The organism is Kutzneria viridogrisea DSM 43870, from assembly GCF_000525635.1.
GTDB classification, from domain to species: domain Bacteria; phylum Actinomycetota; class Actinomycetes; order Mycobacteriales; family Pseudonocardiaceae; genus Kutzneria; species Kutzneria viridogrisea.
In genome coordinates this window covers 8,877,311-8,934,086 of record NZ_CP007155.1, presented here as the reverse complement: position 1 = coordinate 8,934,086, position 56,776 = coordinate 8,877,311, and the positions used below count along the sequence as shown (strand labels likewise).

Here is a 56,776-nt window from a genome sequence, read left to right as displayed (position 1 = left end):
GGGCGGGCATCATGTCCCCGCTGATCACCGAACTGGTCGCACGCGGGCGCACGGCCGTCGCCGTGGACCTGCCCGGTCACGGCCCGGACGCCGACTACCCCGTCTGGTTCCAGACCCCGCAGGACCTGACCGCGATGGCCACCACGCCGTCCACGATCACGAAGTACACCTTGCAGGACAACGTGAATCGCGTGGTGGGGCTGTTGCGCCGGATCGGGCCCGCCGTGCTCGTCGGGCACAGCCTCGGCGGGGTCACCGTCACCGCTGTGGCCAACGCGCACCCCGAACTGGTGCACCGGCTGGTCTACATCTCCGCGTTCTGCTGCTCCGAGCTGAAGAACGTGCTGGCCTGCGTGACCGCCCCGGAGGCGGCCGACAGCCTGCTGCGGACCCTGACGCCCGCCGCCGATTTCGCCAAGGTCGGCGCCCACCGGTTCAACTGGCGCACCGGCGATCCCGAGGTGCTGGCCAAATTGCGGGCCGCCTACTACGCCGACGGCACCCCCGACCAACTGCGCGCAGTGCTCGCTGGGCTGCAACCCGACGAGCAGCTCGACGTCAGCCTGCGCGAAGCCCCGCTCGACCCCGCCACCGGCGGGCGGCTGCCCCGCGGCTACGTGCGGCTCACCCAGGACCGCAGCATGCCGCTGGCCCTGCAGAACCGGCTCATCGCCGACGCCGACCGGCTCAACCCCGGCCGGTTCGAGGTGCACGACGTGGTCGGCAGCCACTTCGCCCCGATGAACAAGGCGGCCGAGATCGCCGCGCTGCTCGACCAGGGGCGGTGAAGGCTGGGGGGCGTGGGTTTCGCGGGCGGACCGGGGGCCGGGGGACCGCCGCGAAGGTGGCTTTCGCTGCGCTCAACGCGGTGAAGGGCACTTTCGCGGCGTACGGGACAGTTGTCCACGGGCGGGGAGTTATCCACATGTGGATCTTGAGCAAGATCAGATGTCGGGGGTGGGCGGTAGACTGGTGACGGGGACGCCCCCCTGGGAGTGGCGGGGGATTGTCACGGGGTAGAGCGCGGAGCAGCCCACGTCAGCGGCCCGCCCATTGCTGCCACACGGTGCGGCGGGGCAGCGTGGCGCGCAGGCCGATCCGGGTGCGGGCGGCGAGGGCGGCGGGCAGGCGCAGGAGCACCTCGCCGAGCACGCGCAGGCGGAGGCCGAGTTGGAAGTTGGCGGCCCGGGGCACGTTCCGGCGCAGCGGGAGCAGGGCGGTGATCGCGGCGAACCGGGCCAGTTGGCCGGCGGCGACGGCGAGCGGGGCGCAGCGGATCAGCATCAGCAGGCGGTTGCGCTCGTTCCAGCGGTGGAACAGCGAGGAACCGAGCCCGCTGCTGGCGCCGTGCCGGTGCACGACCCGGGCGGGACCGACGGAGATCACACGCCAGCCGTGCAGGCGAAGACGCCACGAGGTGTCGGTGTCCTCGTAGTAGCAGAAGAACCCGGCGGGCACGCCACCCGCGGCGCGCAACCGGTCCGTGCGCACCAGGGCCGCCCCGCCGCAGAACCCGAACACGTCCCGCCCGGCCAGTGCGGTGTCGGCCCCGTGCCCGTCGGCGGTCAGCCGCACCCCGGTGGACTGCACGGAACCGTCCGGCAGGGTCAGCGCCGAAGTGGCCGCGGCGGCACCGGGATCGGCGTCCAGCGCGTCCTCCAACTCGGCGAGCCAGCCGGGCGAGGGCGCGGTGTCGTCGTTGAGCCAGGCCACGAACTCGGTGTCGATGCCGGGCAGCGCCGAGGCGACACCGCCCGCGTACCCGGCGTTGCGGTTGAGCCGCAGCACCTCGCGCCCGCCCAGCAGTTCGGCGGTGCCGTCGGTCGAGGCGTTGTCGACGACCAGCACCCGGTGCGCGCGGTGCTGGGCGTCCAGCGCGGCCAGGCAGTCGGCGATGTGAGCACGTCCGCGCCAGGTCACCACCACGACCGTCGTCCGCGCCTGAGCCACGATGCGTGACGGTACCGGCCCACGTGTCACCCTGGTGGGGTGCCCGAGCTAGTCGTGCTCACCGAACAGTTGCTCGCCCCGGTCCCCGGCGGCACCGGCCGCTACACACGTGAGCTGGCGGCTGCCCTGGCCCGGACCGCGCCGCCGGGGTGGATCGTCACCGGGGCGGTCGCACGCTGCGCCGACCCGAGCGCGGCGGTGATCCCCGGCGTGGCGGGCCCGCGCGTGCTTGCCTTGCCGCGCAGGGCATTGGCGCTGGCGTGGCAGCGCGGGGTCCCGCTGTGGCCCGGCGGCGACTCGGTGCACGCGCCGACCCCGCTGTCGCCCACCACGGTCAAGCGCGGGCGCGGGCTCGTCGTCACGGTGCACGACGCCGTGCCGTGGACGCATCCCGAGACGCTGACCCCGCACGGGGCCCGCTGGCACCGGGACGTGATCTCACGGCTCACCCGGCGGGCCGGGGCGATCGTCGTGCCGACCGAGGCGGTGGCCGCCGAACTCGCCGAGCACTCGCCGGGTTCGGCGGGCGTGCACGTGGTGGGCCACGGTGTGTCGGCGGCGGTGCTCGAGGAGCCCGCGCAGGCCGGGCAGATCGCCCGCCGCCTGGACCTGCCCCCGCGCTACGTGCTGGCCGTGGGCACCCTGGAACCCCGCAAGGGCATCGACGTGTTGATCGAGGCCATGTCCCTGCCCGGGGCGCCTGACCTGCCGTTGCTGCTCGCCGGACCGCCCGGCTGGGGCGAGGTGGACGTGCACCGGCTCGCCGCCGCCCGGTCGCTCTCCCCTGAACGGGTGAGATCACTGGGGCTGCTCACCGACGCCGAGCTCGCCGTGGTGCTGCGCAGGGCCACCGTGCTCGCCGCGCCGAGCCTGGCGGAGGGTTTCGGCCTGCCGCTGCTGGAGGCCATGGCGGCGGGCGTGCCCGTGGTGCACTCGGACGCGCCCGCGCTGGTCGAGGTGGCCGGGGGTACGGGGGTGATCGCCCGGCGTGGCGACCCGGTGGCGCTGGTCAGCGCGCTGCGCACCGTGCTGGACGATCCCGGGCGCACGATCGCGGCGGCGCGGGAGCGGGCCGCGGGATTCACCTGGCGCGCCGCCGCGCAGGCCGTGTGGCAGGTGCACCTGGAGTTGCACCGCGCGGCCCATGGGCGATTGCCCTGATCGGCCCCGGTGATCTTGGGATTCCCGGGTATTGATCATCCCCGGCGCCGTACCCTGCACCGGTGCATCGCGAGGACCCCCACGTGCTGATCGACGCCACCGCCGTGCCCGCCGACCGCGGCGGCGTGGGCAGGTACGTGGACTCGCTTGTGGCCGCCCTCGACGCCGACGGGGCACGGCTGAGCGTGGTGTGCCAGACCCGGGACCTGGAGCTGTACTCCGAGCTCGCCCCGAACTCGCGCATCGTGCCCGCGCGGGAGTCGGTGGCCACCCGCACCGGCCGGCTCGCCTGGGAGCAGACCACGCTACCCGGGCTCGTGCGGGGACTGGGCGCCGACGTGCTGCACTCCCCGCACTACACGCTGCCGCTGGCCAACCGGGCCGCCTCCGTGGTCACGCTGCACGACGCCACCTTCTTCACCGACCCGGTGCTGCACTCCTCGGTCAAGGCGCGGTTCTTCCGGTTCTGGACCAGGGCCTCGCTGAGCAGGGCCACCCTGTGCGTGGTGCCCAGCCGGGCCACCGCCACCGAGCTGAACCGCGTCGCGGGCGCGGACCGGCGGGTGTTGCAGATCGCACAGCACGGCGTGGACACCGACCGGTTCCACGTGCCCTCCCCGGAGGAGATCACCCAGGTGCGGGCGAGCCTGGACCTGGGCGACCAGCCGTACGTGGCCTTCCTCGGCGCGCTGGAGCCGCGCAAGAACGTGCCCGCGCTGCTGCGCGGCTTCGCCAGGGCCTGCCAGGGCCGCGCCCAGCCGCCGACCCTGGTGCTGGCCGGTCAGCCGGGCTGGGACACGCAGGTGGAGCACGCGCTGGACGCGGTGCCGCACCGGATCCGGGTGATCCGCGCCGGCTACCTGCCGCTGGACCAGCTGGCGGGCTTCCTCGGCGGCTCCCTGCTGGTGGCCTACCCGAGCCTGGGTGAGGGTTTCGGCCTGCCGGTGCTGGAGGCCATGGCCTGCGGGGCCTGCGTGCTGACCACGCGGCGGCTGAGCCTGCCCGAGGTGGGCGGGGACTCGGTGGCGTACTGCGGGGTCGGCGCGGGCGACGTGGCCGCCGCGCTCACCGAACTGCTCGACGACCCGGCCCGGCGTTCGGCGCTGGCGGCATCCGCCCAGCTGCGTGCCAAGGAGTTCTCCTGGGCGGTGAGCGCATCCCGGCACCGGGAGGCCTACGACCGGGCAGCCGTGCTGCACCGCAGGGGACGCCACTAGTCTCACCGCCGTGAAGACCTATGGCGACGAGCTGGGCGTCGTGACCGTCACCTACTCGCCGGGTGAGGTGCTCGACCGCTTCCTGGACACGCTGGCCAAGGCAACGACCCGGCCGGTGCACGTGATCCTGGCCGACAACGGCTCGACCGACGGCGCGCCGGAGAAGGCCGCCGCCGAGCGGTCCGAGGTGCGCTTCGTGCCCACCGGCGGGAACCTCGGCTACGGCGGCGCGGCCAACCGCGGTGTCGCCGAGCTGCCGGACGAGGTGGGCTGGGTCGTCGTGGTCAACCCCGACATCGAGTGGGGCGCTGGCTCGCTGGACACCCTGGTGGAGGCCGCCTCGCGCTGGCCGAGGGGCGGCGTGTTCGGCCCGCTGATCAGGGAGACCACCGGCGAGGTCTACCCCTCGGCCCGGCTGCTGCCCTCGCTGGGCAAGGGCTTCGGGCACGCCGCGCTGGGCAAGGTGTGGCCGGGCAACCCGTGGACCAGGCAGTACCGGCAGGAGACCAACGCGGTCACCGAGCGGGCCGCGGGCTGGCTGTCCGGGTCCTGCCTGGTGATCCGCCGCGAGGCCTTCGACTCCGTGGACGGCTTCGACTCCACGTACTTCATGTACTTCGAGGACGTGGACCTGGGCGACCGGATGGGCCGCGCGGGCTGGCTCAACGTGTACGTGCCCTCGGCCGAGGTCGTGCACCTGGGCGGGCACGCCACAGCCCGTGCCTCGGACCGGATGCTCAAGGCGCACCACGACAGCGCCTACAAGTACCTGGCCGACCGGCACTTCGGCCCGTGGTGGGCCCCGCTGCGGCTGGCGATCCGGGCCGGGCTCGCGCTGCGGCTCAAGCTGGAGCTCAGGACTGGGCGGGCGGCTCCTGCAACGCACCACTGAGCCGTTCGGACAGCGACAGCCGGCGCCCCGTGACCTGCTGCGTGGTGGGGATGATGCCGGGCAGCTGCCTGCCCTCCGGCTCCGCGGGCGGCTGCGGTTGCTGCTGCTGCGGTTGTTGCTGGGGCGTCCGGTGCTGCTCCTGCTGCTGGTGCGGCACGGGCACCTGGTGCTGCTGCTGGGCGGCGGCCGGGATGACCTGGGTGATGTCCGGGTCGTCCTTCAGGCGCGGATCGGCCGCGTCCACCACGGCGCGCGGGATCTGCACCGTCGGCTTGGCGTCCATCGGGGAGGTCGCGTTGAGGGGGGTCACCACCCAGCGGTCACGGGCGCTGGCGCGGGCGAGTGCTGCGTCGGCCCGGTCGCGGGGATCCATCTCCCGGCCTCTCCTCACGTAGCGTCCGAGTGCGGTGCTCGGACGTTCTTCTCACGTGCAAGAGTATTCCCTCGAATGCCGCTCGCGTCAGTGGAGGAGAGAAATCGGCATGTCGCCCAACGCAGGACCCCTGTCCGGGAACGCAACGCCGCAGGTGAGCGGGGTGGACGCTGTGGTGCTGGTGGGCGGGAAGGGCACCAGACTGCGCCCCCTGACGCTGTCGGCGCCCAAGCCGATGCTGCCCACCGCCGGGGTGCCCTTCCTCACCCACCTGTTCTCCCGCATCCGCGCCGTGGGCATCACCCACGTGGTGCTCGGCACCTCGTACAAGGCGGAGGTGTTCTCCGAGCACTTCGGTGACGGCTCCAGCCTCGGCCTCGAACTGGAGTACGTGGTCGAGGAGGAGCCGCTGGACACCGGTGGCGGCATCCGCAACGTGGCCGACCGGCTGCGCGAGGACGACGTCATGGTGTTCAACGGGGACATCCTGTCCGGAGTGGACCTGGCCGGGGTGGTCGGCACGCACCGCGACAACGCCGCCGACGTCACCCTGCACCTGGTCAAGGTGGCCGACCCGCGTGCGTTCGGCTGCGTGCCCACCGACGCCGAGGGCCGGGTCGAGGCGTTCCTGGAGAAGACCGAGAACCCGCCCACCGACCAGATCAACGCGGGCTGCTACGTGTTCCGGCGGGAGGCGCTGCTGAGCATCCCCACCGGGCGCCGCGTCTCCGTGGAGCGCGAGACCTTCCCCGGGCTGCTCGCCGAGGGCAAGCGGTTGCAGGGCCACGTGGACACCTCGTACTGGCTCGACCTGGGCACCCCCGGCGCGTTCGTGCAGGGCTCGGCCGACCTGGTCCGGGGCATAGCACCCTCCGCCGCCCTGCCCGGCCCCGCGGGCGAGGCCATCGTGCTCGACGGCGCCCAGGTGCACCCCGAGGCCGTCGTCACCGGCGGGTCCACCATCGGCGCGGGCTGCGTGGTCGAGGCCGGTGCCCGCGTGGACGGCTCCGTGCTGTTCGACGGTGCCACCGTGGCCGCCGGTGCCGTGGTCGAGCGCAGCCTGCTCGGCGCCCGGTCCACCGTCGGCGCCCAGGCCGTGCTGCGCGACGTGGTCGTCGGCGACGAGGCCACCGTGGGCGCCCGCTGCGAGCTGTTGAGCGGGGCTCGCGTCTGGCCCGGCATCACGCTGCCCGAGTGCGGCGTGCGGTTCTCCACCGACGCGTAGCGTGCCCACCAACCCACGCCATGAAAGTGCCGTTCCTGGCGTTCAACGCCAGGAACGGCACTTTCATGGCATCGCCGCCGTGGACGGCCTGACCCGGCGCTGGCGGCCCGCGTTCACCCTGGACGTGGCCGCCGTGCTGGGGCCGTTGCGCCGTGGCGCGGCCGACCCGGCGTACCAGGTGGGGCCGGACGGGGCGCTGTGGTTGACGGCGAACACGACGACCGGCCCTGCCACGCTGCGGCTGAGCCGGGACGACGAAGTACTCGCCACGGCTTGGGGCGAGGGTGCCGACGAGCTGTTGGCTGGGGTCCCGGAGCTGCTTGGCGCCGGGGATGACGACTCCGGTTTCGAATCGCACCACGAGCTGATCGCGCAGACCCGGCGGCGCATGCCGGGGCTGCGCCTGGGGGCGACGGGCCGGGTCTGGGACGTGCTGCTGCCCGCGATCCTGGAGCAGAAGGTCACCGGCCACGAGGCGCGCAGGTCCTGGCGGGACCTGTGCCGCGGTTACGGCCTGCCCGCGCCGGGTCCGGCACCGGCGGGCATGCGCGTGCCGCCGACCCCGCGCGCCCTGCTGGCGATCACCGACTGGCAGTGGCACCGCGCTGGGGTGGACGGCGCGCGCCGCCGCACCCTGCTCAACGCGGCGGCCTCGGCGCACGCGCTGACCAGCACCGCCAGGTTGCGGCTGATCCCGGGCATCGGGGTGTGGACCGCGGCCGAGGTGGCGCAGCGGGCCTGGGGCGACCCGGACGCCGTCAGTGTGGGCGATTTCCACATCCCCAGCGTCGTGGGCTGGGCGCTGCTGGGTCGCCCGCTGGACGACGAGGGCATGCTGGAGGTGCTCGCCCCGTACGCCCCGCAGCGCCAGCGGGCGGTCCGCTACATCGAGGCGTCTGGCTTCCGGCGCCCGCGATTCGCCCCGCGCTACAGCGCCCGCGACTACCGCGCCATGTGAGGCGCCGTGAAGGTGGCTTTCCCTGCGCTGGGCGCAGGGAAAGCCACCTTCACGCCACTCAGCCCAAGCGGCCCAGCGCCAGCTCGACCAGCTCCGGCACGGTGTCCACATTGGACGGTAGTGCGTCCACCGGCCACCACTGGAGGTCCACGGACTCGGCGCTGCGCACCGGCTTGGCGCCGACCGGGGCGCGGACCAGGAAGCGCACGTCGAAGTGCCGGGTCGGCTTGCCCAGCGAGCAGGTGATCGGGTGCACGTCCACGTGCAGCGGGGTCGGCTCGATGCGCAGCCCGCGGATGCCGGACTCCTCGGTGGCCTCGCGCAGTGCGGCCTCGACCAGCGTGCTGTCCTCGGGCTCGCAGTGCCCGCCCAGTTGCAGCCAGCGGCCGACCCTGGGGTGCAGGGTCAGCAGCACCTGCTCGCGCGTGGCGTCGAGCACCAGCGCGGAAGCGGTCACGTGCCCGGGCTCACAGGAGCGCTGGCAGCCGTCCTCGCGCGCGGCGAGGAAGCCCAGGAACGCGTTGCGCAACGCGTCCTGCCCCGAGGAGCCGGGTCTCCACCCCTCCAGGGTCGACACCGCGTCGGCGTGCAAGCTCATCGCTCCACCAGTCCTTGTTCGATCGAGGCGGGCGGGCGCGGTCCGGCCGGTCCGTCGGCGGGGTGCCCGACGGCGACCGCGCCCAGCGGCTCCCAGTCGGGCGGCAGGTCCAGCACCGAGCGCACCACGTCAGCGCAGAAGATCGTCGAACCCACCCAGCAGGACCCGAGCTCCTCGGCGGCCAGCGCCACCAGCAGACCCTGCACGGCGGCACCGGCGGCCACCGTGAACATGGTGTGCTCGGAGGCGGCCCGCCGCTGGTCCGGGTAGCTGTGCGCGCCCTCGGCCACGAGGAAGGGCAGCACGACCTCGGGCGCCTCGCGCAACAGGTCGCCGCGGCGCAGCCGGCGCTCGATCTGCTCCTCGGTGAAGCCGTCCCCGCGCAGGTCGTTGCGCCACTGCTCGCGCATGGCGTCCAGCAGCTTGGTGCGCAGCGGCCGGTCGCGCAGCCACACGAACCGCACCGGGTGCGTGTGGTGCGGCGCGGGCGCGGTCAGTGCGGCACCGACCGCCCGCCGCAGCACCTCGGGGTCGACCGGCTCGTCCGAGTAGTACCGCACGGAACGCCGCACCAGCACGGCCTCGCGGCGGCCCTGCGCGATGGCCAGGTCGGTGCCCAGCCGGAACAGGTCCTGCTCGATCGGGCGAACCAGGTCGCGGGCGGTGGAGCCGTCGTCCACAACGGACAGTCCACGCAGGACGGCGACGGGCAGCGCGCCCAGCTTGCCCTTGACCAGGTCGGCCGCGGCGGCGATCTCGTCGGCCACCGCGATCTCGGTCACCACCAGCTCGTTGCCCTGCCGGTCCACCTGGCCCGCGTAGCCGTGCACCACGGTCAGCCCGCTGGCGCCGATCGCGGCGTCCGTCTGGCCCACCCGCCACGCACGGCCCATCGTGTCGGTGATCACCACGGCCAGCTCGACGCCGAGCCGCTCGCGCAGCGCCGCCCGCAGTGCGGCGGCCGAGGCGTCCGGGTCCTCGGGCAGCAGGGCGATCTCGTCGCGGGCCACGTTGGAGGCGTCCACCCCGGCCGCGGCCTGCACGATGCCGAGCCTGCTCTGGGTGATCAGCGTGTTCTTCACCTGGGCGAGCACGCGCACCGACTCCTCGCGCACCAGCCTGCGGCGCAGCTCGGTGCGCTGCTCCTCGTCCACGGGCGCCGGGACCAGTCGTCCCTCCACTTTGGACACGACCTTGCTGGTGACCACCAGCACGTCGGAGTCCCGCAGCCAGGGTGCGGCCTGCGCGATGGCCCCGGCGAGGTCGTCACCGGGCCGGAACTCGGGCAGGTCCGCGACCGGCATCAGCTCGATCGAGGCCGCGGCGTGGTCAGTCAAGGCGCACCCCGGCCAGTTCCAGTGCGACGCGGGCCATCTCGGCGGTAGCGTCCACATCGGACATCAGCAGCGGGACCGCGCGTACGGTCACGCCGGGCACCTCGACGGACTCGCCCTCGGCCACCAGCCAGCCGTCCAGCACGCCATCGTCCGAAGTGGACCGTGAGCCGTAGTGCACGCCGACGGCCTGCGCGCTGGTCTCCACCCCGATCGCGGTCAGGCAGGCGTCGGCCATGCCGCGCACCGGCTTGTCCCCGATGATCGGTGAGACCCCGACCACCCCGCCAGAGGCCTTGCGCAGCGCCTCGCGCACCCCGGGCACCGCGAGCACCGTGCCCACGCTGACCACCGGGTTGGACGGGGCCAGCAGCACGGCGTCGGCGGACCCGATCGCCTCCAGCACGCCGGGCGCGGGCTTGGCCTCCTCGGCACCCACGGGCAGGATCGAGTGCGCGGGCAGTTGCGCGCGGTGGCGCACCCACCATTCCTGGAAGTGCACCGCCTTGCGCTCGCCGTCCTCGCCGTCCACCACGACGTGGGTCTCCACCCGGTCGTCGGTCATCGGCAGCAGGGTCACCCCGGGCTGCCATCGCGCGCACAGGGCCTCGGTCACCGCGGACAGCGGGTAGCCCGCGCGCAGCATGCGGGAGCGCACCAGGTGCGTGGCGATGTCCTTGTCCCCGAGCCCGAACCAGGTCGGCTCGGCCCCGTAGGCGGCCAGTTCCTCCTTGACCACCCAGCTCTCACCGGCCCGGCCCCAGCCGCGCTCGGTGTCGATGCCGCCGCCCAGCGTGTACATGCAGGTGTCCAGGTCCGGGCAGACGCGCATGCCGTGCATCCACACGTCGTCCCCGGTGTTCACCAGTGCCACGACCTCGTGCCCGGCCGAGCCCTCCTGCGGGGGACCGACCGGCGGCAGACCCAACGCCGCCTTCACACCGAGCAGGAAACGGGCGCCACCGACGCCTCCGACCACCACAACGACCTTCACGGGGCGCAATCCTTTCACGCGCGCGGGTGACGGCGGCACTCGCTCACTTGAGCCAGAACCGGAAGAGGATCGAGCCGTACAGAGCCACATCGGTGTTGCCGCCGATGAGCCCGAACAGGCCGCTGCCGATGCGGAACAGCGCGGTGCTCACGCCCGGAATCGCGAACAGGGCGGCGAACAGCACCAGCGGGGCCCACATGCGGGCCTTGTCGCCCATCGCACGGGCCTGGGGGGACAGGTGCGGGGCGATCACCCCGTAGCCGTCGAACCCGGGTACCGGCAGGATGTTCAGCACGAAGGTGAACACCTGGAGGAAAGCCAGGTACGTCAAGGCGACCAGCAGACCCGCGGGCATCGGGACCACCGCGACGGCGAGGGTGAGCAGCAGTCCGATCAGCAGGTTGAACGCGGGCCCGGCGAGCGAGACCAGTGACTGGATGCCACGTGAGCGCAAGGCGTGGTGGTTGATCAGTACCGCGCCACCGGGCAGCGGAATGCCGCCCAGTGCCAGGAACAGCAGCGGGAGCACGATGCTGAGCACGGGATCGGTGTAGCGTCGGGGGTCCAGGGTCAGGTAACCCCGCAGGTGCGTCTCGTGATCGCCGCCCCGGAAGGCGACGAACGCGTGGCCGAACTCGTGCAGGCACAGGGAAACCACCCAGCCGCCCGCCACGAGCAGCACCAGGCCGAGGGTGTACGGGATGCTGGGGGAGAGCAGGCTACTCAGGGTGGGCGCGCTCACGGCGGTCAGCACCGCGCCAGCGATGGTGACGGCCACGAGGGCCAGGAACAGCGGGCTCGGTCGCACCGGTGATCGGTTCACGCTTACTAGTGTGCCTGGTGGGGTAGCGGGCCCGTCAGCGGTTCGCGTGAAGCGCTCTACCCAGAGTATGCCCAGGTGACAAACCCTGTGAGCACGCTGTGACCGGTGTCCCCCGACGTAAGTACTTCGCTTGACCCCCTGCAACGACACGGGTGTAATCACATCGGTGTCATTCGTCGTCGAGGGGGCGGCGGGTGGTGTCCGCCAACCGGGGAGTGCGGAAGGCGAGGAGGCGGACTGACATGGAAATCGAAGGGTGCCGAGTCGTGGAATCGGCAGACAACCCCGAACTGGACCTGACGGTGCGGGACTTCACCGTGCTGGACGGGATGTTCGACGGAGACGACGAGCAGGAGTGGCAGGAGCGCGCGCTGTGCGCGCAGACCGACCCGGAGGCGTTCTTCCCGGAGAAGGGCGGCTCCACGCGGGAGGCCAAGCGGATCTGTCAGGGCTGCGAGGTGCGCTCCGAGTGCCTGGAGTACGCACTGGCCCACGACGAACGCTTCGGCATCTGGGGCGGGCTGTCCGAACGGGAGCGCAGGAAGCTCAAGAAGCGCGCGGTGTGAGAGGGTGCCGAGCAACAGTCCCGTGATCTTCTCGATCGGAGACGCGCGTTGCTCGGCAAGGTCCCTCCCGCACTGCGCACGGTCCCAGTGCTGGCGGTGCTGGTCTGCCACGACGGTGAGCAGTGGCTGAGACTGGCGCTGTCGGCGCTGCGCCGGAGTTCCCCGCGACCGCGTCACGTGATCGCGGTGGACACCGGTTCGCTGGACCGCACGGCCAAACTGCTCGCCGAGGCCGCTTCGGGTGAGAACGCCGTCCTCGACGGTGTGATCACGCTGTCCCGGGGCACCGGCTTCGGCGCGGCAGTCGCCACTGCGGTCGACAACGCGGTGCGGCGCTGGGGCGATCCCGGCGGCTGGGTGTGGCTGCTGCACGACGACAGCGCGCCCGAACCGGACTGCCTGGCCGCACTGCTGGCCGCGGCCGAGGTGTCCCCGGCGGTCGGCGTGCTGGGGCCGCTGTGCCTGGACTGGTCGGATCCGCGCATGGTCGTCGAGGCGGGACTGTCCACAGACGCCTCCGGTCATCGGCAGACCGGCATATCGGGCTTGGAATCCTCGCAAGCCGAGGTTTTCGAGCAGAGCACGGAAGCGCTTGCCGTGGGTTCGGCCGGCGCCCTGGTGCGCCGCGAACTGTGGGACGAACTCGGCGGCTACGACCAGCACCTGCCGATGCTCCGCGACGACCTGGATTTTGGTTGGCGCGCAAACAAATCGGGTCGGCTCGTGCTCTGCGTGCCGACCGCGCGGCTGCGGCACGCCAGGGCGGCCAGCACGGGGCAGCGCCGCCTGGACGCGCTCGCCGCGCCACCGGGCCCGTTCCTGCGCGGGGTGGACCGCGCGCACGGGCTGCGCACCTTCCTGGTCAACTGCTCGTTGATTTCCTTCCTGCTCGGACTGCCCCGGCTGGCCGTGCTGTGCCTCGCCAGGGCACTGGGTTTCCTGGTGCTGCGCCGGTTTTCCGACGCCCGCGCCGAGCTCGGCGCACTGCGCTACCTGTGCGGCGGCCGGGCCGGGCTGCTCGCGGCCCGCACCGCGCGGCGAGCCACCACAGTCCCAGGTCAGCGCAGTGTGCGCGGCCTGTTCACCAGCAGGCTCACCAGGATCCGCAACGCCGTGCGCGGGGTCCTGCTGTACCTGGTGCGCCGTCGCGTGCAGGCCGACGCCGCCCTGGGCCGCCTGCCGGAGACCGACACCGGGCACAACTCCTGGCTCGCGCCGGAGGCGGAGGGTCCTCGACTGCCAGTTGGTCCCACGGCGCTGCCCGCGGGCGCCATGGGCCGCAGGCGGGGCGCGGTGCGGCGTACCGCGGGACTGCGCCAACCCGGCGCGGTGGTCGTGCAGCTGCCCGTCCAGGCGCCGGACGGGCAGCGGCCCAGTCCTCGACCGCGCCCGTCCCCGGTACCGCGCGGGGAGGCACCGCCCAACCCGTTCGCGGACCTGATGCTGATCCAGGTGGACCGGGCCAAGGTGGTCCGCCAGTTGCTGTTCTCCCCAGCCGTGCTGACCGTTGCCGTGCTCGCGGTGCTGGGCCTGGTGGTCAACTCCGGGCGGCTGGGCACCGACCTGATCGGCGGTCGGCTGCTGCCGGTGCAGGACCTGGCCACCACCTGGTCGACCTACCTCGCCTCCTGGCACCAGGTCGCCGGGGGCACCGCCGCCCCGGCCCCGGCCGCACTGGCGGTGCTGGGCCTGCTCGGCGCGGTCCTCGGCGGCCCGCCCGCGGCCGTGGCCCTGCTGCTGTTCGGCGATCTGCCGCTGGCCGGGATCAGCGCCTACTTCGCCACCCGCTCACTGCGCGTGAGCAGGCCGATCCGGGCGCTGGTCGCGGCCGGTTACGCCCTGCTGCCCGCCGCGAGCACGGCCGTGTCCCAGGGCCGCCTGGACGTGGTCCTGGTGCACCTGCTGCTGCCGCCGGTGCTGGCCGGGGCCGCGGCCGTGCTGCGTGGCGGCCAGCGCGCCAACTGGGTCGCCACCGCCGCGGCCACCTCGCTCGGCCTGGCCTCGCTCGGCGCCTTCTCCCCGCTGACCCACCTGATGGTGCTGCTCGGCACGTTGATCGCCTTCGTGCTGGTGCCCGGTCACCGGCGGATCACCGCCCTGTTCGCCATCGTGCTGCTGCCGCTGGCCCTGTTGCTGCCCTGGCCCGCCGTGGTGCTGCAACACCCCGAGGTGCTGCTGCGCGGGGTCGGCGCCCTCGTCCCCGACCAGTCCGTACCGCTGACCAGGCTCGTCGCGCTCGACCCCGGCGGCCCCGGCGTGCTGCCGCTGGTCGGCGTGCTCCTCGTGGTCGCCGCACTGGGTGCCGCCGTGCTGCGGGCCGGCCGCGCGGTGCTGCCCGGGCTCGGCGTGGCCCTGGCCGGTGCCGTGGGCGTGGGCGTGCTGTGGAGCCAGCAGGCGTGGACCGGGGCGCCGATGCTCGTGCTGTCGGCGGGCCTGCTGCTGACCGTGCTGGGGGCCTGCCTGCCCACCCGGGTCCGGCTCCAGGTGCCGAACCTGCGCGTGATCGCCACCGTGACCGGGGTTGTCGTGCTCGGCGTGCTGGCGATCAGCGTGCTGGTCACCGGCAGGGACGGACCGCTGCGCAGTGGCGGGGACGTGACCTTCGTGCCCGCGATCGCCAACGAGCTGGCCAGCACGGGCCGTCCCGTGCTGGTGCTGGCCAGTGGCGGGCAGCCCACCCGGCAGATCGGCGGCGGCCTGGCGCACTTCGGGGACGACGACCTCGTGCCGGTGCCCACGGCCGCGGCCCGGCTGGACCGCATGGCCCTCGACCTCGCCGGGTGGGTGCCCGACGCCGCCAAGGCCGCGGTGGCCCAGGCCGCGGCCAGCGGGGTCAGCTACCTCGTGCTGCCGGACGCGGCGACCGCGGGACGGCTCCGCGCGGCCGTGGGCGACCTGGTGTCGGCCGCACCGCCGATGTCCGACGGGCGCCCCGTCGTGCGGGTCCAGCTGGCCACCGGGCTGGCGACCCTGCTGTCGCCCGCGCAGGCCCAGCGCGCTGTGACCGGCGGCACACCGCCCACCGAACTCGGCGCGCCCGGGCTCGCCCCAGTCGAGGCCGGGCCGCCCGACGTGGCGGTGCGGGTCTCCGACGGACCGGACGGCCGCCTGCTGGTGCTCGCCGCCGAGGACGAGCCGGGCTGGCAGGCGAGCGTGAACGGGGTGTCGGCGCCCACCACGCGGGCCTGGGGCCACCTGGTCGCCGTCCCGGTGCCGAGCAAGGCCGCCGACGTGCGCATCGACCTGCCCAGCTCACTGCGCGGCCTGCTACTGCTGGTGCAGGCCGCGTTTCTGCTGTTCACGGTCCTGCTCGCGCTCCCCTCCGGCGTGTCCCGCCCACCCGCGCGCGAGTCCCGCCCAGCCGCAGCCGAGTCCCGCCCACAGGAGGCCGAGTCCCGCTGAGCCGCGCGCGAACCGCGCTGACCTGCCGCTCGCCGCGCGGGTTCGCGCCGGTGCCTGGACCGCGGGCTCAGGTGAGCGCGTCTTTCCAGCGGTCACCTGAGACAAGGGAAGGGACCGGACCTCAGCGAACCCGCCGCGCGAACGGAGAGAGCGCCGAAAGCGCGGTCAGTCCCCGTCGATGACGTCGGGGTCCAGGCCCAGGTAGCTGGCGATCTGCTCCACCAGCACGTCGTGCACCAGGTCGGCCAGGTCGGCCCCGTCCTTGGCGCGGGCCTCCAGCGGGCGCCGGTACAGCACGATCCGCGCCCTGGTCGGCACCCCGCGCCGGTCCACCCCGGCGGGCACCAGCCTGGCCAGCGGCACGTTGCCGTCCTCGACGACCCCGTCCTCCCAGCTCAGTGTCTGGTCGGCGGCCACGTGCACCTCGGGCACGTCGTCCACCGCCACGTCCAGCTGGGTCAGCTCGGTGCGCCAGCGGGCCTCGATCGGCTCCAGGGCCTCGATCACCAGGGAGTCGAAGCGCTCAGCCCGGCTGCGCGCCGCGGGCAGCGTCGCCGGGTAGAGCGGTCCGCGCAGGCCACGACCGTGACGGTCGCGACTGCGACGTCCGCCACGTCGACCGCCGAGCCAGGATCCACGAGCCATCACCACAGCCAGTCAGCCTACGCGGAGGCGTGTCACCCGCGTGCCTGCACACGGGCAAGGGCAGGAAGCGCTATCGTCGGCGATCGTGCGGAGCGTGAGGCGGTGCTCGCGAACCGGGTGCATCAACCCGGCAGTCGCCACGCTCACCTACGCCTACGCGGACTCCACCGCGGTCGTCGGCCCCCTGGCCACCTACTCCGAACCGCACAGCTACGACCTGTGCGAGGAGCACGCCATGCGGCTGACCGTCCCGCGCGGGTGGGAGGTCGTCAGGCATGAGGGTGAGTTCGCCGCTCCCGAGCCGTCGGTCGACGACCTGACGGCCCTTGCGGAGGCGGTGCGTGAGGCTGGCCGGGCCGATCGGCCGGTGGAGCGGGCGGACACAGGTCCCGGTGCGGTGCGGCGAGGTCACCTGAGGGTGTTGCCAGACCCGGTGGAGGACTGACCGGATCCGGGTCGCCGGTAGGCTTCGGGTGCGGAGGGCGTGACCTCCGTGTCGATCCCGTGCAGCACAGCATCCGACCAACCGGGGAGAAGGCGTGCCCGACCTGTCCGCCGTCGTCAAGGCCTATGACATCCGCGGGGTGGTGGGCGAGCAGCTCGACGCTGATGTCGTGCGCGCGCTCGGTGCCGCCTTCGCCAGGCTCGTTGGCGGGCCCTCGGTGGTCATCGGCCACGACATGCGCGACTCCTCGCCCGAGCTGTCCGCCGCCTTCGCCGAGGGCGTGACCGGCCAGGGCGTCGACGTGGTGAGCATCGGCCTGGCCAGCACCGACATGCTCTACTTCGCCTCGGGCAGGCTCCAGCTGCCCGGCGCCATGTTCACCGCCAGCCACAACCCGGCCAAGTACAACGGCATCAAGCTGTGCCGCGCCGGGGCCGCCCCGGTCGGCCAGGACTCCGGGCTGGCCGAGATCCGCGGCTGGGCCGAGCAGGGCGTGCCCGCGCACGAGGGCCGCACCGGCATCGTCTCCGAGCGGGACATGCTCGCCGAGTACGCCGCCTACCTGCGTGAACTGGTGGACCTGAGCGGGATCCGCCCGCTGAAGGTGGTCGTGGACGCGGGCAACGGCATGGGCGGTCACACCGTGCCCAGCGTGTTCGCCGGGCTGCCGATCGAGCTGGTCCCGATGTACTTCGAGCTGGACGGCACGTTCCCCAACCACGAGGCCAACCCGCTGGACCCCGCCAACCTGGTGGACCTGCAGGCCAAGGTGCGCGAGGTGGGCGCGGACGCCGGCCTGGCCTTCGACGGGGACGCCGACCGCTGCTTCGTGGTCGACGCCGACGGGGAGCCGGTCTCGCCCAGCGCGGTGACCGCGCTGGTGGCCACCCGCGAGCTGGCCAAGGAGCCGGGCGCGACGATCATCCACAACCTGATCACCTCGCGGGCGGTGCCCGAGATCGTGGAGGAGCACGGCGGCAAGCCGGTGCGCACCAGGGTGGGCCACTCGTTCATCAAGGAGCAGATGGCCGAGACCGGGGCCATCTTCGGCGGGGAGCACTCCGCCCACTACTACTTCCGCGACTTCTGGCGGGCCGACACCGGCATGCTGGCCGCGCTGCACGTGCTGGCCGCACTGGGCGAGCAGGACCGCCCGCTCGCCGAGCTGACCAGCGTGTTCAGCAGGTACGCCGCCTCCGGTGAGATCAACTCGACGGTGGCCGACCAGGCCGCGAGCACCGAGGCGGTGCGGGCCGAGTTCGGCGCGCGCGAGGGCGTGACCTTCGACGAGCTGGACGGCCTGACCGTGGACCTGGGCGACGGCCGCTGGTTCAACCTGCGCGCGTCCAACACCGAACCGCTGCTGCGGCTCAACGTCGAGGCACCCGACGAGCAGGCGGTCGCCGCCCTGCGCGACGAGGTGCTGGCCATCGTCCGCGGCTGAGCCCCCCGACCCGCCCACGAGGAGCGAACATGGCCGTCCAGCTCGACCCGCAGCTGCTGGAGATCCTGCGCTGCCCCGCACCCGACCGGGGGACCCTGTCCCCGGGCACGCCCGGTGACCCGGAGGCCGAGGTGCTGACCTGCGCCGAGTGCGGTCGCGGCTACCCCGTCCGGGACGGCATCCCGGTGCTGTTGCTGGACGAGGCGGTGCCCGCCGACGGCGGGGACCCCGCGGAGCAGTGATCGGCTGTGCTGGATGACACGCTGCTGGACGACCCGGCGCGGCTGAGTGAGGCCGACGGGCCCGGTCTGCTGCGCGCCAGCGCCGCGGCGGGTGCCCAGGTGCGCTCGGTGGTGGAGGCCGCGGAGGAGGCGGGCATCGCCCAGTTCGCCGCCGACCGCCCCCGCGCGCTGGTGCTGGTGGCCCGACCCGGTGCCGGGCTGGCCGCCGCCCAGCTGCTGATGGCCCTGCTGACCTCCACCTGCCCCGTGCCGGTCGTGCTGACCGACCTGGTGCCGAGCTGGGTGGGCGCGCTGGACGTGGTGATCGCGCACACCGAGGACCACGGGGACGGCCTGCTCGCCGAGTCGGTGGACCGGGCCTCGCGCCGGGGCGCCCGGGTGATCGTGACCGCTCCCGCGGAGGGACCGGTCGCCGCTGCCGCCGCGGGCCACTCGCTGCTGCTGCCGCCCAGGGTCCCGGTACCGACCGGGTTCGGCTACGCGCGGGCGCTTGCCGCCGGGCTGGTGGTCGTGCGCTCGCTCGGGCTGCTGCGCATCGACCTGCCGCTGCTGGCCGACGAGCTGGACCGTGAGGCCGAGCGTGACCACCTGGTGCACGAGTCCTTCATGAATCCGGCGAAGTCGTTGGCGCTGCGCCTGGCCGACCGCCAGCCGCTGCTGTGGGGGCTGGACGACACCTCCACCGCCGTGGCGCGGCACGCGGCGTTCGCGCTGGCCAGCCACGCGGGCCAGGTGTGCGACGTGGCGGGCTACCCGCTGGCGCTGAGCCGCCCCGCCCTGCACCGCGCGGCCGTGCGGTCCTGCTCGGGCGGGGACCTGTTCGCCGACCCGGACGAGGACCAGGCCGCGCAGGCGCGTGTCATGCTGCTCGCGGTGGCCACGGGTCCGGCCGCGGAGGCCGCGCGGCGGGCCGCCGAGGACACCCTGCCGGGTGCCGACGTGCTCGTGCCCACGGAGGAGATCTCCGGGGGCGAGGCCGTGTGCGCCGCGGTGATCGCCCTGCGATTCGAGCTGGCCGCCCTGTACCTGGGGCTCGCGGCCGGCACCATCGGCGGCCCGGGCTACTACGCTCCGGCCGCCGTGTGAGGGAGTGACGGTTTTGGAGCGACTGCACAACTCGGTGCGCCCCTACGCGTGGGGCTCGCGCACCGCGATCGCCGAACTGCTCGGCAGGCCGGTGCCCGCGCCGCACCCCGAGGCCGAGCTGTGGCTGGGCGCCCACCCCGGAGCGCCCTCACGGCTGGTCGACGAGGAGGGCGTGCACCGGTCGCTGCTGGAGGTGCTCGGCGCCGACCCGCTGGGCCAGCTCGGCGCGGACTGCACCCAGCGCTGGGGTGAGCGGCTGCCGTTCCTGCTCAAGGTGCTGGCCGCCGAGGAGCCGCTGAGCCTGCAGGCGCACCCTTCTGCGGAGCAGGCCGCCGAGGGCTATGCCCGCGAGGAGGCCGCGGGCATCCCGCGTGACGCCAAGAACCGGAACTATCCCGACCCCACCGCCAAGCCGGAGCTGATCTGCGCGCTGACCGAGTTCCACGCGCTGGCCGGGTTCGCCGACCCGCAGCGCACGGTGGGCCTGCTGCGCGCACTGGACGTGGAGCAGCTGCGCGCGCACACCGAGCTGCTTGCCGGTCAGCCCGACTCCGACGGCCTGCGCGCGCTGTTCACCACGTGGATCACCCTGCCGCAGGCCGCACTGGACCAGCTGCTGCCGCACGTGCTGGACGCCTGCGTGCGCCAGGTCAAGGACCGCGGCGAGTACGACATCGAGTGCCGCACGGTGCTGGAGCTGGGTGAGGCCTATCCCGGGGACGCCGGGGTGCTGGCCGCCCTGCTGCTGAACCGGATCGTGCTGCGTCCCGGCGAGGCGATCTTCCTGCCCGCCGGCAACCCGCACGCCTACCTGCACGGCACCGGGGTGGAGATCCTCGCCAACTCCGACAACGTGCTGCGCTGCGGGCTGACCCCCAAGCATGTGGACGTGCCCGAGCTGCTGCGGGTGCTCGACTTCTCCTACGGCCGGATGCCCGTACAGACCGGCGAGCCGGTCGCGGACAACCTGTTCGTCTACCGGACCCCGGCCCCGGAGTTCGAGCTGTCCCGGCTCCAGTGGCCCGAGGGCGGCGGCTCCCCGGTCAGCCTGGACCACGTCGGCCCGCAGATCCTCATCTGCGTGGAGGGCTCCGTGCTGCTGCGCGCCGAGGACGGTTCCGAACTGGCCCTTGCCAAGGGCGATTCCGCCTGGCTGGCTGCCACGGAAACGCCCGTTGACGTGCGGCCCGCCACCCCGGGCGGCACCCTGGTGTTCCGCGCGACAGCGGGCGCCTGCACGCCCGCGGCCTGAGTTGTGCACAGCGGCCGACCTGTCCACATGTGGATCTTGAGCAAGATCAACTGTCGGGGTGGGGCGGTAGACTGGAACCGGGGTCGCCCCCCGAGGAGTGGTGGGGGCTGCGCGGGCGAAATGTCGGCGATCTAGGGTTTGCGCCATGTCAGCAGGTGGCGGTACCAAGGCCATTGTGGCGGCGCTGGGCGCCAACGCGGGCATCGCGCTCGCCAAGTTCGTGGGCTTCGCGGTCACCGGGGCCTCCTCCATGCTCGCGGAGGCGGTGCACTCGGTGGCCGACACGGCCAACCAGGGTCTGCTGCTGCTGGGGCGCAAGACCTCGCAGCGCGCGGCGGACCGCGAGCACCCCTTCGGCTACGGCCGGGACCGCTACTTCTACTCCTTCGTGGTGGCCCTGCTGCTGTTCACCCTCGGCGCGCTGTTCGCGCTGTACGAGGGCATCCACAAGGTGGAGGCCCCGGAGCCGCTGCACGCCCCGCTGGTCGCGGTGATCATCCTGGTGGTGGCGGTGGCCCTGGAGGGCTACAGCTTCCGCACGGCGATCGCGGAGTCGCGCGAGCTCAAGGGGGAGGCCACCTGGTGGCAGTTCATCCGCCAGGCCCGCGTGCCGGAACTGCCGGTGGTCCTGCTGGAGGACACCGGTGCGCTGGTCGGCCTCCTGTTGGCACTGGCGGGGGTTGGCCTCTCCCTGGTGACCGGCAACCCGGTGTGGGACGGGGTCGCCACCATCGCCATCGGCGTGCTGCTGGGCGTCATCGCGATCGTGCTCATCATCGAGATGAAGAGCCTGCTGATCGGTGAGGGGGCCACCCCGCAGGAGCTGGACACGATCGTCGCCGAACTGGAGGCGGGCAAGGTGGACCGCGTGATCCACATCCGCACCCAGTACCTCGGACCGGACGAGCTGCTGGTCGCCGCGAAGGTCGCGCTGGTGGGTGCGCCGACCATCGCGGAGGTGGCCCAGGCCATCGACGACGCCGAGCTGAGGGTCCGTGCGAAGGTTCCTTCGGCAAGGTTGATCTACCTGGAACCCGATCTCGACCGAACCAGGTGATCCACCGGCCGCCCACAGATAGGGTTGGCCGATCACGACAACGCCGTCGACCAGGAGGAGAACAGTCATGCCTGGCAGTGGACTGTGGCGCACCAAATCGGTGGAGCAGTCGATCGCGGACACCGATGAGCCGGACACCAAGCTCCGCAAGGACTTGACGGCGTGGGACCTCACGGTCTTCGGCGTTGCCGTTGTCATCGGCGCCGGGATTTTCACCGTTACCGCCAGCACCGCTGGCAATATCGCGGGCCCCGCCGTGGTGCTCGCGTTCGTCATCTCGGCCATCGCCTGCGGGCTGGCCGCCCTGTGTTACGCCGAGTTCGCCTCGACGGTGCCGGTGGCCGGTAGCGCGTACACCTTCTCCTACGCCACCTTCGGCGAGTTCGTCGCCTGGATCATCGGCTGGGACCTGATCCTGGAGTTCGCGCTGGCCGCCGCCGTGGTGGCCAAGGGCTGGTCCGCCTACCTGTCCCAGGTCTTCAGCCTGTTCGGCATGAACGTGCCGACCGTGGTGCAGATCGGCTCCGTGGAGTTCGACTGGGGCACGGTGCTGATCGTGCTGGTGCTGGGCACCCTGCTGGCACTGGGCACCAAGCTGTCCTCGCGGTTCAGCCAGGTGATCACCGCCATCAAGGTGGCCGTGGTGCTGTTGGTGATCGTCGTCGGCATCGGCTACATCAACTCGGCGAACTACACCCCGTTCATTCCGCCGAGCGTGCCCAACGCCAGCAGCGCCAGCAGCCTGGACCAGTCCCTGTTCTCGCTGATCGCGGGCGGGCAGTCCAGCAACTTCGGCATCTTCGGCCTGCTGGCCGCCGCCTCCATCCTGTTCTTCGCCTTCATCGGCTTCGACATCGTGGCCACCACCGCCGAGGAGACCCGCAACCCGCAGCGCAACGTGCCGCGCGGCATCCTCGGCTCGCTGGCCATCGTCACCGTGCTCTACATCGCCGTCTCCCTGGTGGTGACCGGCATGGAGCCCTACACCAAGCTGGCCACCGGCGCGGACGGCACCAAGAAGACCCTCGCCACGGCCTTCGCCGACGTGGGCGTGGACTGGGCGGCCACGATCATCGCGATCGGCGCGCTGGCCGGTCTGACCACCGTGGTCATGGTGCTGCTGCTGGGCCAGACCCGCGTGCTGTTCGCCATGTCCCGTGACGGCCTGATGCCCAAGGCACTGGCCAAGACCGGCAAGCACGGCACCCCGGTCCGCGCCACCTGGGTGGTCATCGTCGTGGTGGCCATCGCGGGCGGCATCTTCCCCTCCGGCAAGCTGGAGGAGATGGTCAACGTCGGCACCCTGTTCGCCTTCGTGCTCGTCTCGGCGGGCGTGGTGGTGCTGCGCAAGACGCGCCCGGACCTGCCCCGCGGGTTCCGCACCCCGCTGGTGCCGCTGGTGCCGATCCTCGCCATCCTCGCCTGCGTGTGGCTGATGCTGAACCTCACCGCCCTGACCTGGGTCCGGTTCGCGGTGTGGATGGTCATCGGCGTGGTCGTGTACTTCCTTTACGGGGCGCGCAAGTCCACGCTCCGCAACACGCCGCAAGCCGACAGCGTGGAAACCAAGGGCTGAGCGGAGGAGTGCTGGAATCCGTCCTGGCCGCCAACCGGGGTGAGATCGCGCGCAGGGTCCTGCGCACCGCTCGCGAATCCGGGTTGCGCACCGTCGCCGTGCACTCCGATGTGGACGCCGAACTGCCGTTCGTGCTGGAGGCCTACGAGGCAGTGCTGCTCGGCGGCGCGGCGCCCGCGGAGTCCTACCGCGACGCGGAGCGCGTGCTCGACGCGGCCAGGAAGACCGGGGTGCGGGCCGTGCACCCCGGTTACGGGTTCCTCTCGGAGAACGCCGAGTTCGCCCAGGCAGTGCTGGACGCCGGGCTGGTCTGGGTCGGCCCGCCGCCCGCCGCGATCCCGGCCATGGGCGACAAGGTCGAGGCCCGCGGGGTGCTGGCCGCGGCCGGTGTCCCGGTCGCACCGGGTTCCGCCGACGCGGTGTCCGATGTGGACGGTGTGGTGGCCGAGGACCCCAGGCGGTTCCTGCCCGGACCCGGTGCGATCACCGAGTGGGTGGAGCCCGCCGGTGCGGGCGTGCGCGTGGATTCGGGCTACACCAACGGCAACGAGGAGACCCCGGCCTAACCCGCGAGTCCCGCCCACAAACCCGCGAGTCCCGCTCTCCGGTGCTCGAATCCCGTTCTCCAGAACGGGATTCAGCCTCGGTTGAGCGGGACTCGCCGTGGTGTCAGGCCAGTTCGCGCAGCACCGGGCGCAGCGCCCAGCCGAACGCCGCGATGTTGTCGATCAGCTCGGGCGAGGCCAGCACCTGGTTGTAGCCGCGGCGCATCCAGAACTGGCCGCGCACCGGCAACTCCGTGATCACCAGGTGGAACGGCCGCACCGCGCGGTCCAGTTCGGTGCCGATGTCGTTGACCAGGTCCACGACCCACAGCTGTGCGCCGTCGCGGTGCCTGCCGCGCCGCTGGTCGTGCCGCAGCAGTTGGCCGTCCCACTGCTTGATCGGTTCGATGAACGTGCGCAGCGCGTGCCGCACGTTCGGCCAGTGCGCGATCCACGCCGAGTCCGGGTCGCGGCCGTCGTCGGAGTCCAGTGGGGCACCGTCGAGGATCCCGTTGAACCAGCCGAGCCACTCGGCGGCCACGGCCTGGCGGTCCACCTCGCCCGCGGGCAGCACCGGCACCCACGGGTCGGTCGGCGGAAACGGGTCGTCGGGCACGCTCAGCGCGAGCACGTCCCGCAGGAAGAGGGCGGTTCGGACATCGGAGCGGACACCGATCTGGAGTGTCCAACTGGGTTGGCGGTCGGCGAGCATGGCCCTGACCTCCCTCACACAGAAGGTGATCTTCCACATCCAGCATGCGCCGCGTACCGGCTTCACGCCAGCATGGCGCGACAACGTAGCGTGTCCGTTATGACCTTGCTATGCCTGGACGTGGGGTCGACCTGGACAAAAGCAGCCCTGGTCGGTGCCGACGGCGCCTTGCTCGGTACCGCTCAGCATCCGACTACTCCACCCGAGGTGCTGACCGGGATCGCCGCTGTCACTGAGGAGTTGGACGCTGGTGACGCTCAGGTACTGGCTTGTTCCTCGGCGGGGGGCGGGCTCCGGCTCGCCGTCGTCGGGCAGGAGCGGCTGGTCAGCGCGGAGGCCGGGTACCGGGTCGCGCTGTCGGCCGGGGCGAAGGTTGTGCACGTCAGCGCGGGTGAACTGGACGGCGCGGGCATCCGGGGGCTGCGCGCGACCCGGCCCGACCTGGTGCTGCTCGCGGGCGGTACCGACGGTGGGGACACGAAGGTGTTGCTGCACAACGCCCGTCGGCTTGCGGCCAATCGGGTGAAGTGCCCGATCGTGCTGGCTGGCAACGCACACGCGCGCGAGGAGGCGACCGGCATCCTCGCCGGTACCGGGCGCACCGTGGTGCCGACCGACAACGTGCTGCCCGATGTTGGTGAATTGGCACCAGGTCCGGCCAGGACGGCGATCCGCGAGGTGTTCCTGCGCCACGTGATCGGCGGCAAGGGCCTGTCCCGGGGCCCGCGGTTCCGTCAGCTGGTGCGCGCCGTGACGCCCGATACCGTGCTGTGCGGGGTGTCCCGGCTCGCGGCCGTGCTGGCCGCCCGCGAGGACGGCGCCGGTGCGGTTCTGGTCGTGGACGTCGGCGGTGCCACGACGGACGTCTACTCGGCGGTGTCCACTGTGGACGATGAGGCGCTGGCGCGCACTGTGGCGTTGCCCGCCGACCGACGCACCGTGGAGGGCGACCTCGGCATGCGCTGGTCGGCGCCGACTGTGGTGAGCGAGGCCGGGGTGGAACGCCTTGCGCCGCTGGAGGAGTTGGCCCCGCTCGCGACCCAGGCCGAGTTCCGCGCGGGCAGCGTGGACTGGGTTCCGTCCGATGTGGACGGTGCGGAGGTGGACGCCGTGCTCGCCGGGTTGGCCGCTGTGCTCGCCGTGCGAAGGCACCTGCGCATGGTCGACGGCCAACTCGGTCCGAAGGGTGCCGGTCTGCTTGTGCTGTCCGGTGGCGTCTTTCGGCACGCCGGGGCCGAGCGCCTGGCGCGGATCGAGCAGAGGTTGCGTGCCGACCCGGTGCTGCGGCCAGTGCTGCGCAACGCCGAAATCGTCATTGACAACCGCTATGTGCTCGCCCCGGCCGGTCTTCTCGCTGGTGCGGGGCATGAGGCCGCGGCCGACTCGCTGCTCGGCGCGCACTTCACGGGCTGAGTTGTGCACAGGCGGCGAGTTGTCCACATGTGGATCTTCAGCAAGATCGGGTAGGGGGTGCGGGCGGTAGGCTGGTATCGGGGTCGCCCCCTGGGAGTGGCGGGGGATGTAGTTCTCGTTACCGCATGAACTCCCCGAATCGTGGGCCCTCGGTCAGGTCCAGGCCGGCGGCCAGCGCCACGGCGCGGTCCCACTCCGGGTCGGACAGGTAGTCGCGGTGTTGCAGCACGCCGGGGTGCCAGCGGCGGCCGGAGATCGGGCCGTGCTGGGGGTCGGGCAGCCAGTGGTCGCCGCCGAGCACGAGGGCCCCGGTGCCGCTGCGTTCGGCGGCGGGCAGCGGCCCGTCGAAGCCGACACCGAGCAGCTGCCCGTGGAACACCTGGCGGTTCCAGGTGGTGACGGCCCCGCCGAGCGGGTCGGTGCCCCGGCACAGCGCACGCCACCGGCCGTCGAGCTTGCTGGACAGTTCGACCAGCGAGGAGTGCGGCACGATCGCGGGGAACGCCCTCGGGTAGGCCCACTGCAGCGGTGACCCGGCGGTGACCAGCCCGATGCGCTCGCGGTCGGCCTTGGGCAGGGACTCGACGAGCCGGGCGGCGGCCACGGCGGCGAGCAGGCTGCCCTGGCTGTGCCCGGTGAGCACGACCCGCGTGCCGGGCTGGGCCAGGTGCTCGATGACCCTGGCGACGACCTCGGGCACCACCTTGAGCGCATAGCAGGGCGGCACCACGGGGTGCGCCTCGCGCGGCCAGAAGCAGGCCAGGTCGGCGAGCACGCCCAGGTGGCGGGCGGTGTCGGGGCGCTGGGTGGCCAGGTACACCACGCGCAGCAGGGCGATCGCGAGGGCGCCGAGACCGGTCACGCCGATCACCGGCAGCGGCTGCGCCCAGTCCTGCAGCGGCACGCGGCGCACCTGCATCGTGAACGACAGCACGGCGCCGATCGACAGCACGGCGGCGGCGCCCATGATCATCCGGTGCAGGTGGTTGCGCTGCAACCTGGCGCGGCGCCACGCCTTCGTGGCCCGCTTGGCGTCCTGCGGGCAGTCCTCGTGCAGCAGGCCGAGCTCCACCGGGGGCCGCTGGCGCGGCACCAGCACGACCAGCGCGGCGACCAGGCCCACCAGCGCGGCGAGCACGGCGCCCGCGCCCCACAGCATCGTCACGTACCGGTAGCCGTCGGGCAGTTGCAGCGGCATGGTCCGCAGCGACTGCTGCACGGTGATGCCGATGCCCGCGCCGAACCCGCCGCCGAGCAGGCAGGCGATGACCAGTACGGGGGCCGCCATCCAGCCACCGGCCCAGGGGCGCAGCTTCGGGGCGAGCGCTGCCCACCGGCTCCTCGCGAGCAGCGCCGAGGGGATCAGCAGCACCGCGAAGGCGATGCAGGTCAGCGCGAGCACGGCGGCCACCACCTCGATGGTGGGGTCGGTGCCCGGCAGGTGGTGCGGCCCGTCCGGCATCGGTGCGACCGCGGCCGAGGTGAGCGCGACGAGCCCAGACAGCACGGTCAGCGCGCGTCGCGGCAGCTTGCCGAACCAGCGGCCGTCCCCGGGACCGTTCAGCAGCACGGTGATAACCACACTGAGGCCGATGATCGCCAGCGCGGCCAGCCACACGCCGCTGGCCACACCGGGCGCCGCCGGGTGCAGCGGTCCGCCGACGGCCATCAGCGCGACGATCGCGAGCCCGGCGGTGGCGTGCAGCGCGTGCAGGCCGGGGGCGTCCGGGTCCGCGATGACGCGGGAACCGGGCAGCAGGTGGCCGTGCGGGGCGGCGGCGTGCACGGCGACCCGCCAGTCGACCGAGGACAACTGGTGCAGCACACCGATCACGACCACCACGGGCAGCACGCCCAGCGGCCCGCGCCATGGGCGCAGCGGTTCGAACTGGTCCAGCCACTGCGCGGCGAGCAGGTCCAGGCTCACCACGGCCACCTGGGAGATCAACAGCATGGTGAGTGCCAGCCCGACGATGCGGATCATGGCCCGCAGCAGCCAGTTCAGCGCGGCGCCCGGTCGGCCGCCCGACACCGGCGGCAGCATCCAGTGCGCCACGTTGGCCAGGGCGAAGGGCAGCAGCAGCGCCCACGCCGCCTTCGCCAGGCCGCCGGAGGTCATGCCGCTCCACACGTAGCCCTCCACGGTGCGCGGCACGGGACGGCCCCCGGCCTGCAACACCGGGCCCGGTGCTGGTCTGCGCAGCCGGTCGGCCGGGCGCACGACGCGTCCGACCCCGTCTCCGGCGACGTCCACGGCCACCACCGCGTCGACCAGGGCCTCCGGCGTGGTTCCCATCACACCGTGGACCCGCAACTCGACCACTCTCGTGTCGGGTCCGGGGATCAGCACGGGTACTCCTGTCTGCCTGCTCGTCCGGGACCGGGCCAGTTCCTCACCTGGACACCAGGCCAAGGGGACATCCTCAGGCATTGCCCTCGTCTTGTCCGGTCATCGACCGACCGGCGTGGCGGAACCAGATAGTGTGCGATGTCGATACCTGACCAGGTTTGTGGAAGGACCGCGCGATGACTACCGAAGACCTGCTTGCAGGGTCGAGCATCGGTGTGCAGAGGCTGCAGACCCGCAACGGCGTCGACTTCGCCGTCGCGGACCTGTCGTTGGCCGAGTTCGGGCGCAAGGAGATCCGGCTGGCCGAACACGAGATGCCGGGCCTGATGGCCCTGCGTCGGGAGTACTCGGAGGTCTACCCGCTGCGCGGTGCCCGCATCTCCGGCTCCCTGCACATGACCGTGCAGACCGCCGTGCTGATCGAGACCCTGGTCTCGCTGGGCGCCGAGGTGCGCTGGGCCTCCTGCAACATCTTCTCCACCCAGGACCACGCCGCCGCCGCGGTCGTCGTCGGGCCGTACGGCACCGTCGAGGAGCCCAAGGGCGTTCCGGTGTTCGCCTGGAAGGGCGAGACCCTGCCGGAGTACTGGTGGTGCACCGACCAGATGCTGACCTGGCCCGCTGGTGACGGGCCGAACATGCTGCTGGACGACGGTGGCGACGCCACGCTGCTGATCCACAAGGGCACCCAGTACGAGGCCGCGGGCGTGGTGCCCGCCGCCGAGGAGGACGACTCCGAGGAGTGGACGGTCATCCTCGACCTGCTGCGCTCCTCGCTGGAGTCCGACAAGGGCAAGTGGACCAAGATCGGTGCGGGCGTGCGCGGCGTCACCGAGGAGACCACCACCGGTGTGCTGCGGCTGACCCAGATGGCCGCCGCCGGTGAGCTGCTCTTCCCGGCGATCAACGTCAACGACTCGGTGACGAAGTCGAAGTTCGACAACAAGTACGGCATCCGGCACTCGCTGGTCGACGGCATCAACCGCGGCACCGACGTGCTCATCGGCGGCAAGGTTGCGGTCGTCTGCGGCTACGGCGACGTGGGCAAGGGCGCCGCGGAGTCGCTGGCCGGGCAGGGCGCCCGCGTCATCGTCACCGAGATCGACCCGATCTGCGCGTTGCAGGCCGCCATGGACGGCTACCAGGTCGCCCGCCTGGAGACCGTGCTGCCGATCGCCGACATCGTCATCACCACGACCGGCAACAAGGACGTCGTGATGGCCGAGCACATGGCCCAGATGAAGCACCAGGCGATCCTGGGCAACATCGGCCACTTCGACAACGAGCTGGACATGGCGGGCCTGGCCCGCTACCCCGGCGTCAAGCGGGTCAACATCAAGCCCCAGGTCGACGAGTGGGTGTTCGCCGACGGGCACTCGATCATCGTGCTGTCCGAGGGCCGCCTGCTGAACCTGGGCAACGCCACCGGGCACCCCTCCTTCGTGATGTCGAACTCCTTCTCCAACCAGGTGATCGCGCAGATCGAGCTGTTCACCAAGTACAAGGAGTACGACAAGGAGGTCTTCACGCTGCCCAAGCACCTGGACGAGAAGGTGGCGAAGATCCACGTCGAGGCCCTCGGCGGCGAGCTGACCAAGCTCACCAAGGAGCAGGCCGAGTACATCGGCGTGGACGTGGAGGGCCCCTTCAAGCCCGCCCAGTACCGCTACTGAGTTGTGCGGGCGGCCGGGACTCGGCCGCCCGTGAGCGGGATTCGCCGTCCTGTGGGCGGGACTCGCGGGGTAACAGCCCGCGAGTCCCGCCCACAGGCGCATGAGTCCCGCTCAGCAGCCGCCGGAGGCCTGGCCCCAGAGCACGGTGATCCCGGCCCGTTCGGCCTCGACCGGCTCGAAGTAGGCGCTGACCACGCCGTCCAGGCCGTAGTGCAGCTCGCTGACCTCGACGTCCGGCCCGTGCACCTCGCGGAAGCACCGGGCGGGCAGCACGCCCCGGTGGAACCGCAGCTGGAGCAGGTAGTTGCCGACCGGCGCGGCGAACCGGCGCACGTGGCCCCCGGTCTGCCCGCTGGCGGTGTCCACCACGGAGTAGCTGAACACGTGCGTGTCGCCCACGGCGAGCTTGCGGTCGAACAGCAGCTCGAAGGCCACCGATCCGTCGGGCGCGCGCTTGCGGACCCGGCCCGCGCGGCACCCCTCGGCGGTGTGCACCGCGGAGTGCTCGACCCGTCCGCGCTCGTCGGCCTGGTGCAGCGCCAGGTACCGGTCCGCGCCGTGCTCCAGGGCCTCCACCACGATCCGGTTGAGCACCGAGCGCCGGGACCGGGCGGCGTTGACCGTCACCACCTCGTGCAGCGCGCGCAGCCGCAGCCCGCTGTTGCGCAGGTCCTGCTCGATCTCCTCCACGGCGCCGTTCTGCCGTGCCGAGCCGTCGCTGATCGGTTCGAGCAGGCTGAGCAGGGACTGCACCGGTAGGTCCAGCACCTGTTCCAGGGCGAGCACCGCCTCGGTGGCCCTGGGCATCTCGGGTCTGCGCAGTCCGCGCTGCCAGTAGCTCAGGGTGGACTGCCCGATGTGGGCGCCCGCCGTGTCCAGTTGCGCGCGCAGCCGGGCCAGTGACAGGCCCTTGGCCAGGATCGCCTGGTGCAGTGCCTGGTGGAACGGGCCGTCACGGAGCGCATCCGACAGTGCGGTGTGGCTTCCCCCGCTCGGAGGTATCTCCTCTGGTGAGGAGAGCTGGCTCTCGCCGGCCAACGCGGCACCACCCATCTCCCGGCCTGCCGTGTCCGAAGTGATCGTCACAGTAGTCACTCGTTTTGGTGATTGATAGTGACCCCTACGGGTGAGTTTTTCGGCGTGGCTCATCCGTGCGTGGGTGCCAGTTTTTGACGATCGGTTGTCGGGCACATGACAACCGCCGTACGAGCGAACTTGCTGGGGAGCCCCTGCGCGCACTGGCCTTGGTGATCGTTCCGGCGTTCTGGGTGTCGGGGTTCACCCTGTCCGGCGGAGCGCCGCCGGTGGACCCGGTGGCGCTGACCGATCCGAGGACCGGCACCGGCTCCGGGGCCCGACCGTCGGCGAGATCAACAACTTCCCCGGCCCGAGCAGCCCCTTCGGCATGCTCCAGTGGAACCCGGACACCGCCGACCACTACGCGGGCTACTCGCACGCCGACACCATGATCAAGGGGTTCAGCCTCACCCTCGCCTCGGTGGGCTGCCGCCAGTTCGGCGACGTGCCGATCCTGCCGATCATCGGCCCGGTCGGTGACGCACCGTGGAACACCCAGGTGCCGTTCAGCCACGAGGGTGAGTCCGCCTCGCCCGGCCACTACGCCGTGACGGCAGGCGGGGTGCGCGCAGAGCTTCGACTCGTGCAGGGCGCCGACGTGCTCGCCCCGCGCCCCTGCGTCAGGCCTTGACCTGGTCCAGCAGGGTCAGGAACACGTCCCGGTCGATCAGCGCGGGCTCACCGGCCAGCCAGCCGCCGACCCCGCGTACGAAGTCCTCCGGGCCGATCACGTCGATGGGCACGGTCGCGGGCATCGCGGAGGTGATCTCACCCGGTTCGCGCGGGTGCACCAGCACGAAGCCCTGCACGTCCATCTTGGGCAGCAGCATCTGGTAGGCCGCGACGGTCTTGGCCAGCCGCAGGTCCGAGCCCTCGAAGGCGGCCCCGTCGCGTTGCAGCGCACCCTTGGCGTCACAGGTGTAGTGGCCCGGCAGCCAGCTGCGCGACTCGATCAGCAGCAGCTTGTGCCCGCACAGCACGGCGTGGTCCACCTCGGCCTTGGAGGAGCCCGGCCAGGCCAGCCCGTGGAAGATCCGCACTGCCGGGATCTGCCCGAGGTAGCCCGAGAGCAGGTCCAGGGTCATCCACTCGCCGTCGTCGCACTCCTTGACCGGCTCGTCCTCGGCGGCGAGCAGCCGCGTACCGGGTGCGCCGAACAGGTTGAAGGACCGGAACTCGTAGGTGAAGATCCGTTCCGTCGCCCGTGAGGCCAGGTACCAGCGGCACAGCGGCGGCAGGGCGAACACGCCGCCCGCCAGCAGCAGCACCGCCACCCCGTACAGCTCGCCCTGGGCCAGGGACCAGACGCCGAGCCCGGTCATGCCCGCGGCCCAGAAGTAGGTGAGCCAGGTGATGAACTTCGGTGTGGCCTTGCCCGCGATGGTCACCGCCACGTAGACCAGCGGCACGATCACCACCAGCGCCACCGTGGTCAGGCCCTTGGCGAACAGCGGGACCGCCGTGGCCGCGAGCAGGGCCGTCCACAGCGCGGCGCCGATGAAGAAGCAGCGCTGCGCCCAGCCGAACCCGGGCCGCCAGGACACCTTGGACTCCGGGTCCACCGACTGCCACCAGGGAATGGACTCGGTGGGGATCGCCCGCAGGCCGGACGGGAAGCCCACCGGCTGCTGCGGTTCCGGTTCCGGCTCGGGTTCCGGCTCGTGCAGCTCCTCCTCGTACTCCTCCCAGCCCTCCCACTCGGGGGCCGGTCGGGTCGGCGGCCTGGTGCGGGGGGCGCCGCGCGATCCGGCCATGCCCCGCCGCAGGTCGTAGGCGGCGCGGCGCTCCGGGTCGGACAGCGTCTCGTAGGCCTCCTGGACCAGCCGGAACATGATCTGGCTGCCCCCGGCGTCCGGGTGCAGGACCTTCACCAGGCTGCGGTGCGCAGACTTGATCTCCGCCTGGGACGCGCCAGGCTTCACTTCCAGCAGTTCGTAGTAGTCGACTCCGGCCACAGTTCGTCCCATCTGCGGCTACCTCCGGCGCGGGTATGAACACGATAAGTGCCTGACAGCGTCCAGTCGCGTACACGCGGGGGCGTTTCCTCACCCAATCGGTTAAGTCCCCCGGGGACCCTGCCGGGGAAAGCACCAGACCTCAAGCACCCGCGCCGTGGACGCGGGTGAGCTGGTCATAGGCTGGTCCGCGTGGCGAAACTGGTCGTGATCGAGGGACTGGACGGTGCGGGCAAGCGGACGCTGGCCGATGCGTTGACCGTCGAATTCGACAAATCGGGGGCGTCCAGCACCAGGATCGCCTTCCCGAGGTACGGCCAGGACGTGCACGCCGACCTGGTCCGTGACGCGATGTACCTCCGGCTCGGCGACCTGGTGAAGTCCGTGCACGGCATGGCCGTGCTGTTCGCCCTGGACCGCAGGGCCGCGATCGAGCAGATCGAGCAGGGCCTCGCCGAGTACGACGTGGTGCTGCTGGACCGGTACATCGCCTCGAACGCGGCCTACGGCGCCGCGCGGCTGCACGAGGACGGCCGCGGTGAGTTCGTGAGCTGGGTGCACGAGCTGGAGGTCGGCCGGTTCGGGCTGCCGGTTCCCGACGCCCAGCTGCTGCTCCGCGTGCCGGTCGAGGTCGCCGCCCAGCGGGCCGCCCGCCGCGAGGACGCCGACGCGACGCGGGCCAGGGACAGCTACGAGTCCGACGACGGCCTGCAGGCCCGCTGCGCCCAGGTCTACGACCAGCTCGCCGCCGACGGCTGGCTGGCCCCCTGGCACGTGGTCGACGGGGTCGCCACCAGCGATTTCAGCACCCTGGCGACCTCACTGCTGGCCTGACCCACCCATGAACATCCCCCGCCACTCCCTGGGGGGCGACCCCGACACCAGTCTACCGCCCACCCCCGACACCTGATCTTGCTCAAGATCCACATGTGGACAACTCGCCGCCTGTGGACACCTACAGGGCGCCCACCAGCTCCGGGCCCCAGTGCCGGATCTCGGCCTCGATGTCCAGCGGGTGCGTGCCCGCCGCGGCGCGCATCTGCTCGGTCACCCGGTCCAGCGGCACCAGCCAGGACACCTCGAACTCGATCCCGTCGGGGTCCTTGGCGTACAGCGCCTTGGTGGTGACGTGGTCGGAGGCGCCGACCAGTGCCCCGGCCTCGCGCAGCTTCACGGCGTGTTCGGCCAGGTCGGTGAGGGTGCGCACGGACCAGGCGAGGTGGTACAGGCCCACCGTGGTGTTGCCCGCCCCGGACGGCCCGGCCTGCTCGCCGACCTGGAACAGGCCCAGGTCGTGGTCGTTGTCCGACTCCGGTGCCCGCAGGAACGCCGCGCCCGGCCCCTGTTGCACCACGCGGAAGCCCAGCACCTCGGTGTAGAAGGCGACGCTGCGCTCGGTGTCGCGCACGTAGAGCACTGCGTGGTTGAGCCTGCGGATCGCCATGGCCTGCCTCCCGGAGAACTTGTTCAATTTTCAACCATACAGTCGGTAACAAAACGTGAGCGTTACACGCTGTAGCCCGTGAGCCAGTGCGGCGGAGGGTGAGGTGGGCCTGGTGAACAGTCAGTGGCAGGCGAGTGCGGAGCGCGTCGGGGTGGTCGCGGCCGGTGGTGATCGTTGGGGCGCGCGCGGCGCCCCGGCCAGCAGTGCGACGATGATGGGCATGAAGGCACGTGTGCTGGTTGTCGACGACGACCCCGCCCTGGCCGAGATGCTCACGATCGTCCTGCGGGGCGAGGGCTTCGACACCGCGGTTGTGGCCGACGGTGCCCGCGCGCTGCCCGCGTTGCGGGAGCTCAAGCCCGACCTCGTGCTGCTCGACCTCATGCTGCCAGGCATGAACGGCATCGACGTGTGCAAGGCGATCCGCGCCGAGTCCGGGGTCCCCATCGTGATGCTCACCGCCAAGAGCGACACCGTGGACATCGTGCTCGGACTTGAGTCCGGCGCCGATGACTACGTGGTCAAGCCGTTCAAGCCGAAGGAGTTGGTCGCCCGCATCCGCACCCGACTGCGGCGCACCGAGTCCGAGCCCGCCGAGGTGCTGGCCATCGGTGACCTGAGCATCGACGTGCCCGGGCACGAGGTGACCAGGGAGGGGCAGGCCATCCAGCTCACCCCGCTGGAGTTCGACCTGCTGGTCGCGCTGGCCCGCAAGCCGCGGCAGGTGTTCACCCGCGAGGTGCTGCTCGAGCAGGTCTGGGGCTACCGGCACGCGGCCGACACCCGGCTGGTCAACGTGCACGTGCAGCGGCTGCGGTCCAAGGTCGAGAAGGACCCGGAGCACCCCGAGGTCGTGCTGACCGTGCGCGGCGTGGGGTACAAGGCCGGCCCTCCGTGATCGGGCCGCGCCGCCGATGAGGTGGTTCGACACGCGCTCGGTGGCGCGCTGGCTGCACGACGCGCCCGTGGTGGTGCGCGAGCGCTGGCAGCGCGCCAGCGAGCTGTGGCGCCGCTCGCTGCAGCTGCGCGTGGTGGTCAGCACGCTCGCCCTGTCCTCGGCGGTGGTGTTCGTGCTGGGCATCGTGCTGCAGACGCAGATCACCAACCAGCTGCTGACCACCAAGATCGACGCCGCGGTCGCCCAGATCAAGGCCAACGTCGGCGCGGTGCAGCACCAGCTGGTCGGGGTCAGCCCCGGCTCGGACAGCCTGCTGGCCCGCTTCACGACCGCGCTCAACCAGCTGACCAGCACCAGTGACGGCAGCTCCGCGGGCGCGTCCGCCGGTGCCTTCGAGCCGGTGCTCGCCGACTACCGCTCCACCGACTCCACCGGCGCGGTCACCGCCACCGGGCACTTCGGCGACGTGCCCGAGGACCTCAAGAAGTTCGTGCAGGGCGGGCAGATCGCCACCGCCATCCACACCGTGCCCCGCGACGGCGGGCTGACCACCATGCTCGTGGTCGGCGCCCCGGTGCTCAGCGCCACCCACCCCGTGCAGCTCTACCTGCTGTTCCCGCTGACCGCCGAGCAGCGCACCACCGGGGTTGTGCAGTCCACCCTGGTCGTCGGCGGCATCGTGCTGCTGCTGTTGCTGGCGGGCATCACCAACCTGGTCACCAAGCAGGTGGTCCGGCCGGTCCGGCAGGCCGCCGAGGTGGCCGAGCGGTTCGCCGAGGGCAACCTGGACGACCGCATGCAGGTCATCGGCGAGGACGACGTGGCCCGGCTGGCCGAGTCGTACAACGAGATGGCCGAGAGCATCCAGGCGCAGATCCACAAGCTGGAGGAGTTCGGCCAGTTGCAGCGCCGGTTCACCTCCGACGTCTCGCACGAGCTGCGCACCCCGCTGACCACGGTGCGCATGGCCGCCGACGTGCTGCACGCCTCCCGTGAGCAGTTCCCCGCTGGGCTGTCCCGCTCCACCGAGCTGCTGGTCGACGAGCTGGACCGGTTCGAGGCGCTGCTCGGCGACCTGCTGGAGATCAGCAGGCTGGACGCTGGCGTGGAGGACCTGACCGCCGACCTGGTCGACGTGCGCGGCATCGTGGAGCGCGCGGTGGCCTCGGTCAGCGCCATCGCGGGCACCGCGGGCAGCGAGGTCGAGATCTACGCGCCCGAGGACGAGGTGCCCGCCGAGGTGGACGCCCGCCGCGTCGAGCGCGTGCTGCGCAACCTGCTGGCCAATGCCGTCGACCACGGGGAGGGCCTGCCGGTGCGGGTCCGCGTGGCCACCTCGGCCGAGGCCGTGGCGATCACCGTCCGGGACTTCGGTGTCGGCCTGCGCGAGGGCGAGGCCGAGCTGGTGTTCAACCGGTTCTGGCGCGCCGACCCTTCGCGCAACCGGCGCACCGGCGGCACCGGCCTGGGGCTGGCCATCAGCGTGGAGGACGCGCGGCTGCACGGCGGCTGGCTGGAGGCCTGGGGCGAGCAGGGCTCGGGCGCCTGCTTCCGGCTGACCCTGCCGCGCGTGCAGGGCGTGGAGCTGACCTCCAGCCCGCTGCCGCTGCCACCCGAGGACGAACCGCCGGTCCGTGCCGAGGCCCAGGCCGAGGCGCCCGCCGAGCAGGACCCCGTCGAGGAGGACGAACCCACCGTGGCGGAGATCAGCTGGCAGCCCGCCGACTCGCTCGGCACCACCTCGTTGATCGGCGAGGACACCCCCGTCGACCAGCACGAGGAGGCCCGGTGAGGCGACTGGCGCCCCTGCTGCTGTGCGCGCTGGTGGCGCTGGCTGGCTGTGCCGCGATCCCGGACGAGCTGCCCGCCAAGAGCGTCGGGCAGTCCGAGGGCGGTGCCCCGCACACCGCGCCGGTCGCCGAGCCCGAGCCGAACCTGCCCCCGTACGACCTGGTCCGCGACTTCATCCAGTACAGCGGCAACCCGGAGAACGACTACGCGGCGGGCAAGCCCTACCTGACCAAGGCCGCGCAGGCCAAGTGGCAGCCCTCCACCACCGTGACGATCATCCAGGACACCTTCAGCACCCGGTACGACTCCGAGGTCACCAACGACCCGACCAAGAACAACCACACCTCGGTGGTGGTCTCGGCGCAGCGCATCGGCAGGCTCGGTGGGGACAAGTCCTTCGTGCCCGAGTCCGGGGCCAACGACATCTCGATCCCGCTGGAGAAGCAGGCCGACGGTCAGTGGCGGATCAGTTCGCCGCCCGCCGGGGTGATCATCACCCTGTCCAAGTTCACCGAGATCTACCGCCAGGTCCGGCTGTACTTCCTCGACCCGCAGAAGCGCGTGCTGGTGCCCGACCTGCGCTACGTGGCCTCCCAGCCCGCCAACGGGGTGCCCGGCCGGATCATCGACCTGCTGCTCGGTGGCCCGTCGGACGGGCTCCAGGAAGCGGTGACCAGCGCGCTGGCCAGCAGCGCCGCGCTGCGGACCAGCGCCGTGGAGACCACCGACGGCGCGCTGCTGGTGAACCTGACCAAGCCGGGGGACACCTCGCAGGGCAACGCCAAGCTGATCGTGGCCCAGATCGTGCAGTCCCTGCAGAACTCGACCAACTCCAGGATCCGGATCCAGGTGGACGGCACCTCGCTCACCCCGGACCACCCGGACTGGCGGCTCAGCGACCTGCCCGCCTACGACTCCGGCACCAGCCCCGGCCCCGACCTGCCCGGCATGGTGGTGCTGGACGGCCGGGTCCGGCTGCTCGACGGCAAGCCGATCGCCGGTCTCGCGGGCAGCGGCGACTACGGCGTGGTCAGCGCGGGGCAGTCCATCGACGGCGGCGGGCTCGCGCTGGTCACCAAGCCCAGCGCGGACAGCGCCCAGCTGCGGGTCGGCGACCTGAACCAGCAGAGCCTGGTTGCCGACCTGACCGCGGGCTCGCTGACCAGACCGACCTGGCTGAGCACCAACAGCGCCAACGACACCAGCAACGAGGTCTGGACGGTGGCCGACGGCAACCGGGTGGTGCGGGTGGTCCGCTCCGCCAACGGCAGCTGGGGCGCGCGCACCGTCAACTCCGCCGACCTGAGCCAGTTCGGGCAGATCACCGCGCTGCGGCTGTCCCGCGACGGGGTGCGGGTCGCGATGGTCGCCGACGGCAAGCTCGTGGTCGGCTCGGTGGTGCGCAGCGCCAACTCCGACGCCGTGGCCATCCGCGCCCCGCGCCTGCTGCAGCCCAACGGCCTATCCGACGTGGTCGGCGTGGACTGGCTCAGCGCCGAGCAGCTCGCCGTGGCCACCTCGACCCAGTCCAGCCCGGTCGTGCAGCTGGAGGTGGACGGCGGCCCGGTGGGCTACAACCGCTACAACCCGGCGAACCTCACCGCGCCGATGACCGCGCTCACCGCGGCCCCGAGCAGGCCGGTGATCACCGTGGACAGCGGCGGCATGTGGGCCTCCTCCGACGTGGGCTCCGTGTGGCGCCCGCACACCGTCAACGTCGGCCACAACTCGACCGCCGTGCCGTTCTACCCGGGCTGAGGCCGGTCAGGTGGTGCTGGTCAGCGCCAGCACCGCTGTCACCTCCAACCCGGCCGCGGTCAGGGCACCGGCGCAGGCTGCGGCGGTGGCCCCGGTGGTGATCACGTCGTCGACCAGCACGACGGGGGTGCCCGCGGGTGGGCTCCCCGAACTGCGCGGGCGGACCCGGCCGTGCAGGTTGGCGGCGCGGGCCACCGCGTCCAGGCCCACCGAGTCCACGGCCCCGCGGCGCAGGGCCAGCGCGGGGGCCACCGCCGCCGGACTGCCCCGCCTGGCCAGCTCGGCGGCGCAACTCCTCGCGAGGACCAGCACGTGCTGGCTGCCGCGCTTGCGGGCCGCGGCCCGCCGGGAGGGCACGGGCACCAGCCACCAGGTGCCGTCGGCGGCCGGTCTGGCCTCGGGCACCCAGGGCAGGGCCGCGGCCAGCGCGGACCCCAGCGGGACGGCCAGCTCACGCCGCTGGCGCTCCTTGTACGCCAGCACCGCGGCCCGTGCCGCACCCCGGTAGCCGCCCAGCGCGTAGGCCGGTGGCCCGGTGGCCAGGGCTGGTCGGCGCACCGGCAGTGGGCCGCCCAGCTCGGTGGCGCAGGCCGGGCACCAGGGGTCCCACGGCACCCCGCAGCCGACGCAGCGGGTTGGCAGCAGCAGGTCCAGCAGTTTGCTCGTCATGGGTCCCACAGTGCACCCATGCACTGACAACCCGAGCGTGCCCAGGGTCGTTTGACACCACCCACACGGGTGAACTTCGCGAATCGCTGTCGATCACCACCCGCAGGCCGCCCACCAGCGGCGGAGATCAGTTCCGCCGCCTGTTCCCGCTCCTCACCAACCCATTGGGGTCCCCACGAAGTGGTGTCGAGAAACCTCTCCCGTGACGGGGAACCCGGGGCGGCACTGCCTCGTTGGCCGGGCATGAGGCCGTTGCTCAGCCCGTTCGCCGCAGTGCCGGTGAGGTCGAATGCTGCCGACGTCCTCTGCCGACAGGGTGAACGGGAGCCCACCCGTTCGGCTGGCGAGCCCACGTGGACCCGTTCACGGCCCACGGAGCGACTGCGCACAGTCACGGCCGGTGGTTGTGCGTCGTCCCCTGGAACGGGGGCTGTCGCGAGGGCGAATCCAGGGCTAACGTGCTCCGCTATCAAGCGATCCCGGCTCGCGGGGAGGAGGCGAAGAGCCCATGACCCTGGCGCCGGCGAGTGAGCACTGACCAGGAGGTCAGCACCGGCGCCGAACCGATCCCACTCGAGTTCTCGCAGCAGCGAGGGAGGTCGTGTATGGACATCGTCGTGAAGGGCCGCAACGTCGAGGTGCCCGATCACTACCGGGTGCACGTGGCCGACAAGCTGGCCCGGCTTGAGCGTTACGACAAGAAGGTCATCCGCTTCGACGTGGAGCTGTTCCACGAACCCAACCGCAGGCAGGCCAAGAACTGCCAACGCGTCGAGATCACCGCGAAGGGCCGTGGCCCCGTGGTGCGTGCCGAGGCGTGTGCGGGTGACTTCTACGGAGCGCTCGACTGCGCGGTGAGCAAGCTGGAAACCCGGCTGCGCAAGATGCATGATCGCCGCCGCGTGCACTACGGCCGTCGCGCTCCCGCTTCGGTCGCCGAGGCAACTGGCGGTCTCGCCGTGCCTCCCGTCGCCTCCGGTGTCGAGGTCGACGGAACCCAGCGCGCCCGCACCGCGGTGCTCGAGGCGGCGCCGTCCTACATCCCCGTTCCCCAGGTCCCGTCCCAGCGCTGGGACGAGGACACCGTTGACGAGCAACTGCCCGGGCAGGTCGTGCGCGAGAAGGAGCACGAGGCCAAGCCCATGACCGTCGACCAGGCCCTCTACGAGATGGAGCTGGTCGGCCACGACTTCTACCTCTTCCACGACGCGGACAAGGAGTGCGCGAGCGTGGTGTACCGCAGGAAGGGATTCGACTACGGCGTGATCCGACTCGGCTGATCGCCACCGGGAACCCAACGGGCCGGTCCTCACGTTGTAGCTACGACGTGGCGACCGGCCCGTTACCCGCTGTCGGTCGTTCCGCCTACGATGGCCGACAGAGAGCGTCCGCACCCAGGGCGCGTGACGATCACTACGTAGCGAGGTCCCCGGGATGGTCCTGACCCGACTGCTCCGCGCAGGCGAGGGCAAGATGCTCAAGCGCCTGCGCAACATCGCGGTGCACATCAACAGCCTTGAGGACGACATCGCCGAGTTGTCCGACGGCGAGCTCCGGGGCAAGACCGACGAGTTCCGTAAGCGCTACCAGGACGGCGAGTCCCTGGACGAGCTGCTGCCGGAGGCGTTCGCCGTGGCCAGGGAGGCCGCCAAGCGGGTCCTCGGCCAGCGGCACTACGACGTGCAGCTGATGGGTGGCGCGGCACTGCACCTGGGGCAGATCGCCGAGATGCGCACCGGTGAGGGCAAGACCCTGACCGGCGTGCTGCCCGCGTACCTCAACGCCATCTCCGGCGAGGGCGTGCACGTCATCACCGTCAACGACTACCTGGCCCGCCGCGACGGCGAGTGGATGGGGCGGGTGCACCGCTTCCTGGGCATGACCGTGGGCGTGATCCTCTCGGACATGACCCCCGAGCAGCGCAGGGCGGCCTACAACTGCGACATCACGCACGGCACGAACAACGAGTTCGGCTTCGACTACCTGCGCGACAACATGGCGTGGAGCCTGGACGAGTGCGTGCAGCGCGGGCACAACTTCGCGATCGTGGACGAGGTGGACTCGATCCTGATCGACGAGGCCCGCACGCCGCTGATCATCTCCGGCCCCGCCGACCAGTCCTCGCGCTGGTACCAGGAGTTCGCCAGGCTGGCCCCCCTGATGCGGGTCGACACGCACTACGAGGTGGACGAGCGCAAGCGGACCGTCGGCGTCAGCGAGGCCGGGGTCGCGCTGGTCGAGGACCAGCTGGGCATCGACAACCTCTACGAGGCGGCCAACACCCCGCTGGTGGGCTACCTGAACAACGCGCTGAAGGCCAAGGAGCTGTTCAAGCGCGACAAGGACTACATCGTCCGCAACGGTGAGGTGCTCATCGTGGACGAGTTCACCGGCCGTGTGCTGGCCGGTCGCCGCTACAACGAGGGCATGCACCAGGCGATCGAGGCCAAGGAAGGCGTCGAGATCAAGGCCGAGAACCAGACGCTGGCCACGATCACGCTGCAGAACTACTTCCGCCTCTACGACAAGCTCAGCGGCATGACCGGTACCGCCGAGACCGAGGCGGCCGAGTTCCACCAGACCTACAAGCTGGGTGTGGTGCCGATCCCGACCAACCGCCCGATGCAGCGCAAGGACAACCCCGACCTGGTCTACAAGACCGAGGAGGCGAAGTTCGAGGCGGTCGCCGACGACATCGCCGAGCGGCACGAGAAGGGCCAGCCGGTCCTGATCGGCACGACCAGCGTCGAGCGCTCCGAGTACCTGTCGAAGCTGCTGGTCAAGCGGGGTATCCCGCACAACGTGCTGAACGCCAAGCACCACGACCGCGAGGCGCTGACCGTGGCCGAGGCCGGTCACAAGGGCGCGGTCACCGTGGCCACCAACATGGCCGGTCGCGGTACCGACATCATGCTCGGCGGCAACCCGGAGTCCCTGGCCGACCAGGAGCTGCGGGGCCGCGGCCTGGACCCGGACGAGACCCCCGAGCAGTGGCAGGCCGCCTACCCGGCCGCGCTGGAGGAGGCCAAGGCCGCGGTGAAGGCCGAGGCCGACGAGGTCCGCGAGGCCGGTGGCCTGTACGTGCTGGGCACCGAGCGGCACGAGTCGCGGCGTATCGACAACCAGCTGCGTGGTCGTTCCGGCCGTCAGGGTGACCCCGGCGAGTCGCGGTTCTACCTGTCGCTGGGCGATGAGCTGATGCGGCGCTTCAACGCCAGCATGGTCGAGGTCGTGATGACCCGGCTGCGCGTGCCGGACGACGTGCCGATCGAGCACAAGATGGTCACCAGGGCGATCCGCAGCGCGCAGACCCAGGTCGAGCAGCAGAACTTCGAGATCCGCAAGAACGTGCTCAAGTACGACGAGGTGATGAACCAGCAGCGCAAGGTCATCTACGCCGAGCGCCGCAGGGTGCTGGAGGGCGAGGACCTCGGCGAGCAGGTTCAGGACATGATCAGCGACACGGTGAAGGCCTACGTCACCGGCGCCACCGCGGGTGGCTACGCCGAGGACTGGGACCACGAGCAGCTGTGGACCGCGCTGAAGACCCTCTACCCGATCTCCCTGGACTGGGACGCGCTGGTCGAGGACTACGAGGACCTCAGCGCAGAGGTGCTGCTGGAGGCCGTGCAGAAGGACGCGGCCGAGGCGTACGCCACCCGCGAGCGGGAGATCGACGGCAAGGTCGGCGAGGGCGCCATGCGTGAGCTGGAGCGCCGGGTCGTGCTGTCGGTGCTGGACCGCAAGTGGCGCGAGCACCTCTACGAGATGGACTACCTCAAGGAGGGCATCGGCCTGCGCGCGATGGCCCAGCGCGACCCGCTGGTGGAGTACCAGCGCGAGGGCTTCGACCTGTTCAACGGCATGCTCGACGGCCTCAAGGAGGAGTCCGTCGGCTTCCTGTTCAACCTGCAGGTCGAGGCTGCCGAGCCCGCCGAGCAGGCGCCCGCGCCCGCCTCCGACCTGCCGGTGTCCATCGCGGGCAACGCCCAGGGCGCGGTGGCCGCACCGCCCGCCCCGCCGCAGCCCGCGCCCGGCACCCAGGTGCCGCCCGCGCTGCGTGGCAAGGGCCTGGAGGCACAGGGGGGCCAGCAGCTGTCCTACAGCGGGCCCGCCGAGGACGGTGGGGTCGACTCCCGCCAGGACAGCAACGATGACGGCGACAGCGGTACCCGCCGCGAGCGCCGTGCCGCCGCCCGCGCGCAGTCCAAGGCCGACAAGAAGCGCCCACGCCGCTGACGCCTGACCCCCCTGGCCCCCCGCCCCACCCGGAGCGGGGGCCAACCACGTCCCGCCCCGCTCACCGGTCGGCGAGTCCCGCCCTGGGGCGCGCGAGTCCCGCCCACCCGCACGCGAGTCCCGCGCAGCCGACCGCGAGTCCCGCTCTGGGGCGCGCGAGTCCCGTCCACCCGTGCGCGAGTCCCGCGCAGCCGACCGCGAGTCCCGCTGATCGGGTGGCGAGTCCCGCTTTGAGGTTGGCGAGTCCCGCTCTGCTGCTGGCGAGTCCCGCCGACGGGGCGGCGAACCCTGCTGACCTGGGCGCGAGTCCCGCTCATACGACCGCGAGTCCCGCCCACCCGCACGCGAGTCCCGCCCTGCGGCTGACGAGTCCCGCTCCCCGGCGGCGAACCCGCTGACCGGCGCGCGAGTCCCGCTCCGCCGGTCGGCGAGTCCCGCGCAGAGGGGCACAGCGGCGCGCGTTGCCGGTCGGCGCGTGTCCCGCTTACCGACGGCGTGTCCGCTCTCCCAGCGGCGTGTCCCGCTGACCTGGGTGGCGAACCCCGCCCTGCGGCTGGCGAGTCCCGGTCAGCCGACGGCGTGTGCGGCTGACCGGGCGGCGAACCCGGCCGACCTGGGCGCGTGTCCCGCGCAGAGCCTGCGGTGGTCCGCCTTGCGGAGCGGCGTGTTCCGCTCGCGGGGTGGCGAACCCGGCTGACCTGCGCGCGTGTTCCGCTCGCGGGGTGGCGAACCCGACTGACCTGCGCGCGAGTCCCGCCCACCGGGCGGCGAACCCTGCTCCGTGGCCGGCGTGCCCGCTTACTGACGGCGAGTCCCGGTCAGCCGACGGCGTGTCCGGCTGACCGGGCGGCAAGCACCGCTGACCTGCGCGCGAGTCCCGCTCTGCGGCTGACGAGTCCCGCCCGCCGGCTTGGGCGTCCCGCCGACCGACCTGCTGGCGCTCCCCGCTGGCGGATCACGCCTCCCCACAGGCCGGGTGCTGCCCTGCACCGGAACCGGCAACACGCCCGTATCGGGACCGGCGACACACCGCACTGGAACCGGCGACACGCGGTCCCGGGACTGCCGACACGCCGTACCGGATCCGGCGGCACGCCGCCCCGGGACCGGCAGCCTGCCGCCCCGGGACCGCTGACGCGCGGTCCCGGGGCGGCGACACACTGGACCGGATCCGGCAACACTGGCGACGCGCGGCACTCAAACTGGCAACACGCGGCCCCGGAAGCGCCGACACACCGCACTGGGACCGCCGACACGCGGCCCCGGGACCGGCAACACACCCCACCGGGACCGCCGACACGCGGCACTGGAACTGGCAACATGCCGCACCGGAACCGGCAACACGCGGCCCCGGAAGCTCCGACACACCGCACTGGAACCGGCGACACGCGGCCCCGGAAGCGCCGACACACCGCCCCGGGACCGCCGACACACCGCACTGGAACCGCCGACACGCGGCACCAGAACCGCCGACACACCCCACCGGGACCGCGGTCCCACCGGGTGTCACAGCAGGCGTAGCACGGTGCAGCGCACGGCGTCACCGGCCAGTTCGAACCGGGCGGCCATGGCGCGGACCCGGCCGCCGACCTCGATGGTGGCGCACGCCTCGACCACGCGCGGACCTGGCGCGCACAGGTGCAGTGACCGCAGCTTGCCGGGTGTTCTGCTGGATCTGACCACCCGCGTGCGCAGTGCGGCGTGGGCCATCGGGGTCAGCTGTGTGCGCAGCTGATCCACCGGCCGCCTGCCGTCCAGCACCTCGACCACCGCCGCGAGCAGTCGGCGGATCACGCCCCGCACCGCGTTCGACACACTCTCCCCGTGCGTGTCGGGCAGCAGGTCGGTGACCACGCGCAGCGCTGGCCGATCCCTCGGCGGCACCGCGGCGGGCACCCCGTCACCGGGCTCGTACCCGGGCAGCGGTCGCAGTGTCAGCGGTTGTTCGGCGGGTACCACCCGCGCGGGCAACCCCATGGTGTTCCCCTGTCCTCCCCCTGGTGCGAAGACAGATGCGGGCCACGCCTGTCAGGGGACAGCCGTAGCCTGAACAGGTGGCAGTGGTCCTCAAGGGTCTGGTGGTCGACTTCGGCGGTGTGCTGACCGACCGGGGCGGTGCGAGCTCGGGCCGCCCGCCGCTGGTCGACGCGGTGCTCGCGGCCCGCGCCGCGGGGATCCGCACGGCGTTGTTGTCCAACGCGGACGGTCCCGGTGCGCCGGTGCCCTGGCTGGACGAGCTGTTCGACGTGGTCGTGTTCTCCGGCGAGGTCGGCATCGCCAAGCCGGACGTGGCGGTCTACCAGCTCACCGTGCGACGGCTCGGGTTGCCGCCGGAGCAGTGCGTGTTCGTGGACGACCTGCTGGGCAACGTGCGGGGCGCGGTCGCCGCGGGGCTGGTCGGCGTGCACCACACCGCGGTGGCCACGACCCTGGCGGAACTGCGGGTACTGCTCGGCCTGGTCACCCTCGGTGGCGAGGATTTCGCCTGATCAGGGGCCCGCGCGCGGCCTAGGTTCGAGGTCATGGGCAAGTGGTTCGCCGTTCTCGTCGCGCTGGCGCTCTGCGCGCCGGGCACGGCCACGGCCTCGGCTAGACCGGCCTGTTCGTTCACGTTCCCGGCACACGGGGTCAGCGCGGTCTGCGATCTGCCGAGCTACCAGGTGGTCGCGGCCTGCGTCAACGATCAGGGCCAGTGGTCGGCGTTGGGCACCCGTGCCACCAGCGGCAGGCGGTCCACCGCGAGCTGCGGCAGGGGCAAGGTCGTCGACTACACCGTGCAGGTGCCGACCAGGGCCGCGGCGCTACCACCGGGCTGCGCCAGGGAGGAGCGGTTCGGCGTGCCCGACGGCGAGGGTGTGCGGGCCTACTGCGAGGGCAACTACCGCGTGGTGGCGCACTGCACCTCGCTGCTGTCCGACTACTGGGTCCGGGGCACCGTGACCGGCCCGGGGCGCGGCCCGTCCGAGGCGGTCTGCCACGCGTCCCTGCTCAGCGACTACTACGTCGAGATCGTCTGACCAGCTCGAAGCACAGCACGGCGGCGGCGCTGGCCACGTTGAGCGACTCGACCCCGCCCGCCATCGGGATGGACACCCAGCGGCTGACCTTGCCGCGCACCCCGTCGGTGACCCCGGTGGACTCGCTGCCGAGCACGAAGGCCGCGCGCTCGGGCAGGTCCGCGTCGAACAGGGTGTCGCGGGCGCCCGCGTCCATCGCGACCAGCGGGTACCCGGCCTCGCGCAGCAGACCGGCCGCCTCCTCGGCGGTGTAGCAGCGCAGCACCGGGGCGTGGAACGCGATGCCCGCCGAGGCCTTGACCACCAGCGGGTCGATGCCCGCCACGCCCTTGCGCGGCACGACGATGCCCGCCACCCCGGCGGCCGTGGCCGTGCGCAGGATCATGCCCACGTTGGCCGGGGTCGTGATGCCGTCCAGCAGCAGCACGCTGCGCGGCGGCTTCGGGCCGGACAGGGCCGCGGCCAGCGGGCGCATCCGCGGCGCGACCACGTCGGCCAGCACGCCCTGGTCCTGCTTGCCGTTGCCCGCCAGCACCTTGACCCGCTGTGCGGTCGCGCGCTGCACCTGCACCCCGCGGTCACGGGCCGCGTCGATGATCTCCCTGGCGGCCGGGCCGCGGGCGGAGTCGGCCAGCACGACCTTGTCCACCTCCAGCCGCAGGTCGCACAGCGCTTCGAGCACCGGCTTGCGGCCGTAGACGGTCACGAACCGGTCCTTCGGGGAGACTTCGACCTCACGCACGTGCAGCAGGATGGCACAGCCGCCCGCATGTGCCAGGATCGGCACCATGCCGGACCGCCTGTCGGCGCTGGACGCGTCGTTCCTCTACCTGGAAGACCAGACCACACCGATGCATGTCGGCGGGATCTCGATCTTCCGGCGACCCCGTGCCGGTTTCGACTACGACGGGCTGGTGGCGCTGATCGAGCAACGGCTCGCGTTGGTGCCGCGCTACCGGCAGAAGGTCGTGCCGGTGCCGGGCCGGCTGGCCCGTCCGGTCTGGACCGACGACCCCGAGTTCGACGTGACCTACCACGTGCGCCGCTCCGCGCTGCCCAAACCGGGCTCCGACCAGCAGCTGCACGACCTGGCCGCCCGGCTGATGTCCCGCCCGCTGGACCACACCCGCCCGCTGTGGGAGACCTACCTGGTCGAGGGGTTGGAGCGCAACCGGATCGCGGTGATCACCAAGACGCACCACGCCATGGTGGACGGCATCGGTGCGGTGGAACTGGGCCAGGTGATCCTGGACGTGTCGGCGACCCCGCGCCCGCAGCCGGAGAACCTGTGGATGCCCCAGCCCGAGCCGAGCGCGGCGCAGCTGGTGCTCGACGCCGTGACCGAGGTGGTGCAGCGGCCCGGCGAGCTGGTGGAGAACGTACGCTCGGCGGCCTTCGACGCGGCGGCCACCGTGCAGAAGGTGGTCGGCGCCGTGGGTGGGCTGATCTCGGCCGCCCGTGCCGCCGCCTTACCCGCCCCCGGCAGCCCGCTCAACGTGCGGATCTCCAACCAGCGCCGGTACTCGGTGGCCCGCACCCGGCTGGAGGACTACCGCGCGGTGCGCAAGGTGCACGGCGGCACGGTGAACGACGTGGTGCTGGCGACCGTGTCCGGGGCACTGCGCAACTGGCTGCTGTCCCGTGGCGAGGCCGTGACCTCCGCGACCACGATCCGCGCCCTGGTGCCGCTCTCGGTGCGCGACACCGACGGGGACGGCAGCGGCAGCAAGGTGCAGGCGTACCTGATCGACCTGCCGGTCGGCGAGCCGAACCCCGTGGTGCGGCTGCACCAGATCAGCCACACCATGCGCGGGCACAAGGAGTCCGGCCAGTCGGTTGCCGCGGACACGCTGGTCAGGGTGGGCGGTATCGCCCCGCCGACCCTGCACGCGCTGGGCGCCCGGGTGGCCAGCTCCTTCTCCCAGCGGATCTTCAACGTGGTGGTCACCAACGTGCCGGGGCCGCAGGTCCCGCTCTACGCGGTGGGTGCCAGGATGACCGAGATGTTCCCGATCGTGCCGCTGGCCAAGAACCAGGCGCTGTCGATCGGGGTCACCTCCTACGACGGGGGTGTCTACTTCGGACTGAACGCGGACAGGGACGCGATGTCCGATGTGGACGTCGTGGCCGGGCTGGTGCAGGAATCCTTGGAGGAACTGGTGGGAACGGTGGCGCCACAATGAGGGTTTACGTGCCCGCGACCATCGCCATGCTGCGGCAGCTGCTCGCCGAGGACGAGCTGAAGCCGGTCAACGGCACGGCTTTCGCGCTGACCCCGGCGCTGCGTGAGTCCTACGCGGCGGGGGACACCGAGGAGCTGGAGCACGCGGCCATGCTCGACGCGGCGCGCGCCTCGCTGCGGCTGCTGGCGCTGGAGCTGGCGGAGAACCCCGAGTCGCTGCCGCGCAGGGTAGTGGTCGCCGCCGACGTGTCCGAGGTGAAGCTGCGGCCCGACCTGGACTTCTCCGTGGTGCGGCTGACCAGCACGGTGCCGATGAAGCTGGTCGCGTCGGTGCACGTGGACACCGCCGACGCCGAGCCCGCGGTGCGGGCGGCCTCCGCTGTCGTGGACGCCGCCGACCTGGGTGACCCGGACGCCGAGTTCACGCTCGGCGGGGCGGAGGACCACGACCTGGCCTGGTACGCGCCCCAGGAACTGCCCTTCCTGCTGGAGCTGATGTAGCGGCGGCCCACGTGCCAACGACAGCGCGTGTCGGCGCTTCGCGTACGGTGTGTCGGCGCTTGGCGACCAGTTTCCCAACGTGCGGGATTTCGTACCGGAAGCGCCGACACGCGGTACCGGGAGCGCCGACACGCGGTGGGCCGGGGTGGGACGGCGCGGCACTCAGCCTGGTTGGGGGGAGAGTTGGCTGTCCGGGGGCGGAGTGATCTGCACGGGCTTGTCCCAGTCCGTGTAGGTCGTAGTCACCTGCACGGCTTGCGGCCGGTCGGGCAGCGCGAGCGTGGAGGTGGCCCGCAGCGGCACGTTGCCCGCGGCGACCCAGAGCTCCTCGGCCAGTGCGGTCGCACCGAGTTGCAGCTCGGCGAGCAGGCCCTGCCTGGTGTCGGGATCGGTGGCGGCCTTGGCGGCCGCGGCCAAGTCGACCTCCAGCACGTAGTGCCGGGTGGGCACGAGCCCGTTCAGCGCCTGCACCTCGGAGCGCACGAGCTTGGTGGCGGCCAGCTCGACCGGTGGCTGACCGGCCCGTTGCAGTGCGGCGAACACGGGCTGGAACTGCTTGGCGAACTCGCTGGTGTCCGTCGCACCGACCCGCACCCACGGCTTGTCCGCGGGCAGCTTGGCCTCGGCGGGCGGCCGCACGAACAAGGTGCCGGGGGTGAACACCAGTTCGGTGGCGTCACTGATCTTGGCGCTGGCCCAGTAGCCCTGGGCGTCACGGCGGAACTGGCCGCTGAGCGAGGACTTCGCCGACAGCGCGGGCAGCGAGGTGGCCGTGTCGACCTGGAACCTGGCGGAGGTGGTGCCGGCGAGCCTGGTGGCGATCGCCCTGGCCAGCTCGGCCGCGGGCAGCTCGGGCGGCGGTGCGACGGCCGGGTCGGCGCCCGCGGTCCCGCCCACCTGGCTGGAGCACGCCGTCACGACCAGCGCGGCGCAGACCGCGAGGCAGACCAGCCTGGTACGACGCACCTTGTCCCTTCCCGAGGCCAACGGCCGCGATGCTACGCGGGAGGCGGCGACAGTTGGCTGTCAGCGGGCACGGTCACGGTCACGGGCGTGCCCCAGTCGCGGTAGGTCACCGAGGACTTGATCGGCGGGATCCCGTCGTAGTACTGGTCCAGGCCGATCCGCACCGGCACGTCCCCCGCGCCGAACGACAGGGTCTCCACCAACCGGCTCATCTGCTGGGTGTCGCGCGTGAACGCGGCCTTGCCCTGGACCGGTGAGGCCGCGAGCGCGCGCAGGTCCACGTCCAGCAGGTACTTGCGGGCCGGGGTGGTGCCGACCGGTTCCACCGAGCTGCCGACGAGCTTGGTCCACTGGGTGAACACCGACTCGCGGGCCAACTCGGCGCTGGCACCCCAGTACACGGCGTTGACCACCGGGCCGAGCTCGCCCATCAGCTTGTCGGTGCTCTGGTAGGACTCCCGCACCCACGGCCGGTCCGGCGGCAGCGACCAGCTCTCGCCCGGTTTGACGTAGACGGCGTGGTCCTGCAACACCAACTCGGTGCGCAGCGAAGCGCCCTGGTAGGTCTGCTCCACCGTGCACGCCATCCGCAGGCCCTGGTTGTCCCGGTTCAGCCGACCGGTCGCGGTGAGGTGCTCACCGCTGGGATAGCTCCCCTCGTAGCTGAACGTGGCGCCGTGCGAGGAACCCAGCTTGCCCACCGCGCTGAGGACCCCGGCGAGGTCGTGCTGCGCGGGCGGCGCCACGGCCGGGTCGGTGCCCGCCTGACCGGGCAGCACCACGGTGCACCCGCTCACCGCCAGCACGGCGGCAACCGCGGCCACGACTCCTCGCACGCGCACCACCGAGCCCTACTTCCGCACCAGGTAGACGAGTTCGTTGCCGAACTCCAGCTCTTCCACGCGCCAGGGCTGGTCCGCGGCGTGCGCGGCGAAGTTCGTGGAGTAGGTGCGGTACATGCCCTTGGACCGCTGGCCCAGCGACTTGGTCGGGAAGCTGACCACGACCACCGGCGAGTTGATCGCCTCGATCAGGTCCCAGCCGTGCTCGCGCTGCTGGGTCTCGATGCAGGGCACGGTCTTGAGCAGGAAGGTCACGTCGGCGGGCGCGGGATCGGGCCCCAGCAACAGGTCCCGCACGCTCGTCTCGTGCGCGACGCCCAGCGCGGTCAGCGCCTCGTCCAGGAAGGCCATCAGCCGGGTGTCGATGTCCGAGGCCCGGTACAGCACGTCCTCGCCCAGCGGCATCCAGTGCGCCGCAAGGGGATTCATGCCGCAGGCGAAGTCGGCGACCACCTTCGGCGGCTCGTCCAGCCGGTCGAAGATCGCCGAGTAGAACTCGGTGAGGATGGGCAGCCGTTCCTTGGTGGAGGCGTGCGAGGACATCGTGCGCGACAGCGCGTCGCGCAGCGCCTCCTGGTCCGCTGCCTCGCGGATCAGCCCGAGCATCTTCTCGTACCGCGGGGTGCTGGGCAGGTACGCGCCGAAGATCTCGTGCAGCCCGCGCTTGGTGCGCTTGACCGCGTCGCCGACATCCCCGCGTGCGGCGGTCAGCGCCGATTCGGCCAGCCGCCGCACGGTCTCCTCGGCGACGCTGGCGTACCGGCTGCTCTCGCGCACGGCGTCCAGCACCTTGGCCAGCTTGTCCTGGTCAGCCAACTCAGTACTCCTCGACGGTCCCGGCCCGTGAGGCCAGCAGCCTGCGCAGCGAGAGCAGCCTGCCCTCGGTGGCCAGGCCCTCGGTCACGGCGTTCTCCAACACGCAGTCCGGGTCCTCCGGCGCACCGCGGTGACCGCAGCCGGGCGGGCACTCCTCGGCCGTCTCGGCCAGCCCGGGGAAGGCCGCCACGATGTCGTTCGGCGTGATGTGCGCCAGCCCGAACGAGCGGATGCCCGGCGTGTCCACCACCCAGCCGCCCTCCGGCAGCGGCAGCGCCACCGCCGAGGTGGAGGTGTGCCTGCCCTTGCCCACGGCGCTGACCACCCCGGTGAGCCGGTTCGCGTCCGGCACCAGCTTGTTCACCAGCGTGGACTTGCCCACCCCGGAATGCCCCACCAGCGCGGACACCCGGTTGTCCAGCCGCTCGGCCAGCTCGGTGGGCTCCTCGTCGGAGCGGGTCACCAGCACCGGCAGGTCCAGCTCGGCGTAGGTCGCGATCAGCTCCTCCGGGCCGGCCAGGTCCGACTTGGTCAGGCACAGCACCGGGGCCAGCCCGCCCGCGTAGGCCGCGACCAGGCAGCGGTCGATGAAACCGGAGCGCGGCGGCGGGTCGGCCAGTGCCGTGACGATCACCAGCTGCTCGGCGTTGGCCACCACCACGCGCTCGAACGGGTCGGTGTCGTCGGCGGTCCGCCGCAGCACACTGGTCCGGTCCGCCCTGCGCACCAGCCGGGACAGCGTGTCCGGGGTGCCCGAGGTGTCACCGACCAGCTCGACCTGGTCCCCGATGACCACCGAGGTGCGGCCCATCTCCCTGGCCCGCATCGCGGTCACCAGCCGGTCCGGGTCCCCGTCCAGCGCGCAGGTCCACCGGCCGCGGTCCACGCCCACGACCATGGCCCGCTCGGCGTCGGCGTGCTCGGGTCGGCGCTTGCTGCGCGGCCGGGAACCCTTGCCGGGGCGGACCCTGACATCGGACTCGTCCAGCCGCCGCCAGTCGCCACGACTCATACCCGCTCCGCCAGCTGCAACATCGCGTCCCACATGCCGGGGAAGTCCGGGATGGTCTTGTTGGTCGTGGCGATGTCGTCCACCGACACCCCCGGCACGCGCAGGCCGATGATCGCGCCCGCGGTGGCCATCCGGTGGTCGGCGTAGGCGTGCCACAGCCCGCCGTGCAGCGGCACCGGCCGGATGACCAGCCCGTCCTCGGTCTCGGTGACGTCACCGCCCAGCCCGTTCAGCTCGGTGGCCAGCGCGGCGAGCCGGTCGGTCTCGTGCCCGCGCAGGTGCGCGATGCCGCGCAGGTGGGACGGTCCGGTGGCCAGGGCCGCCAGCGCGGCCACGGTCGGGGTCAGCTCGCCCACCTCGTGCAGGTCGATGTCGATCCCGGTCAACCGCACCGGGCCGTTGACGGTCAGCCCGTGGTCGCTGAGCGAGACCCCGCAGCCCATCTGCTCCAGGATGTCCCGGATCGCGTCCCCGGCCTGCGTGGTGGCCAGCGGCCACGCGGGCACCGTCACCTCGCCGGAGGTGGCCGCCGCCGCCGCGAGGAAGGGCGTGGCGTTGGACAGGTCGGGCTCGATCCGCCAGTCGTTGCCGCGCACCGGGCCCGGGGCGACCCGCCAGGTGTCCGGCTCGGAGTCGTCCACCTGCACGCCCACCGCGCGCAGCATCTGCACGGTCATCTCGATGTGCGGCAGCGAGGGCACCGGCTTGCCGTCGTGCCGCACGGTGACGCCCCGCTCGTAGCGCGCCCCGGACAGCAGCAGCGCGGAGACGAACTGGGAGGAGCCCGAGGCGTCCACCGTCACCTCGCCGCCGGGTACCGAACCGGTCCCGTGCAGCACGAAGGGCAGCGCCTCGCCCGTCACCTGGACGCCCAGCGCGCGCAGCGCGTCCAGCACCGTGCCCATCGGGCGGACCCTGGCCTGCTCGTCCCCGTCGAAGCGGATCTCGCCCTCGGCCAGGGCCGCGGCCGGCGGCACGAAGCGCATGACGGTGCCCGCCAGCCCGCAGTCCAGCTCGGCGGGGCCGTGCATCGGGCCGGGGGTGACCTCCCAGGACCCGGCCGGGCCGTCGGCGATGCGCACGCCCAGCGAGCGCAGGGCGGCGGCCATCAGCTGGGTGTCGCGGCTGCGCAGGGGCAGGCCGATCGAGCTGGGCCCGTCGGCGAGCGCCGCGAGCAGCAGGGCACGATTGGTGATCGACTTGGATCCGGGCACCGGGACGGTTGCGCGCACCGGCGTGCTGACTGACGAGGTGGGCCACGGCTGCGTCATGGGAGTGATGATTCCCTACCCGGCGCCACCGCCCTGCCGGGACTCCCGGTGACATGCGAGTATGAGTTCTGGAGGTGGGTGCAGGTGTGCGGTAGGTACGCCTCGACCAAGGACCCCGCGACCCTGGCGGTCGAGTTCGACGCCGTGGACGCCACCGACTCCGAGGCGCCGGGGGCGGACTACAACGTGGCCCCGACCAAGCCGGTGCTGGCCATCGTGGCCAGGCACCCGCGCGACGAGGATGGCAAGCCCGACCCGGACAGCGTGGTGCGCAGCGTGCGCGTGATGCGCTGGGGCCTGGTGCCCACCTGGTCCAAGGACCGCAACGTGGGCGTCAAGATGATCAACGCCAGGTCGGAGACGGCCGCCACCAAGCCCTCGTACCGCGACTCCATGGCGCGCAGGCGGTGCATCCTGCCCGCCGACGGCTGGTTCGAGTGGAAGCGCGAGGGCGGGGCCAAGGAGCCGTTCTACGTCACCGGCACCGACGGCGAGAGCCTGGCCATGGCCGGTCTGTGGTCGGCGTGGCGCGACCCCAACGGCGAACCGGACTCGCCCTGGTTGATCACCTGCGCGGTGCTGACCGTCGACGCGTTCGGGCCCCTTGCCGAGGTGCACGAGCGCATGCCGCTGCTGCTGCCGCGCGCCTCGTTCGAGCAGTGGCTGGCCCCCGACCAGGACAGCAAGGCCGTGGCCGACCTGCTCACCCCCGTGCCGGAACTGGTCGACGCGCTGGAACTGCGCCCGGTGTCCACCGCCGTCAACAGCATCCGCAACAACGGCCCCGAGCTGCTGGTCCGCGCCGAGCCGCCGGCACCCGAACCGACCGAGCTCTCCCTGTTCGAGCAGCCATGACGCACACCGAGTTCGACACCCCGCACGGCCCGGCCAGGGCCGAACTGCACTGCGCCGCCGAGGGCCGTGCCGCACTGCTGCTCGGGCACGGCGCGGGCGGCGGCATCGACGCGCCCGACCTGGTCGCCGCCTGCCGGGCCGCGACCGAGGCGGGCGTGCACGTGGCCCTGGTCGAGCAGCCCTACCGGGTCGCCGGGCGGCGTGCGCCCGCACCCGCCAAGCAGCTGGACGCCGCCTGGCTGGCCGTGGCCGAGCAACTGGGCGAGCACTGGTTCGACGGCCTGCCCCTGGTGTTCGGCGGGCGGTCCTCCGGCTCGCGAGTCGCCTGCCGCACCGCCGCCGACGGACAGGCCGTCGCCGTGCTGTGCCTGGCCTTCCCGGTGCACCCGCCCGGCAAGCCCGACAAGACCCGGCAACCCGAACTGGACGCCGTCGAGGTGCCGACCCTGGTCGTGCAGGGGGAGCGCGACCCCTTCGGCCAGCCCGAGGCGGGCCACCACCGCGAGATCGTGCGCCTGCCGGGGGACCACTCGCTCAAGGCCGACGTGGAGGGCCTGAGCCGTGCCGTCACGGAATGGCTCGGCCGGGTCCTGCGCCCACTGGACGTGTAAGCCGGGACTCGTGCTCCTACGGGCGGGACTCACGCTCCCCAGAACGGGACTCGCGTGCCTGTGGCCGGGACTCGCGTACCCAGCGGCGAGTCCCGCCCACGCGTTGGCGAGTCCCGCTCACCGGTCGACGAGTCCCGCCCACACGTCGGCGAGTCCCGCTCAGGCTGTGGCGATCGGCGCCAGCACGGCGCCGGTCAGCTCGGCGAGGTCCCCGGGCGCCAGCTCCACCTCCAGGCCACGGCGGCCCGCGCTGCAGAAGACCGTGTCGAAGCCCTGCGCCGAGGAGTCGATCACCAGCGGCAGGCGCTTCTTCTGACCCAGCGGGGAGATGCCGCCCGCCACGTAGCCGGTGGCCCGCTCGGCCGCCGCGACCTCGGCCATCTTCGCCTTCTTGCCGTGCAGGGCCGCCGCCAGCGCCTTGAGGTCCAGCTGCCCGGTGACCGGGACCACGCCCACCGCCAGCTTGCCGTCGACCTCGGCGACCAGGGTCTTGAACACCCGTTCCGGCGCGATGCCCAGCGCCTCGGCGGCCTCCAACCCGTACGAGTCGTGCCGCGGGTCGTGATCGTAGCTGTGCAGCGTGTGCGGCACCTTGCGCTTGCCCAGCAGCGCGGTCGCCGGCGTGCCCTGTCCCGCCATGGGCAGCAACCCTAGTGGTTGTGACCGCTGCCTCAGCCGGGAATGTGCCGGTGGGCAACCCTGTTGTACCGGACGTGGCTACCTCAGGTGCTGTGCTCAGCCGGTCCCGCGGCCGGCGCGTATCCTCGACCGCGAAGGATGCGTTCCCGGACATGGGAACGTCCGCAGCGTCCGCGCGGCTGATCGGCCGGCGGGGAGGGAGCGCGGTGCCGGGGAGTTCGCCGGAGGTCGACCCACAGGTCGAGACCGCAGACGAGCGTGCCGCACGCTTCGAGCGTGACGCCATGCCGTTGCTGGACC

53 protein-coding genes (2 of these 53 cut by a window edge) are annotated in these 56,776 nt (G+C 72.3%); 32 read left to right on the top strand and 21 right to left on the bottom strand.

Annotated features, from left to right (window positions below):
• A protein-coding gene (locus KALB_RS47995; protein ID WP_025361097.1) for an alpha/beta fold hydrolase crosses the window boundary here: on the top strand, window positions 1-788 show its 3' portion. Its footprint begins 133 nt before the window's first position; only the last 788 of its 921 coding nucleotides appear in the window; its start codon lies beyond the left edge, outside the window; its stop codon occupies window positions 786-788.
• A gap of 250 nt (window positions 789-1,038) precedes the next feature.
• Here the strand turns inward: KALB_RS47995 and KALB_RS38940 are convergent, their stop codons facing one another.
• Window positions 1,039-1,950, bottom strand: coding sequence for a glycosyltransferase family 2 protein (locus KALB_RS38940; RefSeq protein ID WP_030112113.1), 912 nt, complete (start codon window positions 1,948-1,950; stop codon window positions 1,039-1,041).
• Window positions 1,951-1,989: 39 nt separating this feature from the next.
• Between KALB_RS38940 and KALB_RS38935 the strand changes: the two genes are divergently transcribed.
• The 3 genes from KALB_RS38935 to KALB_RS38925 all read left to right on the top strand — a co-directional run bounded on the left by KALB_RS38935 (window position 1,990) and on the right by KALB_RS38925 (window position 5,220).
• On the top strand, window positions 1,990-3,111 hold the full coding sequence (locus tag KALB_RS38935; RefSeq protein WP_025361095.1) for a glycosyltransferase family 4 protein: 1,122 nt from the start codon (window positions 1,990-1,992) through the stop codon (window positions 3,109-3,111).
• Between the two features lie 83 nt (window positions 3,112-3,194).
• Window positions 3,195-4,328 (top strand): glycosyltransferase family 4 protein, encoded by a 1,134-nt coding sequence (locus KALB_RS38930; RefSeq protein ID WP_025361094.1) that lies wholly within the window; start codon window positions 3,195-3,197, stop codon window positions 4,326-4,328.
• Window positions 4,329-4,338: 10 nt separating this feature from the next.
• Window positions 4,339-5,220, top strand: coding sequence for a glycosyltransferase family 2 protein (locus KALB_RS38925; RefSeq protein WP_025361093.1), 882 nt, complete (start codon window positions 4,339-4,341; stop codon window positions 5,218-5,220).
• Here KALB_RS38925 and KALB_RS48940 read toward each other — a convergent pair.
• Window positions 5,183-5,593, bottom strand: a complete 411-nt coding sequence (locus tag KALB_RS48940; protein WP_025361092.1) for a hypothetical protein — start codon at window positions 5,591-5,593, stop codon at window positions 5,183-5,185. The two genes, KALB_RS38925 and KALB_RS48940, sit on opposite strands and share 38 nt — an antisense overlap.
• Before the next feature lie 109 nt (window positions 5,594-5,702).
• On the opposite strand from KALB_RS48940, the gene manB reads away from it, so the two are divergent.
• Window positions 5,703-6,818: a mannose-1-phosphate guanylyltransferase gene (gene manB, locus KALB_RS38915; protein ID WP_042221264.1), complete on the top strand. Its 1,116-nt coding sequence runs from the start codon at window positions 5,703-5,705 to the stop codon at window positions 6,816-6,818.
• Window positions 6,819-6,897: 79 nt separating this feature from the next.
• Window positions 6,898-7,776 (top strand): DNA-3-methyladenine glycosylase family protein, encoded by an 879-nt coding sequence (locus KALB_RS38910; RefSeq protein ID WP_025361090.1) that lies wholly within the window; start codon window positions 6,898-6,900, stop codon window positions 7,774-7,776.
• Between the two features lie 58 nt (window positions 7,777-7,834).
• Here the strand turns inward: KALB_RS38910 and KALB_RS38905 are convergent, their stop codons facing one another.
• Genes KALB_RS38905 through KALB_RS38890 form a run of 4 tightly spaced genes read right to left on the bottom strand, consistent with a single transcriptional unit; the run spans window position 7,835 to window position 11,525 of the window.
• Window positions 7,835-8,374 carry an NUDIX hydrolase gene (locus KALB_RS38905; RefSeq protein WP_025361089.1) on the bottom strand — a complete coding sequence of 180 codons (540 nt, stop codon included), beginning with the start codon at window positions 8,372-8,374 and terminating at the stop codon, window positions 7,835-7,837.
• Window positions 8,371-9,711, bottom strand: coding sequence for a coenzyme F420-0:L-glutamate ligase (locus KALB_RS38900; protein WP_025361088.1), 1,341 nt, complete (start codon window positions 9,709-9,711; stop codon window positions 8,371-8,373). The genes KALB_RS38905 and KALB_RS38900 overlap by 4 nt, the downstream gene beginning before the upstream one ends.
• Window positions 9,704-10,702 (bottom strand): 2-phospho-L-lactate transferase, encoded by a 999-nt coding sequence (cofD, locus tag KALB_RS38895; RefSeq protein WP_025361087.1) that lies wholly within the window; start codon window positions 10,700-10,702, stop codon window positions 9,704-9,706. The genes KALB_RS38900 and cofD overlap by 8 nt, the downstream gene beginning before the upstream one ends.
• Window positions 10,703-10,745: 43 nt before the next feature.
• Entirely contained in the window at window positions 10,746-11,525 is a 780-nt protein-coding gene (locus tag KALB_RS38890; protein WP_081789732.1) for a site-2 protease family protein, read from the bottom strand.
• Between the two features lie 329 nt (window positions 11,526-11,854).
• On the opposite strand from KALB_RS38890, the gene KALB_RS38885 reads away from it, so the two are divergent.
• Both KALB_RS38885 and KALB_RS38880 read left to right on the top strand, forming a co-directional pair.
• The gene (locus KALB_RS38885) at window positions 11,855-12,091 is read left to right on the top strand and encodes a WhiB family transcriptional regulator (protein WP_148310010.1); all 237 of its coding nucleotides are present in this window, start codon (window positions 11,855-11,857) and stop codon (window positions 12,089-12,091) included.
• A 48-nt stretch (window positions 12,092-12,139) separates the two neighbouring features.
• On the top strand, window positions 12,140-15,493 hold the full coding sequence (locus tag KALB_RS38880; protein ID WP_236650111.1) for a glycosyltransferase: 3,354 nt from the start codon (window positions 12,140-12,142) through the stop codon (window positions 15,491-15,493).
• Between the two features lie 165 nt (window positions 15,494-15,658).
• On the opposite strand, the gene KALB_RS38875 is transcribed toward KALB_RS38880, so the two are convergent.
• Window positions 15,659-16,138: a metallopeptidase family protein gene (locus KALB_RS38875; RefSeq protein WP_081790045.1), complete on the bottom strand. Its 480-nt coding sequence runs from the start codon at window positions 16,136-16,138 to the stop codon at window positions 15,659-15,661.
• 85 nt (window positions 16,139-16,223) lie between these two features.
• Between KALB_RS38875 and KALB_RS38870 the strand changes: the two genes are divergently transcribed.
• The 8 genes from KALB_RS38870 to KALB_RS49680 all read left to right on the top strand — a co-directional run bounded on the left by KALB_RS38870 (window position 16,224) and on the right by KALB_RS49680 (window position 23,806).
• On the top strand, window positions 16,224-16,583 hold the full coding sequence (locus KALB_RS38870) for a DUF3499 domain-containing protein (RefSeq protein ID WP_063750732.1): 360 nt from the start codon (window positions 16,224-16,226) through the stop codon (window positions 16,581-16,583).
• Window positions 16,584-16,677: 94 nt separating this feature from the next.
• Window positions 16,678-18,027 (top strand): phosphomannomutase/phosphoglucomutase, encoded by a 1,350-nt coding sequence (locus KALB_RS38865; RefSeq protein ID WP_025361081.1) that lies wholly within the window; start codon window positions 16,678-16,680, stop codon window positions 18,025-18,027.
• Window positions 18,028-18,056: 29 nt separating this feature from the next.
• Window positions 18,057-18,269, top strand: coding sequence for a Trm112 family protein (locus tag KALB_RS38860; RefSeq protein ID WP_025361080.1), 213 nt, complete (start codon window positions 18,057-18,059; stop codon window positions 18,267-18,269).
• A gap of 6 nt (window positions 18,270-18,275) precedes the next feature.
• On the top strand, window positions 18,276-19,355 hold the full coding sequence (locus tag KALB_RS38855; protein ID WP_025361079.1) for an SIS domain-containing protein: 1,080 nt from the start codon (window positions 18,276-18,278) through the stop codon (window positions 19,353-19,355).
• Window positions 19,356-19,368: 13 nt separating this feature from the next.
• Window positions 19,369-20,607 (top strand): mannose-6-phosphate isomerase, class I, encoded by a 1,239-nt coding sequence (gene manA / locus KALB_RS38850; protein WP_025361078.1) that lies wholly within the window; start codon window positions 19,369-19,371, stop codon window positions 20,605-20,607.
• A gap of 145 nt (window positions 20,608-20,752) precedes the next feature.
• Window positions 20,753-21,664 carry a cation diffusion facilitator family transporter gene (locus KALB_RS38845; RefSeq protein WP_025361077.1) on the top strand — a complete coding sequence of 304 codons (912 nt, stop codon included), beginning with the start codon at window positions 20,753-20,755 and terminating at the stop codon, window positions 21,662-21,664.
• A gap of 67 nt (window positions 21,665-21,731) precedes the next feature.
• The gene (locus tag KALB_RS38840; RefSeq protein WP_025361076.1) at window positions 21,732-23,240 is read left to right on the top strand and encodes an amino acid permease; all 1,509 of its coding nucleotides are present in this window, start codon (window positions 21,732-21,734) and stop codon (window positions 23,238-23,240) included.
• Between the two features lie 8 nt (window positions 23,241-23,248).
• Window positions 23,249-23,806 (top strand): biotin carboxylase N-terminal domain-containing protein, encoded by a 558-nt coding sequence (locus KALB_RS49680; RefSeq protein ID WP_025361075.1) that lies wholly within the window; start codon window positions 23,249-23,251, stop codon window positions 23,804-23,806.
• Window positions 23,807-23,909: 103 nt separating this feature from the next.
• Here KALB_RS49680 and KALB_RS38830 read toward each other — a convergent pair whose 3' ends face one another.
• Window positions 23,910-24,497 (bottom strand): hypothetical protein, encoded by a 588-nt coding sequence (locus KALB_RS38830; RefSeq protein WP_025361074.1) that lies wholly within the window; start codon window positions 24,495-24,497, stop codon window positions 23,910-23,912.
• Window positions 24,498-24,596: 99 nt separating this feature from the next.
• On the opposite strand from KALB_RS38830, the gene KALB_RS38825 reads away from it, so the two are divergent.
• Window positions 24,597-25,910 carry a glutamate mutase L gene (locus tag KALB_RS38825; RefSeq protein ID WP_025361073.1) on the top strand — a complete coding sequence of 438 codons (1,314 nt, stop codon included), beginning with the start codon at window positions 24,597-24,599 and terminating at the stop codon, window positions 25,908-25,910.
• A 118-nt stretch (window positions 25,911-26,028) separates the two neighbouring features.
• Here the strand turns inward: KALB_RS38825 and KALB_RS38820 are convergent, their stop codons facing one another.
• Window positions 26,029-28,260: a lipase family protein gene (locus tag KALB_RS38820; RefSeq protein WP_025361072.1), complete on the bottom strand. Its 2,232-nt coding sequence runs from the start codon at window positions 28,258-28,260 to the stop codon at window positions 26,029-26,031.
• A 176-nt stretch (window positions 28,261-28,436) separates the two neighbouring features.
• Between KALB_RS38820 and ahcY the strand changes: the two genes are divergently transcribed.
• Complete coding sequence (ahcY, locus tag KALB_RS38815; protein WP_025361071.1) at window positions 28,437-29,933, top strand: adenosylhomocysteinase; 1,497 nt, start codon at window positions 28,437-28,439, stop codon at window positions 29,931-29,933.
• Between the two features lie 111 nt (window positions 29,934-30,044).
• Here the strand turns inward: ahcY and KALB_RS38810 are convergent, their stop codons facing one another.
• Window positions 30,045-31,019, bottom strand: a complete 975-nt coding sequence (locus tag KALB_RS38810) for a hypothetical protein (RefSeq protein ID WP_051913043.1) — start codon at window positions 31,017-31,019, stop codon at window positions 30,045-30,047.
• A gap of 319 nt (window positions 31,020-31,338) precedes the next feature.
• On the opposite strand from KALB_RS38810, the gene KALB_RS47985 reads away from it, so the two are divergent.
• A complete protein-coding gene (locus KALB_RS47985) occupies window positions 31,339-31,641 on the top strand; it encodes a hypothetical protein (RefSeq protein WP_025361069.1) in 303 nt (100 codons plus the stop codon).
• Here the strand turns inward: KALB_RS47985 and KALB_RS44640 are convergent.
• Window positions 31,631-32,977, bottom strand: coding sequence for a J domain-containing protein (locus KALB_RS44640; RefSeq protein WP_081789730.1), 1,347 nt, complete (start codon window positions 32,975-32,977; stop codon window positions 31,631-31,633). The two genes, KALB_RS47985 and KALB_RS44640, sit on opposite strands and share 11 nt — an antisense overlap.
• 180 nt (window positions 32,978-33,157) lie before the next feature.
• Here KALB_RS44640 and KALB_RS38795 point away from each other — a divergent pair, with 180 nt between their 5' ends.
• Window positions 33,158-33,799, top strand: coding sequence for a dTMP kinase (locus KALB_RS38795; protein ID WP_025361067.1), 642 nt, complete (start codon window positions 33,158-33,160; stop codon window positions 33,797-33,799).
• Window positions 33,800-33,920: 121 nt separating this feature from the next.
• On the opposite strand, the gene KALB_RS38790 is transcribed toward KALB_RS38795, so the two are convergent.
• Window positions 33,921-34,436 (bottom strand): VOC family protein, encoded by a 516-nt coding sequence (locus KALB_RS38790; protein WP_338033834.1) that lies wholly within the window; start codon window positions 34,434-34,436, stop codon window positions 33,921-33,923.
• A 193-nt stretch (window positions 34,437-34,629) separates the two neighbouring features.
• On the opposite strand from KALB_RS38790, the gene mtrA reads away from it, so the two are divergent.
• Genes mtrA through KALB_RS38775 form a run of 3 tightly spaced genes read left to right on the top strand, consistent with a single transcriptional unit; the run spans window position 34,630 to window position 38,856 of the window.
• The gene (mtrA, locus tag KALB_RS38785) at window positions 34,630-35,307 is read left to right on the top strand and encodes an MtrAB system response regulator MtrA (RefSeq protein WP_025361065.1); all 678 of its coding nucleotides are present in this window, start codon (window positions 34,630-34,632) and stop codon (window positions 35,305-35,307) included.
• A 16-nt stretch (window positions 35,308-35,323) separates the two neighbouring features.
• Complete coding sequence (gene mtrB, locus KALB_RS38780) at window positions 35,324-37,099, top strand: MtrAB system histidine kinase MtrB (RefSeq protein ID WP_025361064.1); 1,776 nt, start codon at window positions 35,324-35,326, stop codon at window positions 37,097-37,099.
• Complete coding sequence (locus tag KALB_RS38775) at window positions 37,096-38,856, top strand: LpqB family beta-propeller domain-containing protein (RefSeq protein ID WP_025361063.1); 1,761 nt, start codon at window positions 37,096-37,098, stop codon at window positions 38,854-38,856. The genes mtrB and KALB_RS38775 overlap by 4 nt, the downstream gene beginning before the upstream one ends.
• Before the next feature lie 6 nt (window positions 38,857-38,862).
• Here the strand turns inward: KALB_RS38775 and KALB_RS38770 are convergent, their stop codons facing one another.
• Window positions 38,863-39,525, bottom strand: a complete 663-nt coding sequence (locus KALB_RS38770; protein ID WP_025361062.1) for a ComF family protein — start codon at window positions 39,523-39,525, stop codon at window positions 38,863-38,865.
• Window positions 39,526-40,130: 605 nt separating this feature from the next.
• Here KALB_RS38770 and hpf point away from each other — a divergent pair.
• Together hpf and secA are read left to right on the top strand one after the other, a co-directional pair.
• Complete coding sequence (gene hpf / locus KALB_RS38765) at window positions 40,131-40,805, top strand: ribosome hibernation-promoting factor, HPF/YfiA family (RefSeq protein ID WP_025361061.1); 675 nt, start codon at window positions 40,131-40,133, stop codon at window positions 40,803-40,805.
• A 154-nt stretch (window positions 40,806-40,959) separates the two neighbouring features.
• On the top strand, window positions 40,960-43,764 hold the full coding sequence (gene secA / locus KALB_RS38760; RefSeq protein ID WP_025361060.1) for a preprotein translocase subunit SecA: 2,805 nt from the start codon (window positions 40,960-40,962) through the stop codon (window positions 43,762-43,764).
• Window positions 43,765-45,270: 1,506 nt separating this feature from the next.
• Here the strand turns inward: secA and KALB_RS44635 are convergent.
• Window positions 45,271-45,741 (bottom strand): Rv3235 family protein, encoded by a 471-nt coding sequence (locus KALB_RS44635; protein ID WP_025361059.1) that lies wholly within the window; start codon window positions 45,739-45,741, stop codon window positions 45,271-45,273.
• A gap of 83 nt (window positions 45,742-45,824) precedes the next feature.
• Between KALB_RS44635 and KALB_RS38750 the strand changes: the two genes are divergently transcribed.
• Together KALB_RS38750 and KALB_RS38745 are read left to right on the top strand one after the other, a co-directional pair.
• The gene (locus tag KALB_RS38750; protein WP_025361058.1) at window positions 45,825-46,253 is read left to right on the top strand and encodes an HAD-IA family hydrolase; all 429 of its coding nucleotides are present in this window, start codon (window positions 45,825-45,827) and stop codon (window positions 46,251-46,253) included.
• A gap of 33 nt (window positions 46,254-46,286) precedes the next feature.
• Window positions 46,287-46,781, top strand: coding sequence for a hypothetical protein (locus KALB_RS38745; protein WP_025361057.1), 495 nt, complete (start codon window positions 46,287-46,289; stop codon window positions 46,779-46,781).
• On the opposite strand, the gene KALB_RS38740 is transcribed toward KALB_RS38745, so the two are convergent.
• Window positions 46,753-47,523, bottom strand: a complete 771-nt coding sequence (locus tag KALB_RS38740; protein ID WP_025361056.1) for a TrmH family RNA methyltransferase — start codon at window positions 47,521-47,523, stop codon at window positions 46,753-46,755. The two genes, KALB_RS38745 and KALB_RS38740, sit on opposite strands and share 29 nt — an antisense overlap.
• Window positions 47,524-47,569: 46 nt before the next feature.
• Here KALB_RS38740 and KALB_RS38735 point away from each other — a divergent pair, with 46 nt between their 5' ends.
• Window positions 47,570-48,964 (top strand): WS/DGAT/MGAT family O-acyltransferase, encoded by a 1,395-nt coding sequence (locus KALB_RS38735; RefSeq protein ID WP_025361055.1) that lies wholly within the window; start codon window positions 47,570-47,572, stop codon window positions 48,962-48,964.
• Entirely contained in the window at window positions 48,961-49,464 is a 504-nt protein-coding gene (locus KALB_RS38730; RefSeq protein WP_025361054.1) for a DUF6912 family protein, read from the top strand. Before KALB_RS38735 ends, KALB_RS38730 begins: the two co-directional genes overlap by 4 nt.
• A 162-nt stretch (window positions 49,465-49,626) precedes the next feature.
• On the opposite strand, the gene KALB_RS47980 is transcribed toward KALB_RS38730, so the two are convergent.
• From KALB_RS47980 to aroA, 5 genes are read right to left on the bottom strand one after another with little or no spacing between them, the layout of a single operon-like run.
• Complete coding sequence (locus tag KALB_RS47980) at window positions 49,627-50,451, bottom strand: SCO4651 family lipoprotein (protein WP_158510886.1); 825 nt, start codon at window positions 50,449-50,451, stop codon at window positions 49,627-49,629.
• Window positions 50,452-50,462: 11 nt separating this feature from the next.
• Window positions 50,463-51,254: a hypothetical protein gene (locus KALB_RS38720; RefSeq protein WP_025361052.1), complete on the bottom strand. Its 792-nt coding sequence runs from the start codon at window positions 51,252-51,254 to the stop codon at window positions 50,463-50,465.
• Window positions 51,255-51,281: 27 nt separating this feature from the next.
• Window positions 51,282-52,088, bottom strand: coding sequence for a class I SAM-dependent methyltransferase (locus tag KALB_RS38715; RefSeq protein ID WP_025361051.1), 807 nt, complete (start codon window positions 52,086-52,088; stop codon window positions 51,282-51,284).
• Window position 52,089: 1 nt separating this feature from the next.
• Window positions 52,090-53,100, bottom strand: coding sequence for a ribosome small subunit-dependent GTPase A (gene rsgA / locus KALB_RS38710; protein WP_025361050.1), 1,011 nt, complete (start codon window positions 53,098-53,100; stop codon window positions 52,090-52,092).
• Entirely contained in the window at window positions 53,097-54,371 is a 1,275-nt protein-coding gene (gene aroA, locus KALB_RS38705; RefSeq protein WP_025361049.1) for a 3-phosphoshikimate 1-carboxyvinyltransferase, read from the bottom strand. The genes rsgA and aroA overlap by 4 nt, the downstream gene beginning before the upstream one ends.
• 84 nt (window positions 54,372-54,455) lie before the next feature.
• On the opposite strand from aroA, the gene KALB_RS38700 reads away from it, so the two are divergent.
• Window positions 54,456-55,226: an SOS response-associated peptidase gene (locus KALB_RS38700; protein ID WP_025361048.1), complete on the top strand. Its 771-nt coding sequence runs from the start codon at window positions 54,456-54,458 to the stop codon at window positions 55,224-55,226.
• On the top strand, window positions 55,223-55,837 hold the full coding sequence (locus tag KALB_RS38695; RefSeq protein WP_025361047.1) for an alpha/beta hydrolase family protein: 615 nt from the start codon (window positions 55,223-55,225) through the stop codon (window positions 55,835-55,837). The genes KALB_RS38700 and KALB_RS38695 overlap by 4 nt, the downstream gene beginning before the upstream one ends.
• A 159-nt stretch (window positions 55,838-55,996) precedes the next feature.
• Here KALB_RS38695 and ybaK read toward each other — a convergent pair whose 3' ends face one another.
• Complete coding sequence (gene ybaK, locus KALB_RS38690) at window positions 55,997-56,476, bottom strand: Cys-tRNA(Pro) deacylase (RefSeq protein ID WP_025361046.1); 480 nt, start codon at window positions 56,474-56,476, stop codon at window positions 55,997-55,999.
• A gap of 152 nt (window positions 56,477-56,628) precedes the next feature.
• Between ybaK and KALB_RS38685 the strand changes: the two genes are divergently transcribed.
• Window positions 56,629-56,776: the start of a sigma-70 family RNA polymerase sigma factor gene (locus tag KALB_RS38685; protein WP_081789728.1), read on the top strand. The gene runs 533 nt beyond the window's last position; only the first 148 of its 681 coding nucleotides appear in the window; its start codon is at window positions 56,629-56,631; its stop codon lies off the right edge, out of view.

Excerpts from the sequence above, each read along its gene's own strand:
- ybaK (WP_025361046.1), bottom strand. The coding sequence starts at position 56,476 with ATGGCGGGACAGGGCACGCCGGCGACCGCGCTGCTGGGCAAGCGCAAG.
- KALB_RS44635 (WP_025361059.1), bottom strand. The coding sequence starts at position 45,741 with ATGGGGTTGCCCGCGCGGGTGGTACCCGCCGAACAACCGCTGACACTG.
- hpf (WP_025361061.1), top strand. The coding sequence starts at position 40,131 with ATGGACATCGTCGTGAAGGGCCGCAACGTCGAGGTGCCCGATCACTAC.
- manB (WP_042221264.1), top strand. The coding sequence starts at position 5,703 with ATGTCGCCCAACGCAGGACCCCTGTCCGGGAACGCAACGCCGCAGGTG.
- KALB_RS38735 (WP_025361055.1), top strand. The coding sequence starts at position 47,570 with ATGCCGGACCGCCTGTCGGCGCTGGACGCGTCGTTCCTCTACCTGGAA.
- rsgA (WP_025361050.1), bottom strand. The coding sequence starts at position 53,100 with ATGAGTCGTGGCGACTGGCGGCGGCTGGACGAGTCCGATGTCAGGGTC.
- KALB_RS47985 (WP_025361069.1), top strand. The coding sequence starts at position 31,339 with ATGCTCCAGTGGAACCCGGACACCGCCGACCACTACGCGGGCTACTCG.
- mtrB (WP_025361064.1), top strand. The coding sequence starts at position 35,324 with ATGAGGTGGTTCGACACGCGCTCGGTGGCGCGCTGGCTGCACGACGCG.
- KALB_RS38730 (WP_025361054.1), top strand. The coding sequence starts at position 48,961 with ATGAGGGTTTACGTGCCCGCGACCATCGCCATGCTGCGGCAGCTGCTC.
- secA (WP_025361060.1), top strand. The coding sequence starts at position 40,960 with ATGGTCCTGACCCGACTGCTCCGCGCAGGCGAGGGCAAGATGCTCAAG.
- KALB_RS48940 (WP_025361092.1), bottom strand. The coding sequence starts at position 5,593 with ATGGATCCCCGCGACCGGGCCGACGCAGCACTCGCCCGCGCCAGCGCC.
- KALB_RS44640 (WP_081789730.1), bottom strand. The coding sequence starts at position 32,977 with ATGGGACGAACTGTGGCCGGAGTCGACTACTACGAACTGCTGGAAGTG.
- KALB_RS38830 (WP_025361074.1), bottom strand. The coding sequence starts at position 24,497 with ATGCTCGCCGACCGCCAACCCAGTTGGACACTCCAGATCGGTGTCCGC.
- aroA (WP_025361049.1), bottom strand. The coding sequence starts at position 54,371 with ATGACGCAGCCGTGGCCCACCTCGTCAGTCAGCACGCCGGTGCGCGCA.
- KALB_RS38840 (WP_025361076.1), top strand. The coding sequence starts at position 21,732 with ATGCCTGGCAGTGGACTGTGGCGCACCAAATCGGTGGAGCAGTCGATC.
- mtrA (WP_025361065.1), top strand. The coding sequence starts at position 34,630 with ATGAAGGCACGTGTGCTGGTTGTCGACGACGACCCCGCCCTGGCCGAG.
- KALB_RS38745 (WP_025361057.1), top strand. The coding sequence starts at position 46,287 with ATGGGCAAGTGGTTCGCCGTTCTCGTCGCGCTGGCGCTCTGCGCGCCG.
- KALB_RS38845 (WP_025361077.1), top strand. The coding sequence starts at position 20,753 with ATGTCAGCAGGTGGCGGTACCAAGGCCATTGTGGCGGCGCTGGGCGCC.
- ahcY (WP_025361071.1), top strand. The coding sequence starts at position 28,437 with ATGACTACCGAAGACCTGCTTGCAGGGTCGAGCATCGGTGTGCAGAGG.
- KALB_RS38860 (WP_025361080.1), top strand. The coding sequence starts at position 18,057 with ATGGCCGTCCAGCTCGACCCGCAGCTGCTGGAGATCCTGCGCTGCCCC.
- KALB_RS38905 (WP_025361089.1), bottom strand. The coding sequence starts at position 8,374 with ATGAGCTTGCACGCCGACGCGGTGTCGACCCTGGAGGGGTGGAGACCC.
- KALB_RS38885 (WP_148310010.1), top strand. The coding sequence starts at position 11,855 with ATGTTCGACGGAGACGACGAGCAGGAGTGGCAGGAGCGCGCGCTGTGC.
- KALB_RS38770 (WP_025361062.1), bottom strand. The coding sequence starts at position 39,525 with ATGACGAGCAAACTGCTGGACCTGCTGCTGCCAACCCGCTGCGTCGGC.
- KALB_RS38825 (WP_025361073.1), top strand. The coding sequence starts at position 24,597 with ATGACCTTGCTATGCCTGGACGTGGGGTCGACCTGGACAAAAGCAGCC.
- KALB_RS38875 (WP_081790045.1), bottom strand. The coding sequence starts at position 16,138 with ATGGCTCGTGGATCCTGGCTCGGCGGTCGACGTGGCGGACGTCGCAGT.
- KALB_RS38695 (WP_025361047.1), top strand. The coding sequence starts at position 55,223 with ATGACGCACACCGAGTTCGACACCCCGCACGGCCCGGCCAGGGCCGAA.